Annotated in this window: 39 protein-coding genes, 1 pseudogene and 1 other annotated feature (1 of these 41 cut by a window edge); of the genes and pseudogenes, 27 read left to right on the top strand and 13 right to left on the bottom strand. The window is 61.7% G+C overall.

Annotation, left to right across the window (positions count from 1 at the left end; genetic code table 11):
- The 8 genes from E8M83_RS14960 to E8M83_RS14925 all read left to right on the top strand — a co-directional run.
- Window positions 1–138, top strand: the 3' portion of a protein-coding gene (locus E8M83_RS14960; RefSeq protein ID WP_137174136.1) for a 2Fe-2S iron-sulfur cluster-binding protein. The gene continues 849 nt to the left of window position 1, outside the view; only the last 138 of its 987 coding nucleotides appear in the window; the start codon falls outside the window, past its left edge; the stop codon is at window positions 136–138.
- Between the two features lie 53 nt (window positions 139–191).
- On the top strand, window positions 192–506 hold the full coding sequence (locus E8M83_RS14955) for a non-heme iron oxygenase ferredoxin subunit (protein ID WP_137174135.1): 315 nt from the start codon (window positions 192–194) through the stop codon (window positions 504–506).
- A 25-nt stretch (window positions 507–531) separates the two neighbouring features.
- Window positions 532–1,701 carry an ABC transporter substrate-binding protein gene (locus tag E8M83_RS14950; protein ID WP_137174134.1) on the top strand — a complete coding sequence of 390 codons (1,170 nt, stop codon included), beginning with the start codon at window positions 532–534 and terminating at the stop codon, window positions 1,699–1,701.
- Between the two features lie 21 nt (window positions 1,702–1,722).
- Complete coding sequence (locus E8M83_RS14945) at window positions 1,723–2,643, top strand: branched-chain amino acid ABC transporter permease (protein WP_137174133.1); 921 nt, start codon at window positions 1,723–1,725, stop codon at window positions 2,641–2,643.
- A complete protein-coding gene (locus E8M83_RS14940; protein WP_137174132.1) occupies window positions 2,643–3,641 on the top strand; it encodes a branched-chain amino acid ABC transporter permease in 999 nt (332 codons plus the stop codon). Before E8M83_RS14945 ends, E8M83_RS14940 begins: the two co-directional genes overlap by 1 nt.
- Window positions 3,638–4,387, top strand: a complete 750-nt coding sequence (locus E8M83_RS14935; protein WP_137174131.1) for an ABC transporter ATP-binding protein — start codon at window positions 3,638–3,640, stop codon at window positions 4,385–4,387. The genes E8M83_RS14940 and E8M83_RS14935 overlap by 4 nt, the downstream gene beginning before the upstream one ends.
- Window positions 4,384–5,106 (top strand): ABC transporter ATP-binding protein, encoded by a 723-nt coding sequence (locus E8M83_RS14930; RefSeq protein WP_137174130.1) that lies wholly within the window; start codon window positions 4,384–4,386, stop codon window positions 5,104–5,106. Before E8M83_RS14935 ends, E8M83_RS14930 begins: the two co-directional genes overlap by 4 nt.
- 132 nt (window positions 5,107–5,238) lie before the next feature.
- The gene (locus tag E8M83_RS14925; RefSeq protein ID WP_137174129.1) at window positions 5,239–6,339 is read left to right on the top strand and encodes a porin; all 1,101 of its coding nucleotides are present in this window, start codon (window positions 5,239–5,241) and stop codon (window positions 6,337–6,339) included.
- 831 nt (window positions 6,340–7,170) lie between these two features.
- Here the strand turns inward: E8M83_RS14925 and E8M83_RS14920 are convergent.
- Window positions 7,171–8,393, bottom strand: a pseudogene (locus tag E8M83_RS14920) (IS3 family transposase).
- Window positions 7,999–8,115, bottom strand: a sequence feature (AL1L pseudoknot). Its footprint overlaps the pseudogene before it by 117 nt.
- A gap of 195 nt (window positions 8,394–8,588) precedes the next feature.
- On the opposite strand from E8M83_RS14920, the gene E8M83_RS14915 reads away from it, so the two are divergent.
- The 11 genes from E8M83_RS14915 (at window position 8,589) to E8M83_RS14865 (ending at window position 29,567) form a co-directional block, all read left to right on the top strand.
- Complete coding sequence (locus E8M83_RS14915) at window positions 8,589–10,679, top strand: AAA family ATPase (protein ID WP_137174128.1); 2,091 nt, start codon at window positions 8,589–8,591, stop codon at window positions 10,677–10,679.
- A gap of 160 nt (window positions 10,680–10,839) precedes the next feature.
- Entirely contained in the window at window positions 10,840–12,057 is a 1,218-nt protein-coding gene (locus E8M83_RS14910; RefSeq protein ID WP_137174127.1) for a hypothetical protein, read from the top strand.
- A 293-nt stretch (window positions 12,058–12,350) separates the two neighbouring features.
- Window positions 12,351–12,719 carry a hypothetical protein gene (locus E8M83_RS25975; protein ID WP_170976817.1) on the top strand — a complete coding sequence of 123 codons (369 nt, stop codon included), beginning with the start codon at window positions 12,351–12,353 and terminating at the stop codon, window positions 12,717–12,719.
- 247 nt (window positions 12,720–12,966) lie between these two features.
- Window positions 12,967–19,551, top strand: coding sequence for a DUF3320 domain-containing protein (locus E8M83_RS14905; RefSeq protein ID WP_137174126.1), 6,585 nt, complete (start codon window positions 12,967–12,969; stop codon window positions 19,549–19,551).
- Window positions 19,552–19,984: 433 nt separating this feature from the next.
- Window positions 19,985–20,533, top strand: a complete 549-nt coding sequence (locus E8M83_RS14895) for a hypothetical protein (RefSeq protein ID WP_137174124.1) — start codon at window positions 19,985–19,987, stop codon at window positions 20,531–20,533.
- Window positions 20,533–21,510 (top strand): zeta toxin family protein, encoded by a 978-nt coding sequence (locus E8M83_RS14890; protein ID WP_137174123.1) that lies wholly within the window; start codon window positions 20,533–20,535, stop codon window positions 21,508–21,510. The genes E8M83_RS14895 and E8M83_RS14890 overlap by 1 nt, the downstream gene beginning before the upstream one ends.
- A gap of 1,080 nt (window positions 21,511–22,590) precedes the next feature.
- Complete coding sequence (locus E8M83_RS14885; protein ID WP_137174122.1) at window positions 22,591–23,181, top strand: hypothetical protein; 591 nt, start codon at window positions 22,591–22,593, stop codon at window positions 23,179–23,181.
- A gap of 910 nt (window positions 23,182–24,091) precedes the next feature.
- On the top strand, window positions 24,092–24,715 hold the full coding sequence (locus E8M83_RS25970; protein ID WP_170976816.1) for a phasin family protein: 624 nt from the start codon (window positions 24,092–24,094) through the stop codon (window positions 24,713–24,715).
- A gap of 59 nt (window positions 24,716–24,774) precedes the next feature.
- Window positions 24,775–25,392, top strand: coding sequence for a hemolysin III family protein (locus E8M83_RS14875; RefSeq protein WP_137174364.1), 618 nt, complete (start codon window positions 24,775–24,777; stop codon window positions 25,390–25,392).
- Between the two features lie 68 nt (window positions 25,393–25,460).
- Window positions 25,461–28,373 carry a PAS domain-containing protein gene (locus E8M83_RS14870; RefSeq protein WP_170976815.1) on the top strand — a complete coding sequence of 971 codons (2,913 nt, stop codon included), beginning with the start codon at window positions 25,461–25,463 and terminating at the stop codon, window positions 28,371–28,373.
- Window positions 28,374–28,589: 216 nt separating this feature from the next.
- Entirely contained in the window at window positions 28,590–29,567 is a 978-nt protein-coding gene (locus E8M83_RS14865) for a PHB depolymerase family esterase (protein ID WP_229491541.1), read from the top strand.
- Between the two features lie 743 nt (window positions 29,568–30,310).
- Here E8M83_RS14865 and E8M83_RS26075 read toward each other — a convergent pair.
- The 4 genes from E8M83_RS26075 to E8M83_RS14845 all read right to left on the bottom strand — a co-directional run bounded on the left by E8M83_RS26075 (window position 30,311) and on the right by E8M83_RS14845 (window position 36,213).
- On the bottom strand, window positions 30,311–33,316 hold the full coding sequence (locus E8M83_RS26075) for a patatin-like phospholipase family protein (RefSeq protein WP_137174119.1): 3,006 nt from the start codon (window positions 33,314–33,316) through the stop codon (window positions 30,311–30,313).
- A 9-nt stretch (window positions 33,317–33,325) separates the two neighbouring features.
- A complete protein-coding gene (locus tag E8M83_RS14855) occupies window positions 33,326–34,651 on the bottom strand; it encodes a hypothetical protein (protein ID WP_137174118.1) in 1,326 nt (441 codons plus the stop codon).
- A 65-nt stretch (window positions 34,652–34,716) separates the two neighbouring features.
- Entirely contained in the window at window positions 34,717–35,316 is a 600-nt protein-coding gene (locus E8M83_RS14850; protein ID WP_137174117.1) for a M15 family metallopeptidase, read from the bottom strand.
- Window positions 35,317–35,550: 234 nt separating this feature from the next.
- The gene (locus tag E8M83_RS14845; RefSeq protein ID WP_229491540.1) at window positions 35,551–36,213 is read right to left on the bottom strand and encodes a TonB-dependent receptor domain-containing protein; all 663 of its coding nucleotides are present in this window, start codon (window positions 36,211–36,213) and stop codon (window positions 35,551–35,553) included.
- Between the two features lie 2 nt (window positions 36,214–36,215).
- Here E8M83_RS14845 and E8M83_RS14840 point away from each other — a divergent pair, with 2 nt between their 5' ends.
- From E8M83_RS14840 to E8M83_RS14815, 6 genes are all read left to right on the top strand, one after another.
- Window positions 36,216–36,824, top strand: coding sequence for a TetR/AcrR family transcriptional regulator (locus E8M83_RS14840; RefSeq protein WP_137174115.1), 609 nt, complete (start codon window positions 36,216–36,218; stop codon window positions 36,822–36,824).
- 60 nt (window positions 36,825–36,884) lie between these two features.
- Entirely contained in the window at window positions 36,885–37,394 is a 510-nt protein-coding gene (locus E8M83_RS14835) for a hypothetical protein (protein ID WP_206077464.1), read from the top strand.
- A gap of 322 nt (window positions 37,395–37,716) precedes the next feature.
- Complete coding sequence (locus tag E8M83_RS14830; protein WP_229491539.1) at window positions 37,717–39,339, top strand: methyl-accepting chemotaxis protein; 1,623 nt, start codon at window positions 37,717–37,719, stop codon at window positions 39,337–39,339.
- A gap of 380 nt (window positions 39,340–39,719) precedes the next feature.
- On the top strand, window positions 39,720–41,114 hold the full coding sequence (locus E8M83_RS14825) for a DUF262 domain-containing protein (RefSeq protein ID WP_137174113.1): 1,395 nt from the start codon (window positions 39,720–39,722) through the stop codon (window positions 41,112–41,114).
- A complete protein-coding gene (locus tag E8M83_RS14820; protein ID WP_137174112.1) occupies window positions 41,111–43,150 on the top strand; it encodes a DUF262 domain-containing protein in 2,040 nt (679 codons plus the stop codon). The genes E8M83_RS14825 and E8M83_RS14820 overlap by 4 nt, the downstream gene beginning before the upstream one ends.
- A 158-nt stretch (window positions 43,151–43,308) precedes the next feature.
- A complete protein-coding gene (locus tag E8M83_RS14815; protein ID WP_137174111.1) occupies window positions 43,309–45,063 on the top strand; it encodes a PcfJ domain-containing protein in 1,755 nt (584 codons plus the stop codon).
- A 60-nt stretch (window positions 45,064–45,123) separates the two neighbouring features.
- Here the strand turns inward: E8M83_RS14815 and E8M83_RS14810 are convergent, their stop codons facing one another.
- Window positions 45,124–46,503 (bottom strand): PD-(D/E)XK nuclease family protein, encoded by a 1,380-nt coding sequence (locus E8M83_RS14810; protein WP_170976814.1) that lies wholly within the window; start codon window positions 46,501–46,503, stop codon window positions 45,124–45,126.
- Window positions 46,504–46,645: 142 nt separating this feature from the next.
- Between E8M83_RS14810 and E8M83_RS14805 the strand changes: the two genes are divergently transcribed.
- Window positions 46,646–48,091: an NAD-dependent succinate-semialdehyde dehydrogenase gene (locus tag E8M83_RS14805; protein ID WP_137174109.1), complete on the top strand. Its 1,446-nt coding sequence runs from the start codon at window positions 46,646–46,648 to the stop codon at window positions 48,089–48,091.
- A 16-nt stretch (window positions 48,092–48,107) separates the two neighbouring features.
- Here the strand turns inward: E8M83_RS14805 and E8M83_RS14800 are convergent, their stop codons facing one another.
- The 7 genes from E8M83_RS14800 to E8M83_RS14770 form a co-directional block, all read right to left on the bottom strand.
- Entirely contained in the window at window positions 48,108–49,100 is a 993-nt protein-coding gene (locus tag E8M83_RS14800) for a site-specific integrase (RefSeq protein ID WP_170976813.1), read from the bottom strand.
- Between the two features lie 218 nt (window positions 49,101–49,318).
- Window positions 49,319–49,711 carry a RidA family protein gene (locus tag E8M83_RS14795; RefSeq protein WP_137174107.1) on the bottom strand — a complete coding sequence of 131 codons (393 nt, stop codon included), beginning with the start codon at window positions 49,709–49,711 and terminating at the stop codon, window positions 49,319–49,321.
- Window positions 49,712–49,787: 76 nt separating this feature from the next.
- Complete coding sequence (locus E8M83_RS14790; protein WP_137174106.1) at window positions 49,788–50,105, bottom strand: EthD family reductase; 318 nt, start codon at window positions 50,103–50,105, stop codon at window positions 49,788–49,790.
- 65 nt (window positions 50,106–50,170) lie between these two features.
- A complete protein-coding gene (locus E8M83_RS14785) occupies window positions 50,171–51,631 on the bottom strand; it encodes an MFS transporter (RefSeq protein WP_229491538.1) in 1,461 nt (486 codons plus the stop codon).
- Window positions 51,632–51,678: 47 nt separating this feature from the next.
- Window positions 51,679–52,275 (bottom strand): TetR/AcrR family transcriptional regulator, encoded by a 597-nt coding sequence (locus E8M83_RS14780; RefSeq protein ID WP_137174105.1) that lies wholly within the window; start codon window positions 52,273–52,275, stop codon window positions 51,679–51,681.
- 82 nt (window positions 52,276–52,357) lie between these two features.
- Window positions 52,358–54,202 (bottom strand): 3'-5' exonuclease, encoded by a 1,845-nt coding sequence (locus E8M83_RS14775; protein ID WP_137174104.1) that lies wholly within the window; start codon window positions 54,200–54,202, stop codon window positions 52,358–52,360.
- 65 nt (window positions 54,203–54,267) lie between these two features.
- A complete protein-coding gene (locus tag E8M83_RS14770; protein WP_229491537.1) occupies window positions 54,268–55,209 on the bottom strand; it encodes an alpha/beta hydrolase in 942 nt (313 codons plus the stop codon).
- 198 nt (window positions 55,210–55,407) lie between these two features.
- On the opposite strand from E8M83_RS14770, the gene E8M83_RS14765 reads away from it, so the two are divergent.
- Entirely contained in the window at window positions 55,408–57,612 is a 2,205-nt protein-coding gene (locus tag E8M83_RS14765) for an OsmC domain/YcaO domain-containing protein (protein ID WP_137174102.1), read from the top strand.
- The last annotated feature ends 59 nt before the right edge of the window (window positions 57,613–57,671 follow it).

The raw sequence follows: 57,671 nt of genomic DNA, 5'->3' as shown, positions 1-57,671 counted from the left end.
TGGCCCGAACTGGCCGGCTGGCGCGCCTACCTCTGCGGCGCGCCGCCGATGGTGGAATCGGCCGCGATGATGATCAAGAAAAAGGGCGTCCTGCCGGAGCATGTCCATGCCGACGCTTTCTATCCGAGCGGCTTGTAGCGTCGGGCCCGAACAGAACGGAACAACACGATAGGAAACAAAAATGAGACTCCATGGCCGAAACCTGGATCGACGTCGCCGCCCACGACGACGTGCCCGACGACGACGTGACGGCGGCAAGCGCCGGCGGCATCGACCAGGCGCTGTATGCAGTGGAGGGCACGGTTTATGCCACCGCGAATATCTGCACCCATGGCCACGCACGCCTGTGCGACGGCTTCCTGGATGGCCACGAGATCGAGTGCCCCCTGCACCAGGGGAAGTTCGATATCCGCGACGGCCGTCCGACCTGCGAGCCGGTGACTGAGCCGGTTCGGACGTTCCCCGTGAAGATCGAAAACAGCCGGGTCTTCGTCGACCTCGGCTGACCAACAACGACAACAGGAGACAAGCATGACCAAGCACGCCAAACAACTCTGCGCGCTACTTTCGCTCGCCTTTATCGCCAGCGGCACCCAGGCCCAGGTCAGGATCGGCCTTTCCGCGCCGCTGTCGGGCCCGGTGGCCGTGGTGGGCCAGGACCAGGTCGACGGCTTCATGCTGGCGCTGGAACAGTCCGGCGGCAAGCTTGGCGGCCAGCCCGTACAGGTGCTCAGGGAGGACGACCAGCTCAAGCCGGAAATCGGCAACCAGATCACCCGCAAGTTCATCGACAAGGAAAAAGTCCACGCCATCGTCGGCCTCGGCTTCTCGAACGTGCTCATGGCCAGCCTGAAGGTCCTGACCGATTCGGGCACGGTCGCCATCGCCACCAATGCCGGCCCGTCGCCGATGGCCGGCGCCTCCTGCGCCGCCAACGTGTTTTCGGTCGCCTGGCCGAACGACGGCGCCGCCGAAAGCATGGGCAAGTTCATGCAGGAGAAAGGCCACAAGCGGGTCTACCTGATGGCGCCGAACTACCAGGCAGGCAAGGACATGCTGGCCGGGTTCAAGCGCTACTTCAAGGGCGAGATCATCGATGAGGTCTACACGCAGGTAGGCCAGTCGGATTATTCCGCCGAGATCGCGCAGTTGCAGGCGGCGGCCCCCGACGCCGTGTTCGCGTTCTATCCCGGCGGCATGGGCGTCAACTACATCCGCCAGCTGAGCCAGGCCGGCTTGCTGAACAAGATCCCGAACTACTCGGTGTTCACGGTCGACGGCACCACCATGCCGGCGCTGCGCAATGCCGCTGTCGGCACCGTCTCGGGCGCCATGTGGGACGCCGCGCTCGACAACCCGGAGAACAGGCAGTTCGTGGCTGCGTTCACCGCCAAGTACAAACGCGTGCCGAGCGAGTATGCTGCAGCTGCCTATGACGCTGCGCGCCTGCTGGACGTCGCCGTGCGCAAGACCGGCGCGCGCTATACGGACAAGAAGGCGCTGGCCGTCGCAGTGAAGGCAGCCGGCCAGGAGTTCAAGTCGGTGCGGGGCCCGTTCCGCTTCAACAGGAACAACCTGCCGATCCAGAACTACTACGCGTTCCAGGTCACCGGTAGCGGCGCCAACCCGACGGTGAAGCTGCTCGGCACGCCGCTGGCTAACCACGGTGACGTCTACACCTCGAAGTGCCGGCTGCCATAAGGCAGGGCAGGGGATTACGTCATGAGCATGAGCCTCGTCCTGACCCAGCTGCTGAACGGCCTGCAGTTTGGTGTCCTGCTGTTCCTGCTGGCCGCCGGCCTGACCCTGGTGTTCGGCATCATGAGCTTCGTCAACCTGGCGCATGGCTCGCTCTACATGCTGGGCGCCTACTTCGCCGCCGCCGCCTACCAGCATACCGCGTCCTTCGGGATGGCGGTGCTGGCGGCGGTCGCCGGCTGCACGCTGCTGGGTGTGGTGCTGGAGCGGGCGGCGATCTCGCGCCTGTACCGGCGCGACCACCTCGACCACGTGCTGGCGACCTTCGGCCTGGTGCTGTTCTTTAACGAAGTGACGCGCATCGTGTGGGGCCCGCAACCCTACTTCCTGTCGCTGCCGTCCTTCCTCGAAGGGACGGTGGACCTGCTGGGCATCAGTTATCCGAGCTACCGCTTCGGCATCATCGTGGTGGGACTGGCCGTGGCGGTCGGTGCTCACCTGCTGATGCACCGGACCCGGCTCGGCATGCTGATCCGCGCAGGCGCGACCAACCCGGCCATGGTGGCTGCGCTCGGCGTCGACATCAAGCTGCTGAACTCGATCCTGTTCGCGCTTGGGGCGGCACTGGCAGGACTGGCGGGCGTGATGGCCGGCCCCATCATGTCGATCCAGACAGGGATGGGGGAACCGGTATTGATCACGGCCCTGGTGGTGATCGTGATCGGCGGGATCGGTTCGGTCAGCGGCGCGTTCTACGCCTCGCTGATCGTCGGCGTCGCCGACACGCTCGGACGCGCCTTCCTGCCGACCCTGCTTCGTGAGGTGGCCAGTCGCGATGTCGCCAATGCGGCCGGACCGGCGCTTGCCTCGATGCTGATCTATTTGCTGATGGCCGTGGTGCTGGCGGTTCGCCCGCAAGGCCTGTTTCCCGCAGGGAGAACATGATGCTGGATTCACTTCGCAAGCCGGGCACGCTGGCGCCGGTATTGCTGCTGGCGCTGCTGGCCTTCGTACCCGCATGGTCGCAGGCCAGCGGCGAAAGCTTCTGGGTCGCGTTCTTCGCCCGTATCGTCATCTACGCGATCGCGGCCACGGCGCTGAACCTGGCGCTCGGCTTCGGCGGCCTGGTCAGCCTGGGACATGCGCTGTACCTCGGGATCGGCGCCTACAGCGTGGCCATCCCGTCGTTCCATGAGATCGGCAATGGCTGGGTACACCTCGCCATCTGCGTGGTCTCCTGCACGCTGGTCGGCCTGCTGACCGGCGCAGTCAGCCTGCGCACCAAGGGCATCGGCTTCATCATGATCACGCTGGCCTTCGCGCAGATGGGTTACTTCGTATTCGTCAGCCTGAAGCAGTACGGCGGCGACGACGGCACCCCGATCACGTACACGAGCGAATTCTTCGGCCTGAACCTGGGCCAGGCCGTCCCCCTGTACTGGGTCGCGCTGGTCATCCTGTGCCTGCTCGTCTGGTGGAGCGCGCGCCTGCGGGTGGCGCCTTTCGGCATGGTGCTGCGCGGCGCGCGCGAGAATGCGCGGCGCGTGAACGCGATCGGTTATCGCAGCACGCGCTACCAGCTGGCTGCCTATGTGGTCTCGGCCGTGTTATGCGGGATTGCGGGGATGCTGCTGGCCAACCTGACGGCCTTTGCTTCGCCTTCCACACTGAGCTGGATCGTGTCGGGCGACCTGATCGTGATGATCGTGCTCGGCGGACTTGGCACCGTGTTCGGCCCGTTCATGGGAGCGCTGGTGTTCCTCGGCGCCGAGGAGGTGCTCAAGTCGGTCACCGAATCGTGGCAGGCCGTGTTCGGCCTGGCGATCTTCCTGATTGCGCTGCTGCGCACGCCCGGGATCGCGGGCCTGCTGGCGCGCTTCGAACGGCGCAAGCCGGCCCCGGCCACGCCGGCGCCGCTGCAGGCGGTGAAGGAGCACGCATGAGCATCCTGCGTACCGAAAAGCTGGTCAAGCGTTTCGGCGGCATCCTGGTCACCGACGAGGTGTCGCTCGACATCGCCCCCGGCGAGCTGCACGCCATCATCGGCCCGAACGGCGCCGGCAAGACCACGCTAATCAACCAGCTGTCGGGCGAGATGGCGTCCAACGGCGGAAAGGTATGGTTCGACGGCCAGGACGTTACCGGGTTGCCGATTCACAGCCGCGCTCGCCGCGGCCTGCAGCGCTCCTACCAGATCACCTCGGTCTTCGACGCATTCACCGTGCGCGAGAACGCGGCGCTGGCGGCGCTCGGCGCGCAGGGACATGGCTGGGGCTTCCTGCGTCCGCTGCTGTCGCGCAGCGGACCGGCGCAGGCGGCGTATGAAGCGCTCGAGGCCTGCGGCCTGGGCGCGCGCGCCGACGTACTGGCCGCCGACCTGGCCTATGGCGAGCGGCGCCAGCTGGAAATGGCAATGGCCGTGGCGGCCAAGCCGCGCTTCCTGCTGCTCGACGAGCCGATGGCCGGCATGAGCGTACAGGAATCGGCGGCGGTGGTTGCGATGCTCCAGCGCCTGAAAGGACAGTATTCGATCCTCCTGATCGAGCACGACATGGAAGCCGTGTTCGCGTTGGCCGACCGTATCACGGTGCTGGTCTACGGGAAGGTCATGTTTACGGGAACGCCTGCCGAGATACGGGCGCACCCCGAGGTCAAGGCGGTCTATCTCGGGGAAGGAGACGACGAATGAATGCGCTGCTCGAAATGAACGACGTCCATGCCTCGTATGGCCAGGCACAGGCCCTGTTCGGCATGGGCTTCGACGTCCGCGAAGGCGAGGTTGTTACCCTGCTGGGCCGCAACGGAATGGGGCGCTCGACCACCATCAAATGCCTGTTCGGCATGCTTGCGCCAAGCTCCGGCTCGATCCGGTTGGCGGGCAAGACGCTGGCCGGCATGCCCTCGCACGGCATCGCGCGCCTTGGCCTCGGGCTGGTGCCGGAGGGCCGGCAGGTGTTCCCCGACCTGTCGGTCGAAGAGAACCTGGTGGCCACGGCGCGCGCGCCGCGGCACGGCAACGCCAACCTGCAGGCCTGGGACCTGGCCCGCGTGTATGCGTTTTTCCCGCGCCTGAAGCAGCGTCGCAACAACTACGGATGGCAGCTGTCCGGAGGCGAGCAGCAGATGCTCGCCATCGGCCGCGCGCTGATGACCAATCCGTGCCTGCTGGTGCTGGATGAAGCCACCGAGGGCCTGGCGCCGATCATCCGGCAGGAAATCTGGGCCGCGCTCGCGGCGCTGAAGAAGGAGGGCCTGTCCCAGATCGTCATCGACAAGAACGTCGGCGCCCTGATGAAGTTCGCGGACCGCCACTTCGTGATGGAAAAGGGCAGGGTTGTCTGGCAGGGCGGTTCCGATCAGCTGCGCGCGGAACCGGCAATCGTCCAGCAATACATGGGAGTCGCCTGAGAGCACGCTCCCGCATCTTTGAAGCGGCGGACCGCATCGCCGTGCTTCTGTCCCCATGAGGGCGGCGAATGATGCGCTGGCGGGCAAGGCCGCCTTCTAGATAAAAGCACAACCACAACTGGAGACATGGTAATGAAGAAGACAGCACTCAGTGCAGGTATCGCAACGCTCGTTTGCATGGCCACCCAGGCGGCGCAGGCGCAGACCCAGGTAACGATGTACGGCGTCGTCGACAGTGGCATCGCGCACACCACGAACGCAAATGCAGCAGGCGATTCGCTAACGAAAGTACCGAGTCTGACTGGCAGCGTGCCTTCGCGCATCGGTTTCCGCGGCACCGAGGATCTTGGTGGAGGCCTGCAAGCCCTGTTCAATCTTGAAGGCGGCGTGCAAATGGACACCGGGACAAGCAGCCAGGGGAACCGCGTGTTCGGGCGCCAGGCGTATGTCGGGTTGAAGGGCAGTTTCGGCACGCTGATCGTGGGCCGCCAGACCAACATGACTTTCCATTCGATGCTGAAGTCCGATGTCATGGGACCGAATCTGTTCAGTATTTCGAGCATCGACCTGTACATCCCGAATGCGCGCAGCGACAATGCGGTCGGCTACATGGGGATTTTTGACAGATTCACGGTCGGGGCAACGTACAGCTTCGGGCGCGACGCCTCGGCCGCGGGCGGACCAGCGGCCACCAATTGCGGTGGCGAGATCGCCGGCGATCCGAAGGCCTGCCGCCAGTGGACGGCCCTGCTGGGATACGACAACAAGACTCATGGCGTGACCGCCTCCTATGACATCATGTACGGCAACACCGCCGCGGCGATGGGCCTGACCACTAGCGACAGCCGCGACCGCCGCACCACCCTGAACGGTTATGCGATGCTGGGGGCAACCAAGATCGGGGCTGGGGTGATGGCGCGCAGGAAGGTGGCCGCCACCCGCTCCAACGACCTCGATTCCAATCTCTATTACCTCGGCCTGAGCCATCCGTTGTCGGCGGCGCTGCAGATTGACGCACAGGTCGCGCGCCATGCGGTGGACAACAGCGACAATGATTCCACGCTCACCGTGGCACGCCTGACTTATAGCTTTTCCAAGCGCACCGCAGTTTATGGTTCGCTAGGACACATGCGCAACAACGTAAGCGCGGCGATTGCGCTGGACGCAGGCGGCACGGTCGGGGTGGGAATGAACCAGTCGGGTCTGTCGGTCGGGATTCGCCACGCCTTCTAACGAGGCGTCAGGAGCTATGAAGCCAGGCATGGGCCGCCAGCCTGGCTTCACTGCAATCCGCCTCCCGACAGAATCGATTGAGCTACGGGGGCTAATGCTGAGCACCCACACTTTATCCGCTGCATCCCTCTTGGTTTATCGCGTTTCGGTCTGCGTGCACCCCGGTCACTTCCCTGCAGAGTGAATTGATACAGGACGTTGTCATTCGAAATCTGGAAGCACTCGGCAAGGCCAACAACAACATCCAAAAAAAGATCATTCGATCGCAGCAAGTCATCCCGAGCTCCCGTAGGCGTTTGTAAGTCAGATGCGCAATGCGCTTGCACATTGCTGTTTCAAGGTTGACTACGAGATCGAATGGAAGAGCATCCGCTGGATTTTGCCAGTCCCCCATGGCCAGGTGAGGCACGTCATGGCCGGTCTCGCCTAGGCGGCAGCGCTCGCGAATAGATTGGCAGGAACACTACCCTATCGTGGTACTCGGCATGGTATGAAGTCTATTGGGCTGTAAAATGCCTTGATAAATCATGGGGTTAGAGAACCTATTGATATTCGAGTGGGAGTAGGGTTTCCTGAGGGAAATTCCTCATCTGTATATGCAAAGGCTCGCTTCGGCGAGCTTTTTGTTATCCTATGCGGATTGGAACAACCTGTGCTGTGCAAGATCAAGTCTTGGACTCGTTCAAGCTGACTTCAGCCGGTTGGTGCCAATCCTCCAGGGCGCTGCGCTCGTGATGTCGCCTTGGTAGTGGCCCGGTTTTACGGCGGCCTGCAAAGCCGTGTACACGGGTTTGAATCGCCCCGGCTTTCGTGGAGGCCGGTTAGTGTGAGTCAGGCCGGGATGGCTTGACCGCTCAGTTGCTTGTAATAATTTGCCTCAGCTTCCGCCGGCGGTATATAGCCGAGTGGTTCGAGCAAGCGGTGGTGGTTAAACCAGGACACCCATTCCAGGGTAGCCAGTTCAACGGCCTCACGCGTCTTCCAGGGAGCGCGGCGGTGGATCAACTCAGCCTTGTAGAGCCCGTTGATGGTCTCGGCCAGGGCGTTGTCGTAGCTGTCGCCCTTGCTGCCCACAGATGGCTCAATGCCGGCTGCTGCCAATCGCTCACTGTACTTGATCGACACGTATTGCGAGCCCCTATCGCTGTGATGGACCAATGCGTTTCGTTCCGGCTGGCGGGCGTACAGTGCTTGCTCCAGGGCGTCGAGCACGAAGTCGGTCCGCATCGAGCTGCTGACACGCCAGCCGACGATTCGGCGAGCAAAAACATCGATGACGAAAGCCACGTAGACGAAGCCCTGCCAAGTCGAGAGGTAAGTGAAATCGCTGACCCACAGCTGGTTTGGCCGCTGCGCGTTGAACTGTCGGTTGACCCGATCAAGAGGGCATGGCGCCTTCGCATCGGCAACCGTGGTGCGCACGACTTTGCCGCGCATGACGCCTCGCAGGCCGGCCTTGCGCATCAGGCGCTCCACGGTACAGCGGCCTACGTCGGTCCCCTCACGGCGCAACTGGCGCCACACTTTGTCAGCCCCATAGACCTGCATGTTCGCTTGCCAGACCCGTTCGGTGTCGACGCTCAGCACGTCGTCGCGCTGGACACGTGCGCATCGCAACGCCGGGTTACGCTGTTGCGCCGCGTAACGCCAGTAGCCCGACGGCGCGACCTGCATCACCTTGCAGATCGGCTCGATACCGTAGGCATGGCGGTGCTGGTCGATGAATGCCCTCACGGCTTGAAGTGGCGGCCGAGCTCCGCCTGGGCGAAAAACGCACTCGCCAGACGCAAGATCTCATTTGCCTTGCGCAGCTCGCGCACTTCTCGCTCCAGCGCCTTGATGCGCTCCTCTTCGGCAGTGGTCGTCCCTGGACACTGGCCGGTATCACGCTCTTGCTGGCGTACCTAGCGGCGCAGCGTTTCAGGTGTGCAGCTGATCTTGGCAGCGATCGACGTGATCGCTGCCCACTGCGATTCGTACTCGCTGGCTGCTTCGCTGACCATGCGCACAGCGCGCTCAATGACTTCGGGGGAATACTTGGGTTGCTTCTTCATAGCTCCATTTTCTCAAAGAATGGAGCCTCTACAAAACCCGGGGCGATCCAAGCCGGCGAAAACGTCGCACATCTAACGTATGTATCCTTTCGCACGAAAAGTTGTCATCTGGGCAGCTTTTTGAAGTATCCTCTTAGCAATACCTGCAAGCGCTTAGGGTAGCTTGCAGCAATGTCAATGGCACGGGAGGTATTGATGAGTACTTACAACGTTAAGATCCAAAACTGCAACAGCATCGAAACAGCCGAGATTGCTATTACAAAGGGAACACTGAACATTAAATATGGGCCCAACGGGTTAGGAAAAAGCACGATTGCCCGATCGATCTTAGCGGCCGTCACTCGCGACGGTACGTTACAAAATCTCAAGCCTTTCAAATTTCGCGAGCATGTTGGGCAGCATGATCCTTTGGTCCAGGGGGTGGATGAGATCGGTTCTGCTCTAGTGTTTGACGATACCTATGTGTCTCAGTTCGTTTTTCAAAGGGACGAGGTACTGAAGAATAGCTTTGACATATTCGTACGTAACGATGAATTCCGAGCTGCAATGGGCGAAATAGAGGACTTATTTTCCGGTATCAAGTCCGCTTTTTTGGAAAACAAGGATCTAGATGCAGCCATTTCTGATCTCAAGGAAGTATGCGACGCATTTGGCGTCACTAAGACAGGTGCTCTATCGAAGGCCAGCAAAGGTTATAAAGCATTCGGATCGGGAAACAAGATTGAAAACATTCCTGCCGAACTAACAGCCTTTGAGAGTTTCATTAAGAGCGAAAATCCCGCCAAATGGATTGGCTGGCAAACTAAAGGTAACGAATTTTTGGAGCTATCTGATAATTGCCCATATTGCGCCTCAGATATTAAGGAGCCCGAAAAAAAAATAGCTAGACAGGTATCTAAAGAATACGATTCAAAGGCCGTCGAGCATCTGAACGGCCTTCAAGCAGTTATCCTTCGTCTAGGTAAATATTTTGAGCAATCGTGCCGCGAGAAGCTTGAAGTTATCACCAAGTCCAAAGTGGAGCTTTCTCCGGAAGAGATAAATTTCCTAAGTGCTCTTCGGGGCGATGTCGAAACTCTCATCTCCAAATTGCAGGCCCTTAGGTCGATCTCATTTTTCGCTCTGCGTGATGTCGGAAAAATTGAAGACGAAATTGCAAAGCTCACTATTGATCTTACATTGCTGGATAAACTCAACTCCACTGAAACAGTCCTTATTGTTGACCCAATAAATAAGAAGCTGGCCGGATTGATTGGCAGGTTGGGCGAGCTTAAGGGTAAAATTAAGAAGCATAAGCGCCAAATCGAGCGCTCTATTCATGAAAATCAGGAAAGTATCAATGGTTTCTTGAAGTCGGCTGGATACAAATATCAGGTGACAATTCAACCTGAGTCCGAGTCTTATAAAATGAAGCTGGTGCACCAGGATATGAACCAGCACATCGAGACTGCTGCGCAGCACTTGAGTTATGGTGAAAAGAATGCGTTTGCGCTGGTCCTTTTCATGCATCAGGTACTTAGCGCGAAGCCTGGCTTAGTTGTACTTGATGATCCGGTATCAAGTTTTGACAAAACGAAGAAATTTGCGATTTTGAGCGAGCTTTTCCGTGGCAAGGCTAGTCTACGAAACACTACAGTGCTTATGCTGACGCATGATATTGAACCTGCGATTGACATTATCCGTAGTGTGAAAAATCAATTTCAGCACCCGAAGCCGACTGCGGATTTTCTATCGTCGCGTTCAGGTGTGATTACAGAAACTCCGATTTTTGAATCAGACATTCAGACGTTTGCACAGGTTTGTTCGTGGAATGTACAGAAGTTGTCTGATGCTGTGATCAAATGTATATACTTACGACGCCATTTTGAAATCGTCGATGATCTGGGGACGGAATATAACTATCTTGCAAATCTGCTACATGCACGGCCAGTGCCTATATTAAAGACTGCTGCAGGGGATGTGCCGATGACGGATGAGGATATAGCGAAGGCCTATGCCGGAATTGCGCGCTTTATTCCAGATTTCGATTACCAGGCGATACTTACGATCATACAGAATCGAGATGAAATGGTGCGCCGATATGACGAGGCCACGGTTGGATATGATAAGTTGCAATTGTTCCGAATTTTTAATTCTTCGTCAGACAAAGATGGCGTGCTTCAAAAACTTGTGAACGAGACCTTCCATATCGAGAATGAGTACGTTATGCAACTTAACCCGCACAAGTTCGACAACGTTCCCGAGTACGTAGTTCAAGAATGTGACAGACTGGTGCGCGCTGCTTGATTGATTCACCTGGCGTGATCCACAGATGAGTCGAGAAAATATATCAGTGCTGATGACGCGCTTCACGTTGTCTGTGGCTTGTTTCTTGGAGCTTCGCAGCTGTCAATATTTCAAAACTAGATAGTGTGCAAATGGTCTTTATTTTAGGGGAGTAAGATAATTGCAACAGCGCTACCTGCATGAGTGGCTGAAAGCCAACTACAAACTGTTGAACAAAAATTGGACAGATCCAGTTCGGTTGGTAGGCGAGATGGGTGTTTTGGCCGCAGAGCAACAGCAGTTTCTCCAGCTCGGTCAGCGCATGGCTTCTCGCATGGAGAAATGCATCTCGGAGAACAACCCGAAGTACGCCAAATCAATCGAGTTCGCAATCATCAGGTCAAATGAGCTGGGGGCATGGGCTTTTTGGGCATACAAGTGCTACGGCATCGTGGTGACCCAAGGACTCATCGAGAATATCCAGGCGGTTTGCGGTCAGGTGAACAGACTTTTGGCGGTGGCGATGCAGAGCCCGCCGGATGACAACAACTTCGTCCGCCAACTCTGGGCTGAGATGCCAGAAGCCAATCGCGATTTCCAGAGCTATGGCGAGGTGCTCGCCCAGATCGCCTTCGACTTCATAGTTCATCACGAGCTTGCTCATGCGGGCCTAGGACACGAATGGGTCATGGCTACGGCGTCGGCAAGCGAGGAACTTCAGCGCTTGTCTGACGACGAGCGCACTTGGTCTATCGACGAAGTATCACTCGCCGCAGCGCCGTCGGACGGTGGCGGACCCAAGGCATGGCAACAAGCATTGGAAGCCGATGCTGACCTGAACGGATTGCGTTACACGATCGAGTATCTAGAAATGCAGGCTAAGATGTTCGCAACGAGGGGCAAGCTCGGCAACGATCACAGAGACATCGTGTGGGAAACCGTTCTGACGAATCCAAAGCTTAGGTGGTTTGCAGTGCTGGTGGGTTCGTCGATCGGGCTCGCCGCACTCTTGTCAAAGCCTCGCAAGGAGCTTGGTGATCTCGCTGCGAGCACGCATCCGCCACTACCGGCGCGGATGCTCATGGTGCTTCATGCGGGGGTGCAACTTCAGAAGCAAGCGATGCCTGCGAATCCTGTCATCCCCTCTGAGGTACTGTTGCTCGTGTCAGGGTTGTTCGGATTCCTGCACTCGGCGCGCGACAGTAAGACCAAGAGTCTGGACGCGATGCTAAACGAGTTCAATCTGCCCGAGGCCGTACACCGGTATGAAGAAATTGGTCAACACTTCGCCAGTCTCGCGCAAGAGATGAGTAGGTTGGCAAAGACGCGCGACCATCTCCGTCGTTTTCCGGACTTCCTCCGATGGGAGTGGTATGGCTCGCCGACAACAACTAAATAGCCGGCGATTGCTACTTCACAGAGGCCTACTCCCTCGCATGATATTTCGGGCTCCCAAGGTGAGCTTGTCCTTGTTGAGGCTTCTCAACAATCCTCCGGAACTGTCGAAGGAGTTGAGCACTGCCTTAGCGCGGTCAAACGTGGTATTTTTCGTGGTATCGAATGATGTGTGATTTTTAAATGGTTGTTATATAAAGGATTTTTTGTCTTGTTGATGACTGAGTGGGAGTGACCGGAGTTTCTAAGTAACTGATTTTGAAGTGAAAACTGAAGAGCCGTTGATCATTCGTATGTATGATCAACGGCTTTTTTATTTTGTCGGACGGGCATGTCCATGCAGCGCTAGGCAAAAAATTCAATGGTATTAAACATGGCACTGAATCTGGGGCGCTACCGCTGAAGTATGCGTATACCAGCGTGCTGCTGGCTATTAATCATGGTAGCCGGCGCAACTGTCTATCGAACGTATGCGTTCACGGACACCGCGTTAGTAACTGGCGGGGTGTTGCCTTTACAGCTGGAGAAGGGCAAGCTACTAAACAGGAGTATATCGATCTCCAAGTAATGCAGGATACGGATTTGCGGTGCCCGCCCGAAGAACCTACTGGCACTGAAAAATCTCGCGCCGCTACTGTAGCGCACGTTGTAAAAATGCCTATCTGAAAACGCTCTTTTTTGTGAAATTTTCTGACAGATTTTACGTTTCGTCTACCCATTATTTCTTGCTGTCTCGACTGTGAAAACCCTCGCAGTCGTTTTAGGCGTTCGAATGGAATCGCATCGCTTAACATTCCTGAGAGAATTGGTGAGTGTTTGTTTGTTTTCAATATGTTACCGTCAATCATGGCCGAATTCCGTAGCGATATGTGCGCGGTAAGGCGTAAAGACAGGGCTACAATTGGGGACGAGCGTGGAACAGGTATTGGATTCGGCGGAAACCACCGCCAAGGCACCGATCGATTATTCGATCCGTATTTCGAACACTAGCAAGCTCAACCTCGCAGACTTTCAGAATTCTGTTCCCCTCTTGCGCGAACTGACGGTCGTGAACGACAGTGACCGCGAACTCTCGCTCCTGCAAGTACGTCTCGAGTCTTACCCCCCATTTTTGAAACCGAAGACATGGTCGATCGATGCATGCGGTCCGAAGTCCCGTTACGGCATCAAGGACTGTGACGTGTCTCTCGACGGCGTCCTGCTCGGCAAACTGACCGAGGCAGAGACCTCAACCATGACATTTTCCGTGGTCGAGAAGGCGGGAACGGCAGACGAGCGGGTGCTCGCGACCGAAGAACGCAAGGTCGAGCTCCTGCCGCGTAACCAGTGGGGTGGCTTGTCCCATCTTCCGGATCTTGTTGCGGCGTTCGTACAGCCTAACGAGCTGGCCGTCGACCGGCTGCTGAAGCAAACCGCGCAAGTTCTCAGGGAGGCGGGCAAAAGCCCTGCACTGAACGGCTACCAGGAGGGCGCGAAACGGGCATGGGAGCTCGCCTCGGCACTGTGGACGGCGGTGGCAGGTCTCGGCCTCGACTATGCATTGCCGCCTGCGAGTTTCGAGCACCGCGGACAAAAGGTCCGCAGCTCGTCGCAATTGCTGGACGCCCGCATCGGTACTTGTCTCGATCTCACGCTACTGTTTTGCTCGGCACTGGAACAAGCTGGCTTGAACCCCATCGTCGTGTTCACAAAAGGGCACGCGTTTGCCGGGGTCTGGCTGCGCCAAGAAGAATTCTCGACGGTGGTGGTGGACGACGTAACCGCCATTCGCAAGCGCGTGAGGCTGAAGGAACTGGTGCTGTTCGAGACCACGTTGATTACCCAACGCCCGGCCCCAACCTTTACGTACGCCACCGAGTTAGCCGCGAGCGCGATCTCGGAAGAGAAAGAGGAAGAGTTCGAGCTCGTCGTCGACATCCGGCGTGCTCGTATGCAGCGCATCAAGCCGCTCGCCAGCGCCGACAGCCAGGTCGTTATTCCCCCTAGCGACGATGCGATCCACGGAACCGCCTCGACTTTCGATGATGGGGCGCCGGATCTTCCTGATGACGACTTACTGGTTACGGAAGTACCAGTGCTCGACCCTAAGGACAGGCTCGCGCGCTGGCAGCGCAAGCTGCTCGACCTTTCGCTGCGCAACAATCTGCTCAATTTTAAGTCTGGGAAAAAGTCCATCCGCTTGGACGCTCCAGAACCCGGTGCACTGGAAGACATGTTGTCAGACGGTGCGCCGATCCGGTTATTGCCCCGGCCGGACCTGATGGACGGGCGGGACCCGCGTAATCAAGCTATACACGAGCAGCGTTCTCGTGAGGACGTGCGCCGCGAGCATGCTCTCGACGCGCTCAAGCGGCGCGAAGTGTTCGTCAGCGCGGATCAGACGGAACTTGAAACCAGGCTGGTCGACTTGTATCGCAACGCGCGGACGACGCTGCAGGAGGGCGGCGCGAACACGCTGTTTCTTGCGCTCGGGTTCTTGAACTGGACACGCGACGATAAAGGCGGGCAGAAATATAAGGCGCCGTTGATCCTTATTCCGGTTTCCCTGCACCGAAAGAGCGCGCGGTCCGGCTTTACGGTGTGCCTGCACGAGGACGAGCCGCGCTTCAACCCGACGCTTATCGAGATGTTGCGCCAGGATTTCAACCTGAACCTGGGTATCATGGACGGCGACCTGCCGCACGACGATGCCGGATTGGACATTGCACGCATCTGGAAGATTGTGTCGCATGCAGTCCGCGACATCAAGGGGTGGGAGGTGTCAGACGAAGTTGTGCTAGCATCGTTTTCGTTCGCCAAATACCTGATGTGGGTGGACCTGGCGCAGCGAACCGACCAGTTGCGTCAGAGCGCAGTTGTACGGCACCTGATCGACACACCGCGCGAGCCGTATCCCTCGACGGTTGCGTTCCCGATAGCGAAGCAGTTGGACGCCGATTTTGGGCCCGAGACGACGTTCTGCCCGTTACCCGCCGATTCCTCGCAGCTGTCGGCCGTGATGGCGGGGGCGAAGGGAAAGGACTTCGTTCTCATAGGGCCCCCGGGTACCGGCAAGAGCCAGACGATCGCCAACCTTATTGCCCAATGCCTCGCTGAAGGCAAGCGCGTCCTGTTTGTCTCCGAAAAGATCGCGGCGCTGGATGTTGTGTACCGGCGCTTGCGCGAAGTGGGCCTGGGCGAATTCTGTCTGGAGCTCCACTCCAGCAAAGCGCGCAAGCTCGATGTGATCACCCAGCTTCAAAAGGCATGGGATGCGCAGGGCGATGTCGATCCAAATGAGTGGCGCGCACAAGCCCTCAAGCTGAGGCGCTACCGTGACGGCCTCAATGAGTATGTCGAGCGGCTGCATCACCGGCATCCGAACGGCCTCACGATCTACAAGGCAATCGGCAACGTTGTCGATGGAACAGACGTGCCGGTGCTCGAGCTCTCCTGGACCGATGCGAACGTCCATGACCTGGCCCAGCTCGACCTGCTACGCGAGGTGGCCGAACGGCTCGGTGTGAACGCGGAGGCGGTCGGCACCGACGAGCTTCTCAGGGGACCGCTGATGGCAGTCGGCCGCGCGGATTGGACGCCCACGTGGCAGCAGTCTTTTGTCGGTGCTGCACGCTTCGTTGTCCCAGCCGCTGGGGACGTGCAGCGTGCGATTTCGGCTTTCCAGGATGTGACCGGTCTGTTGGGCCTTCCAACGAACCGGCGCGCTCGTGCCGCGATCGCCGAGCTGTCGCGCAGCCTTCCAGACGCGTTTGGTCACCAATGGGGCTTCGTGTTCCGCCCTAATGTGCCGGAACTGCTTGGCCGCCTGCGGGAAGGGATGCAGTTCGTCCTCCAGCATCGGGAACTGACCGCACAAATCAGCCCGGCCTGGCCGGAGTCCCTCGTTGCGCGCTGCAAAAAAGCGCTTGCGCTGCTGGCCGAGCGAGAACGCGTGCATACGGAGCTTGGGAAACCGTGGTCGGCGGACGCAGTGGCCGAGCTGGAGAAAGGGCTGAGGCTCCTTGACGATCTGGCGGCGAGCGAAGACAACTTGTCCGTTCGGTACGGCGAGCAGGTAGAGCAGGTCAACGTCCATCAGCTGCAGCGGGGCTGGGCGGAGGCCGAGCGCAGCGTGTGGCCGATGTCATGGCTGCGCAAGCGCCAGCTCACCAGGACCTTGCAGGACTGTGTGACGGGAGCAGGTGATGCGGACGTCGCGAAGGACCTTCCGATCCTGGTGCGCATCCGCGATCTCAAATCCGAGCTTGCGGGGGTCGAGATCGGTCCGGTAGTCGAAGGGATCTGGGCAGGTTTGAAAACGCGGCAGGAATTCGTCCGGACGGCGCTGCGGTTTCAGGAGTCGCTGGCAAAGGCGCGCCAGCGGGCCGACTGGGCCGATCAGGAATTCGAGTCTATCGAGAATGGCAGGTGCGGTGCCGCACTCGCCGCCGAGCTAGATCGTCTTCGGATGTTGCGAGGGCTCGATGCAGATATCGCTGGTCTGCAGGCTCTATCGGACGACACAGGCGGTCTGTGGGCCGGGCACGCGACCCGCTCGCATCTGTTGGCTGCTGCAATGCGCTTTGCGACCGCTCTCCGGGATGTCCAGGACGCAGGAGCACTCCAAGGCGAACACGACGAAGTGGCGTCGTCCGATTGCGGCGCAGCATTAGCGGCCGACTACCAGCGGTTGCGCCAGCGCGCGGTTGTCGAAGAAAAGCTGCGGGGCTTCGATGAACTGCGCTCGCTTACTGGTGGTACTTGGGCCGGCCTGCAAACCAGCGAAGAGACGATAGTCCGCGTGGCGGCATTTCACGGGAGCGTTTCGGCTGCCATTTCTAACCTGGCCGAATCACCGGAGGACACGGCGGCGCTTCGGCATGCATTCGAGCAGCTGGTCGTCGATGGGAACGCCATGCTTGGTCCGTCCGGACCGTTTGTCGGCGCCAGCAGGCAGTACCTGCATGGGCTTGAGGCATTCCAGCCGGCGGTCGGACACCTTTCCACAACCGGCGCCTTCAGCGAAGGCGTGGCTCTGCATTTCAACGAATTGTCGTTGGACGACTTGATCACCTGTTGCATGCAGATCGTGTCCGCCGAACCTCGCCTCAGGGCCTGGTGCGCATGGCGGAAAGTTCGCGACGAAGCGATGGCACATTCGCTCGCCCCGCTTGTCCATGCGATGGAAAGCGGCGCAATGCGGCTATCTGAGGTGTTAAGGGCATTCGAAACAAACTACAGCCGCTGGTGGCTCAACCGGGCGGTTGACAACGAACCGGTCATCCGTGGCTTCGTTTCGGCGGAACACGAGAAACGCATCGGCGACTTTCGTGCGCTCGAGAAGCAATTCACCGACGTAACGCGTGCGTGGGTGAGGGCGTCACTGTGTGCCGGCATGCCAAAGGCCGATACAGTTACCCGCAATTCAGAGTGGGGCGAGCTGCGCCATGAGATCAACAAGAAGAAGCAGCACAAGCCGCTGCGTGAACTCATGAAGATCATCCCGACTGCGCTCGCGAAGCTGACGCCTTGCCTGCTGATGAGCCCTTTGTCGATTGCCCAGTACCTGGCGGCGGACGCCAGCACGTTCGACCTTGTCGTGTTTGATGAGGCGTCGCAGATTCCGGTATGGGACGCGATCGGCGCCATGGCGCGCGGCAAACAGGTCGTGATGGTCGGCGACCCGAAACAGCTCCCGCCGACAGCTTTCTTCGATCGCGCCGAATCGTCGGCGGACGACGAGGACGTCGAAGGCGACCTGGAAAGCATTCTCGACGAGTGCATGGGCGCGAATTTGCCCACGATGAACTTGGCCTGGCACTACCGTAGCCGCAACGAGTCACTAATCGCATTCTCCAACCACCGTTACTACGGTGGAGGCCTGGTGACGTTCCCATCACCCGTCACCGAAGACCGTGCTGTCAGCTTCCATCACGTCGCAGGTGTCTACGCGAAGGGAGGCGCGCGCACTAACCAACTGGAAGCAAAAGCGTTGGTAGCGGACATCGTCGCCAAGCTGAAATCGCCAGGTTTCAAGGATTCCAAGTTGACCATCGGCGTAGTCACCTTTAATAGTGAACAAATGAATCTCATCGAGGACTTACTCGACGACGAACGCAGGAAGGACCCGTCGCTGGAGTCGTATTTTTCGGAGATGGAGCTGGAGCCGCTGTTCGTGAAGAACCTGGAATCAGTCCAGGGGGATGAGCGCGACATCATCTACTTTTCGATCACGTACGGGCCTGATCTCGCTGGCGCAGTTTCGATGAATTTCGGGCCAATGAATCGGGATGGCGGTGAGCGCCGGCTGAACGTGGCAATCACCCGCGCGCGCCACGAACTGCGGGTGTTTTCGAGCTTGAAGGCGGAGCAGTTTGATCTATCGCGCACGCAGGCGGCTGGCGTGAGGGACTTGAGGCACTTTCTGGAGTTTGCAGAGCGTGGCCCGCGGGCCCTCGCCGAAGCAACCAAAGGCAGCCTTGGTGGGTTCGAGAGCCCGTTTGAAGAAGCAGTGGCAAGTGCACTAGCGTCGAAAGGGTGGCATGTGCAAACGCAGATTGGTGCGTCGTCATTCCGCGTCGACTTGGGAGTAGTTCATCCCGACGCGCCGGGCAGATATCTATGCGGTGTTGAATGCGATGGCGCGACCTATCATCGGTCAGCTACGGCGCGCGATCGGGACATGCTTCGTGAGCAAGTGCTGCGCGGGCTAGGGTGGGAGATCGTGCGCATTTGGTCGACCGACTGGTGGGTTGATAGAGAGAGGACGCTTGAGAAGGTGCATGCATCGTTGGAGCGATTGCTGGAGCTTAGCCGGCACCAGCGTAGCAAGGACAAGGAGCGGGAAGCGGCCGAGGTTGAGGCGAGGGAGGCCATTGCTAGGGCTCGGGCAGAGGCGAGCGCCGCTCCTGAAATAGGAGTGCCAATTGATACGGGTTCACCTGAAGAAGATGCCGCTCAAGACGGCGTCAAATCTGGTAACAGCGCGGCGGCTGCTCGACAGTCGGAACTCGACCTGTGTGCGGGATCGTTTGGGGTGAAGGCCGACGCTTTTTTTGATGCCGCCTACGATGTTCAGCTTCGTACGATGGTCGAGCAGATTGTCGGGCGTGATGGGCCGCTCCGGGACACGGTCTTAGCGCGGAAGATTGCTAGGGCCCATGGTTGGCAACGCACAGGGTCGCGTATCCAGGAGCGCGTATCGGCGATCGCGTTATCGTGCTTGAAGCATACTGAGGAAGACGTAGGAGTGTTCTTCTGGCCGAATGACCGAGGGCCTGAGGCTGCAATCGTGTTCAGTGGTGACTCGGACGCCGAGCGAAATGTGGATGAAATTTGCATGGCTGAGCTGGTGTCCTTGGCCAACTTAGTCCTTGCGGAAGGCAAAGGCAGGGATGGGGCTGTGGCTGCGATGGCGAAGCGGTTGGGGATGCATCATGTTAGGGCTGCGAGTCGTGGGCGGTTTGAAAGTGCCCTTGGGGCTGCACGACAAGAGAGCCAAGGGCTCAGGAGCGTCTAAGCGCACTCGTGGCGATTCATGGCACCTATAATGTATTGCCTGAGCATTACAGCATGCTAAAACCTGAAGACCTGAAGACCTGAAGACCTGAAGACCTGAAGACCTGAAGACCTGAAGACCTGAAGACCTGAAGACCTGAAGACCTGAAGACCTGAAGACCTGAAGACCTGAAGACCTGAAGACCGAAAGCTTGCTGTCAGGTTAGTGGGTTTGTGCAGATGTGCGTGTCGAACGCGACTACTGCCGCATCTGCGGCGCAGCCGGTTCTCCAGAACTTGCACCGAATGTGCTGTAGGTGGAGCCAGGAAGAGCGCGGGAGTAGGGAGTTGAGACAGCTTTAGCTGACTTTTCTTACTGCTGGAGGTTTACGGGGAGGGGGTATAATTCCCACAGGAGCGCGACATTCTGAAGACGCGCAGATTTGGAGAGTGCTATGCGACGCACATTTAAGGTTGTCGGGACGATTGACGAAAACACCAAAGTTTTTGACACGACTTACGGCCATGTGAAAGGAATTCTTGATGAAGGATTCCAGGAACAGTTTCGCAAGCTTGAAGCGAGTCGGATGCAACAAGCGTCTACGCAAGTGGTAGTAGAAGTGAAGCAGAAACCAGTTGAGGTAGCGCCGCGCCAGGTTGCCCGGGTGCAGCAGTCAACCCTAGCGGAAGCCGTCGCATATTTTGTTGGTAATTGGTGGTCGGGCGATCAAATGAGGGCTGGAAAATCGGCCCAGGCGCTTGCTGTAGCACTTGCTATGAAAGGTAAGGGTAGGGGGAGCTCACCCGGCGCCGTGCGTAGGGGCTTGAAGGGAAAGGGTCTAAAAATCGACCTTGATACAGCAAGGCTTGTCTTAGATCAGAACTATGTTACTTCCATACATAACGGCCAAGTAGTTATGACTGCTAAGCCGTCGACCGACAAACCAATCGACCCTCCCCTTGAGTATGGCCGTAGGGTTGGAGATAAAGATTTAGCCCGTTAATGCCCGAACACGATAACAATAAACAGCCCGTCAATCCATTACACGTAGTTGTCTATTGCGGCCCCAACGGCTCCGGCAAGACCTCTATGATGAATATTTTGAAAGAGCAGGGTCTGCCCCTGAATGGAGCAAAAGTCTTTCCACCAATCGATGAGGTCAACCCGGACGTAGTTGCCAAGACGATGAGCCATCCAGCTCACTTTTCGGCGAAACAACGTGATGAAGCGGCTCAAAAGCAGGCGTGGGCGATGCGCGAAGGGTTTCTTGCTGAGCGTAAGCCGTTCTCCTTTGAAACGGTCATGTCGCATCCATCCCGGTTGAACGAGTTGCAGCGGTTGAAAGAAGCGAATTATTCCGTCTATGTAACCTTCATTACCACGAACGATCCGGAAAAGAATGTCGAGCGGGTCAAGCAGCGGGTAGCGAGCAACACTACTACCGGTCATGATGTGCCGGTTGACAAAATTCGTAGCAGGTATGAGCGCACGTTAGAACTGCTACCGAAGGCCGTTGAGATCGCTGACGCGAGCTATGTCTACGACAACTCGTACGATCGCGTTTCCCCAACCCTTCAGGCAGCAATCGAAGGCGACGAGATTCGTCTAGCTGAGCCGTTGGAGCCGTGGGTGAAAACACGACTTTTGGAACCCTTGGAGCATCGCGGCCAGGAGATGGATGCTTTGGAACGGGAAATCGAGAAACGTGGGTTTAAACTTGAACTACCGAACGAACTGGCGGGCGAATATATCGGCACGATTGCTTTTGAAACCGCTTACTATCTTGCGGTTTATGATGGCAATAAGACGCTGTCGATTCACGACAAACTGATGCTGAACACGATGACCAAGCAGAAATACGTAGTTGATACACCGTGCCTGATTACATATGACTACAATACAGAACCGCGCATCGAGTTACGGCCGGCAAGGCTCAAGCTTCAAGTAGAGCCAAATCTAGACGTTGGCTCTGAGCGGTAGGAAGAAAGATGCCGGGAATTCCCGGCTTTTTTGTTTGCGCAAGTTTAAGCGTTGTGCTGTCTAAACATAGTGCCGGTTGCTTCCTTGCTGAAGGCAGTCCTCCGTGAAAATGCGCGTATAGGAGTAGAATCGTCGACTCAAGACACAGCAAGTTCTATATGAAGACATCCAGTTTTACAGACAGGCATATCATTGCCGTCCTCAAGCAAGCCGAACTCTGTCTAACGACCGTCTAACTGTTGCACGCCACCTGACTTATCGATAAGTCGTGATAGCGCCCCGCCAGGTAGAAAATACCCTTTATACATGGAATGTTTGGTTGCTTTCCAATAAAATGGAAGGCGAGTCGCGCGAGACCAATTTGGTATCGTCCGCAACTTGACTGCTGTATCAATGAAGTGTGGGAGGTACGAGGTACATGGTTACGGCGATATTTGGGCTCATCGGTGTAGCTTTGGGTGCATTGCTCACATTAGCAAGAGAGTGGTGGTTCCAGCGTCAAAAGAACAGAAAAGAGCAGGCATACCTAGTCATTGTTGTAAGTTATGCACTGGTACTTACGTAAGGAATTGTGCAGACGTAGTAGCTGATGACGGTCTATACCACGGTCAAACGGATGAACAGGATATCATCGCATTCAAACTGATACGCCGAAGTTCGAGCCAGAAAGATTGGCTGTTGAGTGGAAGTCATTGCCGCCCGATCTGCTTTATCAAATTTTGAGTATTCCGGCGCAAGCCGACTTGGCTAACAGCAAGGTCGATGCAGTGTTCGAGTATTGTGCTAGTCCTCCCGAGGCAGCCGAAGGGTTCGAAGAGCGACAGTTCCAACGCGCCAAGCTAGGACTCACGGCTGCGGCCTTGTCCGAACGACTGAGAAATCTTGAGGGGTTCGAAGCTTCAGTTGTGTCCGATTGGGATCCTGTTAAGTATATGACGAAACAGCTAAGCGAAATAAATGCTCGTCGTGAGGAACATGCACGATTACATGCAGTGCGTGTCGCGAGCATTACCGCTGCAGCGTAGTTAATACGATTTAAGTCGTTCAAACACTAGCGAAAGCCAACTTCGGAAATATGGCATGACTTATAAAAATCATCCTGTATGGGGAGTGTATAACAAACTTCGAACTGCACGGCTTAATGTCAAGTATTATTGTCGCCGACTCGAGCAAGCGGAGAAATGGAATTCTTTTTTTGAGATTCTAGTGCTAGCAACCGCGCCAACATCTGCAGTCGCGGGCCTCTGGTTCTGGCAAACGGAATACGGAAAAATAGCTTGGCAATGGTTGGGATGCATTGCGGCATTTGCTGTGCTTCTTAAGCCCGCATATACCCCTGGAAGAAAAATCAAGCAATATGAGGGTGTAGTAGTCGGATATCGGGCACTAGAGTACGACTTAATGGAAATCAAGACACTCATCGAGCAAAAGGGAAAATACGATGGCTCTTTGCAAGGTGATTTCAAGCGTGCGCTTCAACGTGAAAAAGTCCTTGTTGGGAAAAATCCGGAGACAACCTCGAATTTGCGAGTATTGGAGCAGTGCGAGCAAGAGGTAAGAAATGAGCTGCCAGACAGCTATTTTATCACCCCAGGAGAAAAAGATGACCGACTCGAAGAAGCCAGCCCCACCGAAGCCACCTCCGCCACCACCTCAGCCTCGCGAGCCTAGTCGCCCTTCGCCAGGACGCGATGAAAAAGCTCATGTGGAGCCAACTAAGCCTTGGTGAAAAGCCCGATTCTTGCAGCAACTTGTTCTAATTCTCTCGTGACGGGAATTTACATCTCCATTACTTTCGCTGAACACTGCTACGAGGTTTCGGCACTTGCTGATTCTATTGATGAGGTGCAGCCTGCAAGACCGGCCAGCCGATCGGCAAGCGACTAAAGTAAAGCCGATTCGATTATATGGTATTAGCCATGGTATTGATGAGGCCGGACGTAGCAAGATACCTTTAAATTCAAGGGCGTAGCTCAGCCATTGATGATCGAGTGGGAGTGAGGTTTCCTGAGGGGAAACTCTGCTATTGAGGGTAAAAAGGCTCGCTTCGGCGAGCCTTTTTAGTAGCGTAACCGGCCAACTTGCGTGGCGTGATGTCGCTGGCCGATCCGATTCATTCGCCGATGGCGCCCCGGGCGAGCACCAGTACCGCGGCGGATCCGGTCGAGGACCGATGACGCGCCCAGGGGCGGCAATGGCGCTGGCGCAGCGGGATGAGCGGCACGAGGGATCACGCTCGATCGTGCGCGCATGCCGTCGGCACACCTCGCGACGATCCGTGTGGCAGTCGGTGACTTGCGCCCGCTGGCGTCAGCCTCAGCCAGTGTTGACCGGATGGGCGGATGCGCAGTCAAGCGCTGTACATTCAATGAGTTGCCGCTTTTCACTGCGCGAAAATAAAAGCGCGAACCAAGCGCATACGCATGGAAAAGAGCGCATAGTGTGTAAAAGCCATTCGCGACCTGCGCGGTCGTGCACGACCAGTCTGCGTCTCGCGCAGCCGTTCGCGCCAGACATGTCAATGCATTGTGTCCGGCGTCCTGCAATCCGATGCATCCACGTTGTCGTCAAAAAGTGCCCCATGAATCCCTATCCGCAATCCGTCAATCCCGCCATCCGCGCGCAACTCGACGCCCAGATCGCATTCTTCAACGAGCTGTCAGGCACCATGTCACGCTCCCTCCAGCAGGTCTTCGCGCTGAATATGCAGACGGGCCAGGCCCTGATCGAGGACGCTTCCAGTACCGCCCAGCGCATGCTGAGCGCTGAACGCCCGACCGACGCGTTGTCGGCGGCGGCGTCGCATCCACAGCCTGTCACCGACAAACTGCGTGCCTACCAGGAGCAGCTGTCACAGCTTGCTGCAAGCATCCAGGCCGACCTGGCCCGCGTAACCGAACAGCACGTGCAGCAGACGTCCCGCACCGCCCGCGCAATGTCCGAGGACGCCGCGCGCGGCACCGCCGACGGTCCGGAAAAGAGCGTGCGCCCGCAAGCGGACACCGTCCCGCATTCGCAGGATGGGTTCAAGCAGGATGCCCAGCGCGGTGCGTCGGCCGGCGCCGGCGGGCACGCAGGAGCGCAGGTTGGCGCCGATAGCGCTGCCGGCAAAGCCGCTGGGCAGTCCAGCCAGGCTAACGTGCCCGACAACATGAAAGGCGCCGCCGCCCGCGAAGGCAGCAAGGCGCAGGTGACGGCGCGCTGACATGGCGTCGTCCGCCTGCCCGGTGCCGCTGCGGCACCGCCGTGCTGGCAGCGCTCCCCGTGTATCCCGGTGAGCGCTTCAACAGTATCACCCATATCGTCGGCGCGGCGCTGGCCGCGGTGGGCGGGGTGTGCCTGCTCGCCGCGTCCTGGTCCAGCGGCGACGGGTGGAGGATCGTCAGCAGCGGCGTGTATGCCGCCGCGCTGTTTCACCTGTACCTCGCATCGACCCTGTACCACAGCGCGCGCGGCCCCGCCAAGGAAGTGCTGCGCAAGATGGACCATTGCGCCATCTACCTCCTCATCGCCGGCACCTATACGCCTTTTACCCTCGTGACGCTGCGCGCAACGTGGGGCTGGCCGATGTTCGGCGCCGTGTGGGCGCTCGCGGTGTTCGGACTCATCCAGGAAATCTGGTACGCCAGGGGCGCGCGCGTCCTCTCGCTCGTCATTTACGTCGTCATGGGCTGGTTCGCCGTGATTGGCGCCAAGCCGCTGGTCTCTGCCCTCGGCTGGCCGGGATTCGCCTGGCTGGTATCCGGCGGCGTGTGCTACACGCTGGGCATCGCATTCTACGCCACGGACCACAAGGTGCGGCATGGCCACGGCATATGGCATCTGTTCGTCCTTGCCGGCAGCGCTTGCCACTACGTCGCCATCCTGTGCTACGTCACCTGACTTTCTCGCGCACGTTGCGCCAACGACCACCGACCGCGCCGCCATGCGCGCGCACCACCAGGAACGCCATGCATCCCGACTTCCAGGCGCTGTTCGCAGCCTCTCCCTATCCCTACCTGCTGGTCGACACCGGCTGCACCATCATTGGCGCAAACAGGGCATACCTGCGGGCCGCCGGCCAGTGCCTTGATGCGCTGATGGGAAAGCACATCTTCGACGCGTTCCCGGCCAATCCCGGCGACCCGGCCTCGACCAATCTCGAGGAGGTGCGCACGGCGATCGCGCGCGCCGTCGAAACGGGCGAGCCGCAAACCAGTCCGCTGCTGCGCTATGCGGTCCCACGCGCGACGCCTGACGGCACCGTGTTCGATGTACGCTACTGGAGCGCCATCCACACGCCGGTGCGCGACGCGACCGGCGCGGTGGCGTTCGTGGCGCAGAACGCCATCGACGTTACCGACCTCTACCAGTTCGACGAGGAGACCGGACGCTATTACTTGAGACAGGACGCCGATGCCGTGGCCGACATGTCCCTGGCCGACCGCCCGCAGATGCACGAGGCTCTGATGCGCATCCTTAGTCCGGAGCGGAGCCGGCTCCAGGCGATGTTCGACCAGGCCCCCGGTTCCATGGCGATTTTGAGAGGGCCCGGCCACGTTTTCGACATGGTCAACGAAGCCTATTACGCACTGGTGGGCCGCCGCGACCTGATCGGCAAGCCGGCATCGGCGGCGTTGCCGGAGCTGGCGGGGCAGGGCATGCACGAACTGCTCGACAGGGCCTTCGAGAGCGGCGAGCGCATCGTGCTGCATGAGCACCACGTGCAGCTGCGACGCGCAGCCGGCGGCCAGCTCGAGAGCCGCTACGTCGACCTGCTGTACCAGCCGATCGTCGGCCGGGACGGGCACGCGACCGGCATCTTCGCGCAGGCGAACGACGTCACGGACGCGTGTCTGGCCAGGCGCGACCTGTTCGACAAGGTACGGCAACTGGAGGCGGCGAAATCGCATCAGGCGTTCCAGCTGCGCTTTGCCGACCGCATCCGCAGGCTGGACGATGCCGGCAGCATCGGCGCAGCCGTGTGCGAGATGCTGGGCGCCAGGCTGGACGCCGAACGGGTCTGGTATGCCGACATCGACGAGGCGTCGTCCAGCGCCGTGCTCCGGTGTCGCTGGACCGCGCCGGCCTTGACCAGCCTGGGCGCTGCCAGCGTCGCGCTCGCGGATATCGGCCAGGCGGCACTGGCCACGTTGCGTGGCGGGCGCCAGTTCGCCGGCCATCGTGTCGTGCGCGAGGACGGCGGCGTGCGCGCCGAGCTGATGGTTCCCTACCTCAGGGATGGAGAACTCAAGGCCGTGCTGGCGATCCAGGGCACCGCGGCGCGCACCTGGCACGATGACGAATTCGCTCTCGTGGCCGAGGCGGCCAGCCGCGCCTGGCCGGAGCTCGAAGCCGCCAGCGCGCGCCGCGAGCTGCAGACCGAGCGCGATCAGAGCAAGTATATTTTCGACGCCATGGTCGAGGGATTCGCCGTCCTCGACCGTGATTGGACGATCCTGCGCATGAACGCCGAGGGATTGCGGCTGGCCCAGCGCAGTTCCGCGGAAGTCGTCGGACGTAGCCACTGGGAAGTCTGGCCCGAGCTCAGGCATACCGATGCGGAACGCGCCTACCGGCGCGTCATGGAAACCGGCGAGACGGAAATCGTCGAGCTGTTCCACAACCTGCCGGACGGGAGCAGTGCATGGATGGAGATTCGTACCCATCGCTCCCTGGAGGGGGGCATTGCGTTCTTCTTCCACGACATAACCCAGCGCAAGGCGGCGCAGGAACAGCTCGCCATCGCCGACCGGCGCAAGGACGAGTTCCTGGCCATGCTGGCACATGAACTGCGCAATCCTCTGGCGCCGATCGGCGCTGCCGCCGAGCTGCTGCAGGCAGGGCGCGTCGACGAATCGTGCGTGCGCCGCACCAGCGAGATCATCGGCCGCCAGGTGCGGCATCTGAGCAGCCTGGTGGACGACCTGCTCGACGTCTCGCGCGTGACGCGCGGACAGGTGGAGCTGGATATGGAGCCTCTGGACATGCGCCAGGTCGCCGACGACGCGATCGAGCAGACGGCGCCGCTGCTGAGCGCGCGCCGCCACCACCTGGCCCTGACGCTGCCGCCGCATGCGCCCTGCGTGATGGGGGACCGTAAACGCCTGGTGCAGGTGCTGGCCAACCTGTTGAACAACGCCGCCAAATACACGCCCGAGGGCGGGCACGTCGCCCTGGCGATCGACGTCGACACGTCATACGTGGTCGTGCGCGTCGAAGACAACGGCATCGGCATGGCGCCGGAGTTGGTGGAGCGCGCCTTCGAACTGTTCACGCAGGCCGAGCGTCCGTCGGACCGGTCGCTCGGCGGTCTCGGACTCGGCCTGGCGCTCGTCAGGAGCCTGGTGACCCTGCACGACGGCACCGTCCGCTGCACCAGCCCGGGAATGGGAAAGGGGAGCGCGTTCGTTGTCAGCCTGCCGCGCCGCAGCGCCAGAGGGTCCGTTCCCGGCCCGTCCGGGAGCCGCGGTGAAGCGCTAGCTCCTGCGCAGCGGACGTTGCGGATCATGGTCGTCGACGACAACGTGGATGCGGCGGCGATGCTGGCCATGCTGCTGGAGTCGCATGGGCACACGCTGGCGGTCGAACATGATGCGCGCGGCGCGCTCGCGCGCAGCGACGGCTTCGCCCCCGACGTGTTCCTGCTCGATATCGGCCTGCCCGATATCAGCGGCACGGAACTGGCCCGGCGGCTGCGCGCCGCGCCGCGGACCTGCCGCGCGATGCTTGTCGCCATTACCGGCTACGGCCAGGAACGCGACCGCCGGGAAACCCTCGCTGCCGGTTTCGATCACCACCTGGTCAAGCCAGTCGACATGCGCCAGTTGTTCGCGCTCCTGGCCGGCATTCGCCTGTCCGACGACGGCCAGTCCCGAGCCTGACGGATGAGGATGACGGCAGCAGGCCGGGCAGCCGGCGACGACGACGATGTCGGCGCCCGACTGGTTCTTGCATTTGACCAAGCCGCGAAAATAGAGTTGTGGACATCCGGCGTGACGCCTCGAAAAGGCGCATAGTGGTCAGCATCCGGTCGGTCATCTGACCGCGCCGCCAACAATTATAAAAGGAGACTTTTTCCACCACGAAGGAGTCACGCAATGTACAGTCACGTCATGGAGGACTGGTTCTCCTGGACCAACAAGGCGGCGCACGCCGCTACCGCCACCTCCCCGTTCCACGCTCCGCCCCTCTCCCCGCAGGCGCATGGATTCCTGTCGGGTCGCCTGCAAGCGAACGGCAAAGCCATCGGTTATCGCTTGTTCGTCCCCGTCGATCGTGGGGACGAACCGCGGGCGTTGGTCGTCATGCTGCATGGCTGCGGCCAGAATGCCACCGATTTCGCGCTCGGCACCGGGATGAACGAACTGGCCGAGGAGGCCGGCTTCCTGGTGCTGTATCCCGAACAGTCGCGTTTCGCGAACTGGAACGCCTGCTGGAACTGGTTCGAGGCTGCCAACCAGGAGCGCGGCCAAGGGGAACCGGCGCTGGTTGCGGACCTGACCAGGCAGATCATCGATGACTACGCCGTGGACCGGCGCCGAGTCGCGATTGCGGGCCTGTCGGCTGGCGCCGCGATGGCGCTCATCGTGGGACGCAGCTATCCGGACATCTTCAGCGCGATCGGCTGCCATTCCGGCGTACCACATGGCAGTGCGACGAGCGGTATCGGCGCGATGACGACCATGCGCCATGGGGGCGCTGTCCCGGCCTGCGCCGGCGCGCCATGCCCGACCAGCGTACCTGTCATCGTGTTCCACGGGGATGACGATGCCACCGTTCACCGAAGCAATGGCGACGATATCGTACGCCAGTCGATCCAGAGCTACCTGTCGGCCAGACCGTCGGGCTGCCGGAATGTCATGAATGTCAAGGAAACGGGCCAGGAGCGGGGCCGCGACTTCACGCGCTCGGTGCACACGGGCGACTCCGGCACAGTGGTGGCCGAGCACTGGCTCGTGCACGGGACGGGCCATGCCTGGTCCGGTGGCGATCAGCGCGCAGCCAACACGGATGCCAACGGTCCGGACGCCAGCCGTGAAATGTTGCGGTTCTTCGGCGAAGGGCATGCCTTATGAGCGCGCCTCGGGAATACACGCTATGTATGTCGGATCATGTTTAGTTATTAAAACGCACTTGAATGGAGCGAATGATGAGTAAGAACCAGGACGCAAAGAAAACGACGAAAAAAGAACCGGCCAAGACCGCGAAAGAGAAAAAAGCGGACAAGAAAGTAAAAAAGGCGGCGAAGCTGCGCGAACAGTGAGCGCCGTTGTCATGGCAGCGATCGACCTGCACTAGCGGCATCGCATGCATTCCGCGCCCCGTGACGGGTGCGTTGTTCCAACAATGTCTTGCCGCGAGGCTTCGCCCGAAAGTCGATGTGCAGATCGGCCTTGGGGAGGCGAGAAAAAGCGCACAGTGTGAAGGCCGACGTGCGATCGACGGCAATGAAAGAACGAGAGCGCTGGTATGGTATCGAGGATGGTACGAGGGCTCGAATCCCACATAAATTCGTTTATTTAGCTCAGCCAATCATCATCGAGTGGGAATGAAGGTTCTTAGGAACCCTTAGTAATGCAATTCAATTGGGCTCGCTTCGGCGAGCCCTTTTTTCTGGCTGAGCGGATCTAGCGATGGTCGTCCTGCGCAGGTCAAGGTCGGAATATCGGTCCCGACGACGCCGGCTGGTTACTGCCGGAAAAGACGTCGGGTGCTTTCCAGGACAGCTTGATCACAATATGGCTTCGTAGCGACTTGCAATTTCGCTTGGACCGGCCCGAATCTTCCTATCCGCGGTAGAAAGAATCGACGCGAGCTTCTAGAGCAACTCCTTGCAAATGCATCGAGTGACCTTGGGCCTCAGCGCTGGAGCGACGGGAAGGGCGCCGAACTCCTTGGCCAAGATCGGCACCAGATCGCGCAGGGCGGCACTGGCCGCACCGTGCCCGAGCATCCGATAGCTCTCGAACTGGTCTTCGTCGAAGAACTGGTCGGCGGTCGACTGGTGTGGAAAGCCCGGATATCGCTTGCTGTAGTTGGCAATATCGGCATTCTCGTCGCCCACGATGTTCGGCTTGATGTACAGGAGAACGCCTTCTTCCGCCTGCGGGCCGTCGGCCTGGCTATAGCGAATAGTGCCCGTCACAAACGATACCGCCCGGGGCTGGGGAGGTCCGAGGGTGGTCATGTCCGACGTCTTGATGCTGATAGGGACATTGAGGTCGGTTTGACACCTGCGAATGGCGTTGCCAAGATCGCCGAATTTGAATCCAGCATCGGCGCTGGCATCGATGGCGACGATCAGGCGGCAGCGGCGTCGTACCAATTCATAAAGCCCGAGATTCTCGAAGTGGCCGCCATCGGACAGATACAGGAACTTGGCGCGCGTGTCGGTCAGGCCGAACAGTTCCGACAGGATGCTGGCGATGCCGTTATAGGGCGCGGCCCTCTGCCAGGAATCGGCCTTGACCGGGTTTGGCGACCAGCGGCCGAGCCGAAGGTTGAACAGGGTCATAAGGAAGCTAAGCGGCGGCGAGGAGTGGTAGCCCATGTTCGGGCTGGCCGCTGCGCCGGACACGGCAACCGCCATGCCGAGGTGCACACCGGCATCGTTGTCCTTGAATGGCGCCATTTGCGATGCATAGCGCTCAGTCGGTCGATAGGCGCCGCGGGGCAAGCGCCATCGCATGCTATCGGGAGGCATCGTGGGCAGCTCGAATCCCGAATACATCGGAGAAAAGCAGAAATTGGCCGCCTTGCGCGTTTGCCAAGCAAGTTCCTTGCCGCCCACCATATTGACTGCCGCATTGATCAGGTGGTACGGCCGCTGGACCGTGCCATCCTTTTTGCACAGCTCGGCCAGTTTGATATCGTCTTTCGGGTCGAAGCCGGTAAAGGGGTGGGGTGCGCGATTCTTCGTGCTGGCGCCAAAGTAGGCGCGCACGAGGCGCAACCGGTACATCATGTAAAGCGAGAACTTGTTGACGTCCACGCGCCAGCCGAGCACCAGGATCGTGACCAGCAAGCCCGCCACCAATGCCCAGATTCCGATTAGAGCGTCTGCGGGCGTGACGCCATGGAGAGCCGCTGCGCTGGAGCGCTCGAAGGCCGTGATATAGGCGCCGAGGCCTGCAGTTGCTTCGACTGCTGCCGGCGCGACCAGCCGCTGCAGACCGGCGCACAGCAGGGAAATCGCCAGCATCATGAAGGCGTACGGCGCGAATTGCGCCAGCGCCTCCTTTACCTTGGAAGACTCCGCCTTTCCGGTCGCCTTGCCTGACCCGGACTTGAGGCCGACAATGGTGACCAGGCTGCTCAATGCGCCGGCGACACCGGTCCATTCCGGCCGACTTTCCCAGGCATAGGCCAGTAGCGGCGGCAGGTAGAATGCGGCCCCGCACACGAATCCCCAGCAGATCGCGCAGATGACAGTCCAGGCGCCGTGGCGCGCCCACCATTCGCGGCTCTGCTCCTGGTACAGGCGCCCGACCAGTCCGATCACCAGGGTCACGGTCACGCCGAACAACGACAGCATGAGCGGTACGCCGAAGGTTGCAAGTCGCATCGTCATGACGTCGCCTGCCGCTTGCGCCGACAGCGCAGTTCCTCCTGTGGCTACGCCCATTACAGGCTGCGCGCCATGGAAAGCGGCGACGCCCGTGAGCAGCAGGATAGTGCCGACCGTCAGCGCCGTCACCGCGCTGATGAAGTGGCCGGCGGCCAGGCGCAGGATATGGTCCTGCCTGTCGGAGCCTCCCTCCGTCCTAGCGTTCAGGTAGCGGGCATAGGTCCAACCGGCACACCAGGCGCCAATGTACAGGAGGCCGGGGCCCAGTAACCATAGCGAAGCGGGATCCCAGAAAGTCGATGGAAGGCCGTTCCAATAGTCGGCCAAAGCTTGAAGATGACCCCAAACCGCGAATGCGCCGAAAAAGGCGGCGAGCAGCAGCGGCAGGCAGACCATCCACAGGATGGCCGCCTGGCTCTGCGACCCCAGGCCGTGGTCCGGGAGCTTCCCTTTTCGCGATATGCTCAGCGCGATGCAGGCGACGGTCCAGAGAAAGAACGCCATTGCCAGGCCGATCCAGATCGGTTGTCGCGCGGCATCCGCGTGGTCCAGAGTGGCAGGTATCAGGATGAGTCGTGGCATGAGGAACAGCACGGCGAGCCAGGAAAGCAGAATAACCATGTTCAGCATCGTATTGCGGCAATACGTACAGACCAGGGTCCAGGTGTCGGCGCTGAACAGGCCCACGCGGGGTGTCAGGTAGTTGCTGTAGCGACGCAGGAACTGCACGGGCCATGGTTGGGTGAGTGGCTCGAACGAAAATTTCTTGTTGGCGAGTTCTTCCTCGACTTTATGAATATCGCCGCCGCACTCCCAAGTCCACTTCGACAGCCAACCGCCGATGTAGCCGCCGCCCGAGACTGTCGACATATAGTCGAAGTGGCTTAGCAGCTTCATTTCGGCCAGGGCCTGGATGACGCCCAGGTTGAAGGTGGCGCTGCGGATCCCTCCGCCAGAGAACGCCAGGCCGGATAGCGTAGCCGCGTGCGCATCGCGATAGGCGTTCGACTCGGGCGGGGGTTCTGCAGGCCGCGACTTTTCGCCCGCCAGCGCAGCGAGCTCGTAGCGGAAGATTTCGGCGAAGGTGTAGCCGCCCATTTCCGTCAGCTTCTCCCACTCCTGTCCAGGCGCGAGCGCGTACTTGGCTCGAAACCTGTCGAGCGCAACGCCGTATTCTGCATCGTCGTAGCCGGCGTTCTCAAGTTTGCGCTCGAGTCCCTTGGGACATGACAGCCCTGCTAATGGGGTCTTGTTCATTGCGTGCTCCTATCGGGCCTGTGGCAAGCCGGCCGTTTCCACGGGCGCCGGAGCGCCGAACGCTGGACAGCCATCTGTCGCTGGTCGCTCTGTGGTGGCCGCCGTCTCCTGGGGCTTCAGGACATGCTTGCTGATGAATCGGACGGTGAAGTCGCGGAAGTGGTCGTTCCAGAAATCATTGTGATCGGCGATCAGCTCGGGCCCGGCCTGGATGACCAGGTAAGGCATGTGCTTCGGTACAGGCGGCAAGATCCTGGGCCGCTCGGCTTGCGTGAGGCGGAACGGTCCGAGCGTGGTGGACGGTCCAGTGCTGGCCCGGTCAGCGTCTGCTGAGGGACGTGGCGGGCCAATGTCCTTCGTCATTTCCAGCTGATGGGTACGATAGCGATCGAGGTGCCCGACCGTGTGCATCACGGTCTCTCGCTCGCCCTCGTGCGGCGCCGATTGCGCAAGGGTGTAGAGGCGGCCCGCCGGGAAGGCCAGGCGGGTCGCCCTGTCTGCGCGCGAGGTGACGATGGCCATGACCGGCCGCTGCCAGCGAGGGTAGCAGCCGCGCGAGAGCGCGGCCTGCCAGATTGGCTCATACGAAGCGCCCTCGAAGGCCGGATTGACCAGCAGCACGAAGTCACCAAAGCTCTTGGCTGTACGGTAGTTGCCAGCATGGTCAAGTTGCAGTCCGCGCTCCAGGATCGCCGAATGCAGGGCAGTGTAGGTGACAAGGCCACCGAAACTATGGCCGATGAACACCAGTTGTGTCTCCCTGCTTTCCGCGAGTTGGTCGCTGGCGCTCCAGCCATTGGCATAGGCGCGAAACTGGTTCAGTTCGACGAATAGTTGTTTGATGGAGCGGCCGCCAACGCGCTCGGCAGCATTCTTGCGCGTCCAGAACGTGATGTTCTCTACGATGGGAATCGGGATAGTGGAGCCGCGCCATCCGATGTAAACGCCAACCACGGTGCGCGGTCCGCTGGGTCGCTTTGACGCCCGCTCGATCGTCGTCAATTGTGTAAGCAGTTTGCGGAAATCGTCCAGGTTGCTGTCGCCCTCTTTGGCATTGTGCTTCCAGCCATGGGTGTATGCGACAATCAGCATCGATTTCTTTTCGCGATGCAGGGTCTGCAGCTTGGCAAACAGGGCCTGGCGCTGACGCATGTCCTGGAACCAACCCTGGTCATCGAATTCGACATGCGACAGCACGTAACCGGTGTCAACGCCGGCATCGACTGGGGCGTGTAGGGTGCCGTCGGCGCCGGCCTGGTAGGGGCCGTCCGCCACGCAGGCGGACATCAGCACGCCGGCCAGGACCAGTACTGACGAGCGAAGCAAGGTAGGCATACGGCCTCCTGAATCCAGGGAGTAGCCTTCGATGAAGGATCGCGCTAGTGATGGCGCGTGGGAAATCAGCTGAACAGTGCCTGGTGCTCAGCTTGTCGACGGTCAAGTTCGGCAAGCATTGTTCGTTCGGGCATGTCCTTGGCCCATCGGGGGCGCAGCTGGAAATGAGGCTCGTCGACGAACGAGTTCCAGTTACCGCCCCATTCGAGGCCCAGCCCCAGACCGATCGCACCGACCGCCTTGTACGAGGGAGAGTGATCGAGATAGCGGCGACCATCGAATACGCCGATGTCGAAGGCAATGCCGAAGTTATGGTTCGATTGTCCGCCGCGGGCATTCGTGACGATCTTGCCCGGCGCGGTGCGCCCCTGGGCAAACAGCGCGTCCTGTTCGGCGTAGCTGCGGGTGCCGCTGATCACTTTGATGACGATCCCTTGCGCTGCGGCGCGCTCGACCAGTGCGATGGCGAACGGTCGTACTTCGGGTTGCAGGGTAGCGACCGTACGCGCGCTGCGCTCGTCGAGCGCGCCCGGGTCGGCTTCGGTGGGTGGCGCATCGCCGACGATCCGGCCGTAGACGGCAGTCCATGTCAGTGGACCGGCTTTGCCATCGGGCTCCAGGCCAAGACGGGACTGGATGGATTTGATCATCATTTCGATATGCATGCCGGCCTCCTGGACCGTGGAATATCTTCCCGCCCGTTTGTTGCGCACATGACGTGCGTTCGGTAACGCGTCAACCTGTCATCCATGAGCTACATGGCGCGGGCCTGGATGCGATCCTTTTTGCCAGGCCTTGCTATTTCACTGCAAGCAAAAAGCATCGTAATTTGTTCTGCAACAAATTGACGCATAATGCATGAGGCAAAAATTTGATCTGCCCCAAATCGGAACTCTTTTCTATGCTGTAAGGGTTAATGTAGCACCAGAATTGTGGATATTTAAATAGCCAATTCGGTAGAGAAATCGCGCGATATATTTCTTCAAGAAAAATGAGGGGCATGGCTGCTGGCCGACATGAAGCAGAGGTGTCGCGCAGGCGTTCCGCGCCTGGACTGGTCCAGGCCGAGCTCCCCTCCACCTGGCCAGCTCAGCTTGCGTTGCTAGCCCCACGCGCAGCCAGGGCCGGACAGCCCGCTTTAAAAGATCGACCGTCACCGACATCTGCAAGGTGCGCGGCGCCCCCAGCGCCAAACTGGACAGCAAAGGCATGCCCCAGTAAGCCTTGTTGGCGATGTTGCTGACGGTGCCGCGCAGCGTCACCCGGCGTCCTCCGACGACAGCGCCATAGCGCGCCCCGACATCGAAGGTGGTGCGGCCCGCGGCGGCCAGCTTATTGTCGGCGCTGATGTACTGCTTCGACACCGAAGTCGCATTACCCGTCAGCGTCAGTCCCGGCAGCGCCGGCACATCCCATTCCACCCCAGCCTTGCCCTGCAGCTTGGGAACACCGGTAGCCTGCTTGCCGACGCTGGCGGCGAGCGCCGAGCGCGTGACTTCCGGGTCGACCCAGGCAACGCCGCCCATCGGGCGCAAGGCAGGCGTCGCTTTTGGAAGGAACACCCATGAATTCGCCACAACGCCCCGCGGGGCGTGGCCGCCCGCCCACGATCACGCGGATCCGCATTGCCGATGCCGGTATCGCGATGGGGCTACCCAACATCACCTTTGTCGGACTGGCCGCTGCGCTCGGTGTCAGCCATATGGCGCTTTACAGGCACGTGGCCTGCCTGGAGGAACTCAAGCGGCTGGTTGCCGAGGAAATCTTCAGTCGTTGGGAAATCCCACGGGCCTCGCGCGAAGAAGACTTGCGCGCGTACCTGTGTGGTTTCGCCACATCGGTGCGCGACTTCGTCAAGGCCCATCCGGGCGTGACGCCCTATGTCATTCGCCGCCTGGCGGCGACGGAATCGATGATTGCCAGGATCGACAGCCATCAGCGGCATATCGCCGAGGTGTACGCGATTTCCAGGGAGCAGGCGCCCTGGGCGCTGGCCACGGTGGCGTTCCACAGGATGGCGGTGGCGGACACGGTGTACTCGGTGGCGGGGCGGGAGCCTGGGGTCGACGCCGGGCGTGCGGCGGAAGAAGCGGAGATGGAGAGGGAACTGGAGCAGGGCATGCTGGCGCTCATTGAGGGTGTACTGGCAAGGCTGGAGACGGCGGGCAGGTAGCGAATTTCTCTGTGGACGCCGGCGAACATCCGCAACAACTATCTTGTCATTTCGCGCATCGTGGAGCGGGCCGATTTTGCCGAGGACTCGATCGATTTCCTGCTGAACCGCTGCCAGTTCGTCGTGTTCGAGCTGACCGATATCTCGGAGGCATTCCAGTTCTTCGATTCGCAGAACGCGCGCGGGCGCGATCTCGACCCGCATGACCTGCTCAAGGCTTATCACCTTGAGCTGTTCATGCGCAACTGGTCGAAAGGGCGCTCGGCCCGCTATTTCGGCAAGGACGAAACCCATCTGTTCAAGGGCATCAACCTCGACACGGCGGCTGCCTATCCCCATGCCGAGCAGTTGCGCATCGTCCACCACTTCGTCGAGGCCTGTAACCGGCGGTCCGGGCACGGCGGCGATGGCCGCGCCACGCTATGGCGTTTCGCCTGGACCAGACGATCATCAACGGCCGCCGCTTCTTCGGCATTACCGCGCACTACCAGGAGCGGATCGCATCGATTCGCGGCTGTCCGGCGCCATCAGGGCCCCCTGCAGGCTATCCAAAAAATAGATAACAGCTAGTCGGTTATCGATATTATTTCCTTTCGGCACTATGCCAGAATCCTGCGATTGCGTTGCTCAACCCGTCATCGACCGTCGTCCGGCGAGCGGCTAACACGATCGACACCTCAAACTGGGAAAACACGCGCGCCACTGCAACATTTCCCTGCAATGGGATGGATATTCCATGCCCTGCGGCCTGCCAGGAAATCCGGTTGTATCGATGTCAAACCTGTAGAAGTCACATTCCGTCATCGAGATATTTATATATACGGTTCAGACCGTTTGGATGCATTCGTGGGCGGCTGACACGCCCAGTCAGAAGATATCGTTTGGAGTATTGATGAAGAACTTGAATATCGGTAAAAAAATCGCCGTCGTCTTCGGCGTCGTGCTGGTCGTCGCGGTGGCGACCACGATCGTCGGCCTGTGGCAGCTCGGCCGGGTCACGGAATCGACCCGCCATTTGATGGACACGTCGCTGGCCAAGGAGCGCCTGGTCAGCGACTGGTACCGGACCATCTACGGCGGCTCGCGCCGCACGATCGCCATTGCCAAGAGCGCCGACAGTTCGCTCGTGAGCTTTTTCGCTGCCGATTCGGCCCAGGGCACCAGGGAAGTCGAGGAGCTGATGGCGAAGGTCAAGCCGCTGCTCAATTCAGCGCAAGAGCAGCGCCTGGTCAGCGACATCGCCGACGCCCGCGCTGTCAACAACGCCATGCGCATCGCCGTGGCCGAGGCCCGCGCGGCCGACGACAACGACACGGCCAACCGCCTGATCGACGAGAGGTACGTGCCGGCTTCGACGCTGTACCAGGCCAAGCTGCGCGAGCTGGTCGAGATGCAGCGCAAGGCCATCGACGCCGAAGCGCGCAAGATCGAGGACGCGGGCGCATTGAGCCTGCGCCTGCAGGGCGCCCTGAGTGTATTCCTAGCGCTGCTGGTCGTGGGCGCCGGGCTCCTGCTGCGCAACAGTATCGTGGCGCCGCTGCAAGAGGCGGTTGGCGTCGCCCGGCGCGTCGCCCGCGGCGACCTCAGTGCCGACATCGTCGTACACAGCCGCGACGAGGCCGGCCAGCTGCTGGCGGCCTTGCGTGACATGAACGACGAACTGCGGCGCCTGGTGACGCAGGTGATGCAGGGCGCCGGCCATATCGCCGGCGCCGCCGACGAAGTCGCGGCCGGCAACCTGGAACTGTCCGCGCGCACAGAACAGCAGGCCAGCTCCCTCGAGGAGACCGCGGCGTCGATGGAAGAGCTGACCTCGACCGTCAAGCAGACGTCGGACAACGCGCGCCAGGCCAACGGGCTGGCCGGTTCGGCCAGCGAGGTCGCGCTGCGCGGCGGCGCAGTGGTGCGCCAGGTGATCGAGACGATGGGTACGATCGACGCGTCGTCCAAGAAAATTGTCGACATCATCAGCGTAATCGACGGTATCGCCTTCCAGACCAACATCCTGGCGCTGAACGCTGCGGTCGAAGCGGCTCGCGCTGGCGAGCAGGGCCGGGGATTTGCGGTCGTCGCCGCCGAGGTGCGCAGCCTGGCCCAGCGTTCGGCCGCGGCCGCCAAGGAAATCAAATCCCTGATCGACGCCTCGGTGTCGAACGTCGAAGCCGGCAGCGTGCTGGTCGATCGGGCCGGCAACACGATGGAGGAGGTAGTCGAGAGCATCCGCCGCGTGGCCGACATCATGGGCGAGATCAGCGCAGCCACCCGCGAGCAGACGCTCGGTATCGAGCAGGTCAACGAAGCGGTCAGCCAGATGGACCGGACAACCCAGCAGAACGCCTCGCTGGTCGAGGAAGCCGCCGCCGCCTCCGAAACCCTGCAGCGGCAGGCGGCCGGACTAGCCGCTGCGGTCCGCGTGTTCAAGCTGGACGGGATACCAGCGGGGCAGCTGCGCGATTCGACGCCCTCGACTGCACCGGTTCACCCGCGGCTGGCGTCGCCCGTCGCCCCCGGTTGAGTCGGTGGGCGCTCCCGGACGCGGCGCCGGGAGCGTTTCTTTGTGGAATTAGTCGAGGCTTTTCTGTTATGCTCATGATGAGACAACGTGGCATGTCATCAATGGCTGGCGAAGGTCCTCCGCTTGGTCGAGCGCCAGGTGGATGAGGCGCCAGACGTTGCCGCCTGGTTTCAATTCCGCCGGTGACCGTATGCGACATCGGTCGTCGCAAGGACCCATATCATCACCACTCCTGATCTTGATAACGGACGAGTCCCGAACGACACCATGAAAGCTGTTTCAGATATTGCGCTTGCGCGTCCCTTCACGCTTGACGACATCATGCGCCGCAAAGGCGACACTTGCCTGAGCGAGCGCCCGACAGCGAGAACGAAGAGCCAATGAAGAACGAAACCGACCACGTCGCACAGCCGGCCGCGCTGGGCACGCGCATCATGAGCGTCGATGCGCTGCTGTCCGAGGCCGCGCTGCGGATCCCGCCTTACCAGCGTCCCTATAAATGGACCGCCAGGAACGTCCAGCAACTGTTCGGCGATATCGCCACCCACAAGGACAAGCCGTCCTATCGGCTCGGCACCATCGTCCTGCATCGGCAACACGGTCGCCTGGACATCGTCGATGGCCAGCAGCGCACCATCACCCTGCTGCTGACGATCAGGGCGCTGGTCGCACTGCGCTTGCCGGGATTGCTGCACACCGCGCTGCAAGCGCAGTTGCGCAGCCTGGGTGAGGGCATGATCCAGCCCGGTTTCGAGAGCGAGATATCGCAGGCGAACATCCGCAACAACTATCTCGCCATCTCGCGCATTGTCGAGCGGGCCGATTTTGCCGAGGACTCGATCGATTTCCTGCTCAATCGCTGCCAGTTCGTCGTGTTTGAGCTGACCGATATCTCGGAGGCATTCCAGTTCTTCGATTCGCAGAACGCGCGCGGGCGCGAACTCGACCCGCACGACCTGCTCAAGGCTTATCACCTGCGCGAGTTCGACGACGACGAGCAGGTCAAGGCGAACACGGTGGCGCGCTGGGAGAATGCCGACAGCGAGGATCTCGCCGAGCTGTTCGCCCGCTATCTGTACCGTATGCGTAACTGGTCGAAAGGGCGCTCGGCCCGCTATTTCGGCAAGGACGATACCCATCTGTTCAAAGGCATCAACCTCGACACGGTGGCGGCCTATCCCCATGCCGAGCAGCTGCGCATCGTCCACCACTTCGTCGATGCCTGCAACCGGCAGTCCGGGGGCGGCGGCGACGGCCGCGGCATGGCGTTCCCGTTCCGCCTGGACCAGACGATCATCAACGGCCGCCGCTTCTTCGACATGACCGCGCACTACCAGGAGCGGATCGCATCGATTCGCGGCAAGCTCGGCCAGGTTCGCCAGCTCGCCGAGGCGGGATCGCTCGACGGTTACGCTGGGCGCATCGTCAAGGATATCGACACGTACGAGGGCAGGGGCCGAGTCGGGGACGGTTTCGTGCGCACGATGTTCGATTGCCTGCTGATTGCCTACATCGACAGGTTCGGCCTGGCAGACCTCTCGCGGGCTATCGAAAAAATCTTTATCTGGGCCTACACAGTCCGCCTGCAAATGGAAACAGTGCAGCTCCCTACGGTGGATAACTATGTGCTCGGCAATAACCTGTTCAGGGTGCTGGGCGACGCCATCACGCCGGCCGATTTCCTCAGCCGCGAGTTGCCGGCGGTCGAGCATATCCGCTCGACCAGGACGACGAAAATCAACCAGCTCTTCAAGGACATGAGGTACGCGGCATGAGCGAACGGATCTGCCAGTTGTCGATCGAGGCACTGCTGGGCGAGAGCGGGGACTACGTGATCCCCATGTATCAACGAAACTACGCCTGGGACGAGGCCGAGATCTCCCAGTTGATCCAGGACGTGATCGACTATCTGCCGAAGGAAGGCGCGGCGCCGCAGAACTACTATATCGGCACGCTGGTCGTGTTCGCGCGCCAGGGCCCTGGCAGCACCGTGTACGAAACCATCGATGGCCAGCAGCGCTTGACGACCCTGTCCCTGCTCGTGTCGCACCTGAAGAACAGCGGCGAGTCCGGCCTGGACTGGTACGGCGCCCCGCGCCTGCGTTTCGAGAGCCGCGAGCGCTCCCAGAAGACCTTCGCGGCGATCTTCGCCGGGGCGCTCGAGCCCAAGGCCAAAGGCGCGCTTGCAGCCCAGGACAGCAATCCGTCCATCGTGAATGGCTACCGGCTGATCCAGAAGATCCTGCCGCGCAAACTGAAAGAGAACGGTGTCGAGCGGCGCCGCTTTACACGCTACCTGCTCGGGAACGTGGTCCTGATGCGGGTGTGCGTACCGCCGCAGACCGACCTGAACCACTATTTCGAGATCATGAACAGCCGCGGCGAGCAGCTGGAGAAACATGAGGTGCTGAAGGCACGCATGATGGAAGCCCTGCGCGACGATGCCGCGCCGGAGCGAAGCCGGCACTGCCTGCATACCGTGTGGGAGGCGTGCGCGAACATGGAGCGCTACGTCCAGATGGGGTTCACGACCGCCCAGCGCGATGCGGTATTCGGAGCCGGCGACTGGAGCCGCTTCGAGCCGACCGGCTTTGCCCAGTTATGCGATGCGCTGGCGCTCCAGGCCGCCGACGACGGCGCCGAACGCATCGCGCTGACGCTCGACCAGATCCTCGATCCGGCCACGCCAGCGCCAGGCGCTACCGGCGGGACGGACGCCAGGGGAGAAGAGGCGCCCGAGCGTTTCCACGCCGTGATCAACTTCCCGAACTTCCTGCTGCACGTGCTGCGTGTCATGACCGGGCAAAATGTCCCGCTCGACGACAAGGCCCTGATCGCCGAATTCGACAGGCACGTATTCAGGGCGAGCGACCCCGCTGCGAAGATCAAGGACTTCGTCTTTGCCCTGCTGCGCTGCAAGTACCTGTTCGACCACTATGTGATCAAGCGCGAATTCGTGAAAGGGACGGATGGCTGGAGCCTCAAGCGCCTCAAGTGGAATGCCTCGGGCGCGCGCAAGGGCGCAGGACGGCCAAGCTACGTCAACACCTTCGGCGCCGATGACGAGGGCGAGGAGGCGGCCACGGGAGACAACCGGCGCATACTCATGCTGCTGTGCGCGTTCCACGTCTCGACGCCGACGCGGGTCTACAAGCATTGGCTGAACGCCGCGCTCAAGCACCTGCATGATGCGCGGGAGGTGCGGGAAGCGGTCTACCTGGAGCACCTCGAATCGGTCGCCAGGGCCTTCGTGTTCGACCGCTACCTGGCTGGCGAGGACAGGGCGGAGTACTTCGACATCATCTACGGCCGCGATGGCCGCTGCACCCGGCGTCGGGAAGACGTCGCGGACGGCGGCCGGATCGCATCCGGCCTGGCCTATGGGCAGATCGAGAACAACCTGGTCTTCAATTACCTCGACTACCTGCTCTGGTTGAAGCACCGGGAGAACGATGCGGTGATGGCCGGGTTCGAATTCACGTTCCGCAGTTCGGTGGAGCACTATTATCCGCAGAACCCGATGGAGGGACAGGCGCAGCTCGAGCCCGACATGCTGGACGCGTTTGGCAACCTGTGCCTGATCAGCCATGCCAAGAATTCACGGCTGAGCAACTTCATGCCCGCGGCCAAGAAGGAGTATTACCGCAACAACCGCATCGACAGCATCAAGCAATACCTCATGATGGAAAGCAGGGAGTGGGACGTTGCCGCGATCCGCGCACATGGACAGGCAATGTCAGCCGTCCTGGTCGACAGCCTGGAGCCAAGGATGAGCGCCGACATCCCGGAAGGCAGTCTCGTCGCAACCTGACAGCGCAGGGCCGCAAGCGACCGCCGGCATTGCGACGCTGTTGCGACATCTTTTGTCGCACCCGCTGTCAGACTACCCGCTCCACCGTCTTCCACTCCCTTACAATGCTTGCCACTGTCGCCGCCCCGTCCTTTCCTTCCATCTCGCGCGCCCAGTGCATGCAATGGGTAGGCTGCGATGCCGGCCAGGGACCGCTCGCCTTCCTGCTGATGCATGTGACGGCCGATCCGCGGGGTGTGCTTTCAGGTGCGTCCGACTGCCGGGCCCTTGCGTCCGTACGCTGCGTGCTGCGCAGCGGGATGGTCTATGCGCTTGGGATGCGAGGTCCGCGCAATGCGCTGCCCGACGCATGCCGCGTGCTGGCCGCAGCGCTGCCGCAGCTTGGCTATGACGAAAGCCGCTTCTCCCATCTCGAGCGCGACATCGCCGCCGCCCTCCAGGCAGCGGGATACGCTGCCGTGCAGGCCACCCTGGAACGCAATGCCACGCTGCTCGCGCAGCCGGCCATGACCGCCGCGCAGGTCGACTGGCTGATCTCGTCCATCGGCGCCCGCCGCGGCGATGACCATGCGCAGCACCATGGCGACGCGGATGGCGATCGGGTGGTGGCGGCCTACCTGGAACACCTGGACGACCAGGCGCGGGACTATATGGCGGACGCGCGGACAGTGTGCGGCCAGCCCGTCGATCGCCTGGCGGTGTACAACTTCATCGTCGGCCAGGGGGGAAGGAGCTGCTACCGTGTCCAGGCGCTGCGCCTGTTGCCCTGGCTATTGCCGCTCCTGGCGGCGCCGGATCGGGGCCGGCTCCGGCGCGACATTGCGGCCGTCGCCAGGGCGATCGACGGCGCCGAGCCCTTGCACGATGCGGTCGCGCGCGCTTTCGACGTGCCGCGCGAGGTGGTGCGCTGGCTGGGTACCCGCGCGCTGCCCGCGCACTGGCAGCTGGACGATGTGCGCCTGCCAAAGCTCCTGGCCGCACTGTCCTGGCTTGCGCCCGAGCGGCGTCCGCGCTCGCCCGCGCAGTTCGACGACCTGATGCAGCTATGTGGCGTGCTGGCCGCGGTCTTCAGGTTCCGCGACAGTTTCGGCGATCTTCGGATGAGGGCGTGGTCGGAGCTGCACGGTCCATGCATGCGGCGCTGGCTGGCCGAGTGCCGGCAACCCGGATGGGCGCAGGATGCCATGCGGCGCGACGGACGGGGCTTTGCCGCGGAATGTGCGGATGCCTCCGATTTCCTGCGCGCGCTGGTCGACGCTGTCGAATACAGGCAGGATGCCGGCGACCGGGCGGCGCTGGCCGTGGTCGCGCGCTGGGCCGCCGGCATCGGGCTGCGGCGCATGCTGGCCCTGTCGCGCCGCTGGCATGCGGAGGCCTTCGGGGCGGGGGGCGCGCTGGCGGATGAGCCAGGCGTCGTGGAGCAGCTCGAGGTGGCGGACTGGCCCGCCATCCTGCCGGAGCCCATGCACTTCGGCGGGATCGTCGTCGTCGAGCTGGCCAGTGCCACGCAACTCCGTGCAGAAGGCATGCTCATGCAGCACTGCGTCGCCTCCTATGCTGGCGCCTGCCACAGCGGACAAAGCGCCATCGTATCGTTGCGTGCGGCATCCGGCGTCGTATTGTCGACCGCCGAGCTGCGGCTGGTCGACGGCGACTGCCCGCGGGTGGCAGTGGAACAGCATCGGTCCACCCGCAATGGCGCCCCCAATGCCGAGTGCGAGCGCGCGCTCGAGGCCCTCGTTCCACGCCTGAACGGCGAGGCGGCGGCAGCGCTGTTGCAGGCGCGGATCCGGTTCCAGCAAGACCAGCGAGGGCGGGCGCGCCCGCTGCGACAGGCGCGGGAGGGGCACGCCCACCGCGTGGCGCTGCGGCTGGCGGGAAGCTTGCTGGAGGACATGACGACGCCCGCTTGACTGCCTTGCCACGGCCTGGCAGGCCGGATGGTGGCGCGTCGGCGGTGATCGGCGCGCGGCTCAGGGGGCCGGATCGCCGAGGCCTTCGAGCATGACGGCCGTATGCCGTGCGACCGCCTGTTCGAATGCGCGCTTGTCGGCGTCCAGCTGGCCGGCCAGCAGCGTGCCATCCTGCTCTTCCCTCCAGACGATGAAGTGCCGCCAGAGCTTGATCGACTGGCCCGAGCCCCAGACGAAATCGTGCAGTTTCTTGAGATCGGGCGTCAGCGCGTCGGCAGGGCGCAGCTGCAGATTTTCACCAAAGATGCGCTGCAGCAGGATTTTCTGCACTGCGGCGTCGCCCGGCGGCGCGACGTACAGCTTGATTTCGATGTCGCCGTGGGTCTTGCGGAACTCGGCCTGGTAGAACAGGTTCCACTGGCCGTCGGTCTTGAGGCCTTCCACGACTGTCCAGCTGCGCGGGATGAAGCGCACCCTTAGCGTCTTGCTGCTCGCGGTAGTGATGCGTTCCCAACGCGTCGTGTCTTCCAGGATATCGTCGATGACGCTCCATACCAGGATGGCGCCTTTCTCGCGTACCACGCGGCGGCAGGCGTCGAGGACCGTCTTGTGCAGGCGATACGTGCTGGCCCAGGGCACCGCGTCCCAGCTGTGGACGCCGTCAAGGTCCTTGATCCGTTCGTTGAGGACGCGCAGCGCGGGAGCGTACCGGGCGCTGTTCGCCAGCGCCGCCTTGTCGGTTCCGGCGGCTTCCTGGCTGGACAAGCCATCGATCAGGGCCTGGTAATCTTCGAGAAAATCGCGGACCCGCCCGTCGAGTTCGGTGCAAGCGGTGAGCGCCCCGCGCAGGGCGTCGCTGACGTGCCTGCCCCAGTAGACGGGCCGCCAGTGCGGGCTGCTGACGTTCTCGGCCGGGCCCAGCGTGAGATAGCACTTCGCCACGTCGACCTGCGGGAAAAGGCGCTGCAGCGCATCGTCATAGCGCTGTAGCTGCGCGGCGCCCTCCTGGCTATCGATCTTGGCCTCGATCGCCAGTACCCAGGTGCGGCGATCGGCGGTGCGGCCCTCGACCAGGATGTCGAGGCGGTCCCTGGTATTGACGTCGTCGCCGGGCGGCTCGCTGTCTTCGACCAGCTTGCCGCTTGGGCTCAACACCAGTTCGGTACGGATCTCAACCAGGGGCGAGGCGAGCGGTGCATGCGATCCGAGCACCTGTTCCAGAAAGCGGTCGAGGAATGCGGGGCCCATGCCGTGCGACCCGAAGGGGTCGAGCAGCCAGGCCAGGGTGTTCGTGTGACGCAGCTCGTAGCGTTCGACCCGCAATACGCGAAAGGGAGTGAACCGGTTGAGCTCCTTGCTGAGGAGAGCGAAGGCGTCGTCCTTGACGAGCGCATCGAGGTTGGCGGCAAGCGTATGGTCGAGATCGGAAATGGCGTGCATGTCTGTCGTGTCGATAGTGGCAATATCAGTCATCAAGGAGCGCCGGAAGGTATTCGGATCGCTGACGGCTGGAGCTGGATCCGGTAAGGGATCGGGAAAAGGTCTATGATATTCCCTTTACCAACGCACCTGACTTTCGCCCATGACGACTTCCAGCTACCCCGACATCCGCCTCCTGATTGCCAACGAATGGGTCGACGCCAGCGGTGGCAAGACCATTCCGGTCGTGAACCCGGCCACCGGTCAGCCGATCGGCACCGTGGCCCATGCCGCCGTCGCCGACCTCGATCGCGCGCTGGCCGCTGCCCAGAAGGGCTTCGAGGCATGGCGTGTCATTCCCGCCGCCGAGCGCGCGGCCACCATGCGCCGCGCCGCGACCCTGCTGCGCGAGCGCGCCGGCGACATCGCCCGCCTGCTGACCCAGGAGCAGGGCAAACCGCTGGCCGAGGCGAAGATGGAAGCCATGGCCGGCGCCGAGATCATCGACTGGTTCGCCGCCGAAGGCATGCGCGTGTATGGCCGCATCGTCCCGTCGCGCAATCCAGCCGCCCAGCAGCTGGTGCTGAAGGAACCGGTCGGCCCGGTCGCCGCCTTCACGCCGTGGAACTTCCCGATCAACCAGGTGGTGCGCAAGCTGGCCGCGGCCTTGGCCACCGGCTGCTCCTTCCTGTGCAAGGCGCCCGAAGAGACGCCGGCGTCGCCGGCGGCGCTGTTCCAGTGCTTCGTCGATGCCGGCGTGCCGCCGGGCGTGGTCGGCCTGGTGTTCGGCGACCCGGCCGAGATTTCCGGCTACCTGATCCCGCACCCGGTGATCCGAAAGGTGACCTTCACCGGCTCTACCCCGGTCGGCAAGCAGCTCGCGGCCCTGGCCGGCGCCCACATGAAGCGCGTGACGATGGAACTGGGCGGCCACGCGCCGGTGATCGTGGCGGCCGATGCCGACGTGGCGCTGGCGGTCAAGGCCGCCGGCGGCGCCAAGTTCCGCAATGCCGGGCAGGTGTGCATTTCGCCGACCCGCTTCCTGGTGCACAACGCGGTCAAGGACGAGTTCACCCGCGCCCTGGTCAAGCACGCCGAAAGCCTCAAGCTGGGCGATGGCCTGCAGGATGGCACCACCCTGGGGCCGCTGGCCAATCCGCGCCGCCTGACGGCGATGTCGCAACTGGTGGACGATGCGCGCGCCAAGGGCGCCGTGGTGGCCACCGGCGGTGCGCGCGTGGGCGATGCCGGCAACTTCTTCGCGCCGACGATCCTGGCCGACGTGCCGCTCGAGGCCAGCGTGTTCAACGACGAGCCGTTCGGCCCGGTGGCGGCGATCCGCGGCTTCGACAGCCTCGAAGACGCGATCGCCGAGGCGAATCGCCTGCCGTTCGGCCTGGCCGGCTATGCCTTCACCAGCTCGATCAAGAACGCCCAGCTCCTGATGAACCGGGTCGAAGTCGGCATGCTGTGGATTAACCAGCCGGCCACGCCGAGCGCCGAGCTGCCGTTCGGCGGCGTCAAGGATTCGGGCTATGGTTCCGAAGGCGGCCCAGAGGCGCTGGAATCCTATCTCAATACCAAGGCTGTCTCGATGGTCGGCGTCTGAGCCCGCCGGGCCCGGTCTATTCTTCCGGATCGGGCTTCACGCGGGTGAGCTTGTAGTCGGCGGCGGAACGCTCGAGCGCCAGGCCCAGCACGTCCTTCAGGTCGTCCGGGTCGGCGCCGTTGTCGAGCTGGCGTTTCGCGAAGGTGTTGCGCAAGGTGCGCCCGCCCGAGCGCGCCAGGTCCATGCCGGCGCGCTCGAAGGTCGCCCGCATCTGCATATAGACGGTCTTGCGTGTCATCCTGGCGCCCGTCAGGTTGGCCGGAAAGACGAACTGGCCCGGGAGCGCCATCGCTTCGCGCTCCTGCAACCAGGCGCCGAGTTCGTCGGCGCCTTCGCGGGGGAGGGCGACCGTGTGTTCATGGCTGGTGTCATGCTTTTCGTCCGGCGTGATGGTCAGCAGGATCGAGCCGTCGATCGCCGCCTGGCGGCCCACCTCGGGCAGCAGCAATCCAACCGCCTCCGACACCCGCAGGCCGGCCAGGGCGATGACGACCTGCATCGCGCGGTCGCGCCGGCGCTTCCAGCCGTCGAACGGGGTGGAGCGCCTTTGCCGCGGCGCGTCTGCCGGCAGGGCCGCGAAGAAGCGCTGCAATTGGTCTTCGGACAGCGTGCGGCCCGCGTCGTCCTTTGCCATATGCGCGCGGTCGATGTTCAGGATCGCCAGCTGCGCCGGATTCGGCGTGACGCCCAGGTGTTCGTAGCAGCGTTCCAGCAGGCGCAGGTAGCGGTAGGCGATCTTGCTGTTCAGGACGCGCTTGCCCTTGACGGTGCGGCCGATGAAGCGCAGCAGGTCGGCCTGCGTGACCCGGGAGAAGGCGAGGCCGTGTTCCTGGAACCAGCTTGCCACGTTGTTGAACATGAACAGGTAGATCTTTGCCGACTCGGCCGACAACACCCTCAGCGTGCCATCGGCGCGCATCCGGCGGCCGGTTTCGGCAAATGCCGGGGTGGACACGAAGTCCCTGAACGAGCGCACCGGATCGGCATCCCACGAAGTATGGATCGGCATGATGAGTCGCCTCGGATGGAGAAGCCTCGATCCTAACATAAAACGTAACTAACCAACGCGAGAATACCGCAACCCGAATATATTCGATGCCGCTGACTTCGAATCCGATCACGATATACAAGCAAGCAACCAGGAAAGGGCGGGCGGCGGCTTGCCCCGGCCCTGGACACTTGAAGCCGGCCTGCGCCGCTAGCGAAGGCCGCCGGATTCGCGCGTCGTCATTTCCGGACAGCGATGCATTTGACTTCAACGAGCAATCCCGGATGGGCCAGCTCGACGACACCGACGCAGGTCCAGGCACAGCGGCCGCGCGGGAAGACGGAATCCTTCACGCGACGAAACACATCCATATGCTGCTTCATGTCCACATGGTAGGTGGTCATGTCGACGACGTCGTCGAAGGTGCAGCCGGCTTCCGCCAGTACCAGCCGCAGGTTGTCCCAGCAGGCCGCGAACTGGGCCTCGGGGTCGGCGATGACTTGCAGGTCCGGCGTGCGGCCTACCTGTCCCGCGCAATAGACCGTGGTCCCGACCACGACGGCCGGTGCATATCCCGCGCGTTGCGCGAGCTCCCGCATGGATGCGGGAACGATGATTTCCTTGCCGGGCAAGATGGCTCTCCTTTCAGGCGATGATACACGGAGCCGGAACCGGGCCCGACCGGGGCCCCATTCCTCGCTCGACAGGCTACGGCATGACGCCGCGCAGGCGGGTCGGTGCAACATCGGTGAAGTGCGGCAGGTCCGCCATCACACTCGCCAGCTCCGGCGACGAGAATGAGGCCTGCATCGCCGCTTCGTCACGGAAGACGCACTCGCAGACAGCGATGGTGCCTTCTTCATCCAGGGCAGGGAAGAGCGCCGTCACGCCCAGCAATCCATACTTGCTCCAGGCCTGCATGCACAGGGGCAGGTGGCGCGTCACGTAGTAATCGCGATCGAAGCGGGTATCCGGCGTCCCCTGGTAAGAGACGTAGACGATGACCGAAGAACTGTTTGCATCCATTTGTTGGCACTCCCGATATGGCGCCAGCGAGGCGCCGGTGAAAAAAAACCTGCATGCCAGCTGGCTCAGGCGTCGCTCGTGCGGCGCGCCGCGGCGGCCGCGGCGCCGGGCTGCCAGGCGAGCGTCATACCCAGCACCGCGCCTACCGCCAAGCAGGCCGCGATGCACAGGATGGCGACGGTGAAGGCGTGCGTGGTCAATGCCGGGTCGTCGTGGACGCCGCGGATGGTGTAGAAGATCCCGCCGATCAGCGCCACGCTCAGCGCGGTGCTCACTTGCAGGGTCGAGCTGGCGACTCCGGCGATCATGCCCGAGAAGGCTGGCGCCACGCGGCCCGTGATCATCCGCATCAGCGGCGGCAGGGAAAGTCCCTGCCCGAATCCGATGACGAACAGGATCGCGGCCAGGGGCACCGACGGTGGCGCAACCCCGGTCGGCGTCGTCGTGACCAGCCATGCCAGGCCCAGGAAGCCCGCGGCCAGGGTTCCCATGCCGATCGGATTGACCCAGTCGCCAAATAAACGCCTGCCGAACGGCGTGGTCAAGGGTCCGAGCAGGTAGCCGATGCCGAGGGGCAGGAACACCAGGCCCGCGTCCAGTGCGCTCACCCCCAGCGCATTTTGCAGATAGACCGAGAACAGCAGGAAGAAGGCGGCGATCGTGTAGAACAGCAGCGCGATGACCAGGGCCCGGCCCAGCCCCGGCGCGCGCAGCGCCGCCGGATCGAGCAGGGGCCAACCACCGGCGCGCGCCAGCCTGCCTTCATGACGCCAGAAGAACCACGCCAGCAGCGGCGCCGCGGCCAGCGAGAGCCAGGACCACCACGGCCAGCCGGCTTCTCGGCCTTCGATCAGCGGCACGATCAGGGCGCCGAGGGTGACGATCGACAGCAGCGTGCCGCCCGGATCCAGCCGGCTTGCGCGCGGCGCGCGCGTCTCTTTCAGCAAGGGGATGCCGAATACCACGACCAGGAACGCCACCGGCAGGTTGACCAGGAAGATCGCGCGCCAGCCCATGCCGAACAGGTCGAGCGAAATCAGGATGCCGCCCAGCGCCTGTCCGATCACGGAGGCCAGGCCGAACACCGCGCCATACAGGCCAAGGGCGCGCGGTTTTTCGGCTTCCGGGAAGATCGCCTGGACCGAGGCGAGTGCCTGCGGCGCCATGATCGCCGCCGTCACCCCCTGCAGGGCGCGTCCGGCGATGAGCGCCCACGGCGACCACGCCAGGCCGCACAGCAGCGAGGCGGCCGCAAAGCCCACCAGGCCGACGAAGAACATGCGCCCGCGGCCGAACAGGTCGCCCAGCCGGCCGCCGGTAATCAGGGTCACCGCATACAGCGCGGCGTAGGACGAAATGACGAGCTGTTCGGCCGATGACGACGCGCCCAGCTCGTGCTGGATCGACGGGAGCGCGACATTGACGATGAAGAAATCCAGCGGCGGCAGGAAGGAACCGACCAGCAGGACGGCGAACATGGCCCAGCGGCGCGGCTCGGGTAATGGGGTTGCTGTGTCTTGATGCATGTAATTCTCCATAAGGAACTAAATGGTTCCAAAGTGGGCAAAAAAAATCAGTCGAGGATGCGCATGGCGGTGTCGACGATGGCGATCATCTCGGCCTCGGGCACGCCGGTCTTCCCCAGCACCCGCATGCCCTGGATCTGGCACACCAAAAAGTGCGCCAGCACCTGGGCGTCGCCTGCCGCGATCTCGCCATCGGCCTGGCCGCGTGCGATCGCGCCGGCATACAGTTGCTGCAGGCGCCGGAACATGCGCCCGGTGCGCTCGGCGATGTCCGGGTCGTGCGTGCCGACCTCGGTGGCCATGGCCACGATGAGGCAGCCACGGCGTCCGAGGTCGCCCGAAGACAGCGCGGCCAGCCGCAGCAGCGAGGAGCGAATCGCCGCCTTTGCCGACCCAGGTTCAGCAAGGAGCTCCGCGGTGATCTGCAGGCCTTTGTCCATGTACAGGTCGAGCGCCGCCAGCAGCAAGCCCTTCTTGTCGCCGAAGGCCTTGTACAGGCTGCCGCGCGACAGGCCGGTGCCCTCGATCAGGTCCGGCAGGGAAGCACCTTCGTAGCCGCGGTCCCAGAACACGTCCATCGCGTCGCGCGCGGCGACGTCGAGCTCGAATTCGCGGGGACGCCCGATACCGGACTGGTTGGCCATGATGTCGTCGCCTGTCGTGATGGGATATGTGAACCGATTGGTTCCTATGTTAGCATCGGCCGCCCGTCATGGCAAGCGGCGATCAGAAGGCGCGCAGCACGCCCATCGCGCCAGCCAGCTTGTCGGACACGAGCGAGGTCTCGCTATGCGTCATGAGCAGCTCGTGCGTGGCGCGGGTCATCGCCACGTACAGCAGGCGCGCCTCATCGGCCGGATCTTCTTCGTCCTTCGATGCCGCGCCGATGCCGGGGATGCAGACCAGCGGGAATTCGAGCCCCTTGCTGCTGTGCATGGTGATCAGTTTGACGCTGTCGTGCGCAGGGGTGAACGACTGCTTGCGATCCTGCTGCCACTGGAATGGAATGCCCTTGCGCGCGAGGGCATCGACGACCAGCTTGCCGATCCCGTAGCGGCGGTAGACGACCGCCATCTCGTTCCAGGGCGTACCGAGCCGGTTGGCCTCGACCAGGCGCTCGGCCAGGAACGCCGCTTCGTCCTTCAGCGTGGGCAGGGTGATGAACAGCGGTTTTGGACCGCGCCGTCCAGCGCTCATCGGCAGCACCGTCGGCGCCTGGTCTTCCTCGGCGTCGCTCGGCGCCAGCAGCTGGTCGGCGAATGCGCGCGCCACCGCCAGGATCTCGGCCGTGTTGCGGTAGTTGAGCTTCAGGATGGTGGTGCGGCCCTTGGCCTGGATGCCGACGCTCGAGAACGAAAACCGCGATCGCTTGCGGTCGCCGCCATAGATCGACTGGGCGTCGTCGTACAGCACCAGCAGCGAGTTCGAGTCCGGATGGACCATCTGCACCACCAGCTTGAACCATTCCGGCTTGAAGTCATGGCCTTCGTCGATCAGCACCGCGTCGTATTGCGCGGACGGCACCAGGCCCTGGTCGACCGAATGGATCACGCGGTCCACGCAGGCTTCGAAGAAGGCATTCGCATCGCCATCGTTGACCGGCTTGCCCGCGTGGTAGGCGTCGAGCTGCCGCACGCACCAGGCATGGAAGGTGGCGACATGGACCTTGTCCTGCAAGCCCTTCGTTTCCATCACGCTGGCAAGCTTGGTCGCCAGCGTCTTGTTGTAGCACAGGACCAGGATCGGCCGTGCGGACGATTTCGCCAGGTGTTCGGCGCGGTAGCCGAGGATCAGTGTCTTGCCCGAGCCGGCGACGCCGTGGATGACGCGATGGCCTTCGCCCAGGCTGCGCGCTAGTTGTTCCTGCTGCAGGTCCATCACGCGCAGTACGTCCGGCAGCTCGACCGTCAGTTTCCCCGGTTCGTCGAAGGCGCCGGGTTGGGCCGGGATGCGCACTTCGGGGAATATATGCCAGCGGATGCGGTCGATCTGCGGCAAGCTCAGTTTCATCTTGAACTTGATGGGGAACATTTGCCAGAGCCGCCCCTGGAAGGCCTCCGCATCTGCGCCCTCCGTCATCTCGTCCTGGCAGATGACGAGATGCGGCGGCATGACTTCGCCCAGCTCGGCCTTATCGAACTGCTTGCGGCTGATATTGCTCAGCACCACGCCGTGGCCGTAAGGAAAGAACGGCTTGCCTTTCAGCGATCCGCTTGGCCACACCAGTTGTGGGTCGCGCTCGAGCTTGTTGGTGACGGCGAACATGTACTGGCTTGCCTGCTCCAGCGGATTCTGTACCTGCTTGATGCCGGCGTCGGTGAGAATGCCGACGGTCTGCTTGTCGATGCTGCGGATCGTCTCGGGACGCCAGTCCTTGACCTCCAGCACCAAGAGGCCCCGGTTCGGATGGAAGACCACGAAGTCCGGATGCTGCGTGCGCTCGCCGATCGAGACGTCATACCAGCACAGGTAATCGTCTTCCAGCTTGTCTTCGAGGCGGGCCGCCAGGCGCCGTTCACCGGGCGTCATCCGCGAGGCGCAGGCGCCGATCGAAGGAATCAGCGTTGCCATATGCGCTCCTTTGTTTCGTCCTGCATTATTCTACGGGACCAGTGTGCCCGAAAACTCGCCAATCCTCACGGCGTACGGCCAGCGCCAGCCCCGCTTGCCACATCGAGCAGGCCGCGCACGCGCAGCCACTCCTCGGCCCGGCGCGGCCACATCGAGGCGTTGCCCAGGCCCGAGCGCATGCCCATGCCATGCTCGCCGTGCTCGAACAGGTGCATCTCGGCCGGCACCTTCGCGCGCGTCAGGGCTTGATAGAACAGGATGCTGTTCTCGACCGGCACCGCGGCATCGTCCTGGGTATGGATCAGCAGGGTCGGCGGGGTGCGCGCCGTGACCTGGCGCGCGACCGACATCAATTCGATGTCCGCGGCGCTCGGCGAAGGTCCGAGCAGGGCGGTGCGCGATCCGCCGTGGGCCGCCGGTCCGTCGAGCGCGATCACCGGATACATCAGCATCAAGAAGTCGGGCCGCCCGCTGACCGCGTCGAGCGCGGCGCCCGTGCGGCCGAGCGGATGGTCGAACAGGGTGCCGGCGCTGGCCGCCAGGTGGCCGCCGGCCGAACTGCCCATCACGCCGATGCGATCCGGCTGCAGCTTGTGCCGGGCCGCCTGCGCGCGCACCAGGCGCACCGCGCGCAGCACGTCCTGCAGCGGCGCCGGATGACCGAATTCGCGCATGCGGTATTTGAGGACGAAGGCGGTCACGCCCAGGCTGGACAGCCAGCGCGCGTGCTGCTCGCCTTCGCGCACGATGGCCAGGCGCTCGTAGCCGCCGCCCGGGCAGATGATGACCGCGCTGCCGTTGGCGCGGTCGACCGCGGGCGGGTACACGGTCAGCGTGGGATCGGCCACCCTGCTGATCCTGCCGTCGACGAAGCGTTCCGGTTCGAGGCCGGCCCTGGCCCCCGGCACGCCTTCCGGCCAGAGCGGGATCGTGGCCGGCGCGGCGGGCCAGCCTGCTGCCTTGGCCGATGTGGATGCGGCCAGCATGGCGGCGCCGAGCTGTTTCAAGAGGTGTCTCCTTGTTATGTGCATAGCTGTCCCTGGTGATCGTTGTGATGATGGTCTGGCGACATGGCCCCGATAGTGGCCATGCTAAAATAGTCCTCTTCTGAGGGAATTCCCTTACTGTAATACTGTCCCATAAGCCCTGTTCCTACAGGGCTTTCGATTTTTGCCTGATTGTCCTTTCGTATTCGGAATTCTCCCATGGAAATTAAAGTCAACTTCCTCGACAAGCTTCGCCTGGAAGCCAAGTTCGACGATTTCACCGTCGTCGCCGACCAGCCGATCCGCTATAAAGGCGACGGCTCGGCGCCGGGGCCTTTCGATTATTTCCTGGCTTCGTCCGCCCTGTGCGCGGCGTATTTCGTGAAGTTGTACTGCAATACCCGGAATATCCCGACCGAGAATATCCGCCTGTCGCAAAACAATATCGTCGACCCGGAAAACCGCTACAAGCAGATTTTCAAGATCCAGGTCGAGCTTCCGGCCGACATTTCCGAAAAAGACCGCCAAGGCATCCTGCGCTCGATCGACCGCTGCACGGTCAAGAAAGTCGTGCAGGAAGGTCCCGATTTCGTGATCGAAGAGGTGGCCAACCTCGACGCCGACGCCCAGGCCCTGCTGACGGTGCAGCCTTCGTCGGCATCGCAAACCTATATCCCCGGCAAGGACCTGCCGCTCGAGCAGACCATCGCCAATATGTCGGGCATGTTGGCCAGCTGGGGCATCAAGATCGAGATCGCTTCGTGGCGCAATATCGTCCCCAATGTATGGTCGCTGCATATCCGCGATGCGCATTCGCCGATGTGCTTCACCAACGGCAAGGGGGCGACCAAGGAAAGCGCGCTGGCCTCGGCCCTGGGCGAATACATCGAGCGCCTGAACAATAACCACTTCTATGCCGGCGCCTTCTGGGGCGAGGACATCGCCAACGCGCCCTTCGTGCATTATCCGAACGAGCGCTGGTTCAAGCCCGGAGCCGGCGATGCGCTGCCCCCGGAGATCCTGGATGGATACAGCCTGGAGATCTACGACCCCGAGGGCGAATTGCGCGGCTCGCACCTGGTCGACACCAATTCGGGCAATGTGGAGCGCGGCATCGTGTCGCTGCCCTTCGTGCGCCAGTCCGACGGCGAAGTCGTGTATTTCCCATCGAACCTGATCGAGAACCTGTATGCCAGCAATGGCATGAGCGCCGGTAATACCCTGGCCGAGGCGCAGGTGCAATGCCTGTCCGAGATCTTCGAGCGCGCCGTCAAGCGCGAAATCCTCGAAGGCGAAATGGCCTTGCCGGACGTGCCGCAAGAGGTATTGGCGAAATATCCGGGCATCGTGGCCGGTATCAAGGGCCTGGAGGAGCAGGGCTTCCCGGTGCTGGTCAAGGATGCCTCGCTGGGCGGCCAATACCCGGTGATGTGCGTGACCCTGATGAATCCGCGCACCGGCGGCGTGTTCGCATCCTTCGGCGCGCATCCGAGCTTCGAGGTGGCGCTCGAGCGCAGCCTGACCGAACTGCTGCAGGGACGCAGCTTCGAAGGCCTGAACGACCTGCCGCGGCCGACCTTCGCCAGCGAAGCCGTGACCGAGCCGTATAACTTTGTCGAGCACTTCATCGATTCGAGCGGCGTGGTGTCGTGGCGCTTCTTCAGTGCCAGGGCGGACGTCGACTTCGTCGAGTGGGATTTCACCAGCCAGGGCGAGAACGCGAACGCCGAGGAAGCCGCGACCCTGCTCGCCATCCTTGAAGAGATGGGCAAGGAAGTCTATACCGCCGTGTACGACGAGCTGGGCGCCGTGGCTTGCCGCATCCTGGTGCCGGGTTATTCCGAGGTGTACCCGGTCGAGGACCTGGTGTGGGACAATACCAATAAATCGCTGCTGTTCCGCGCCGATGTACTGAACCTGCACCGCCTGGACGACGACAGCCTGGAAGCGCTCCTCGAGCGCCTGGAAAACAATGAGCTGGACGAGTATTCCGATATCGCTACCCTGATCGGCGTCGAGTTCGACGAAAACACCGACTGGGGTCAGCTGACGGTGCTCGAACTGCGCCTGTTGATCAACCTGGCGCTGCAGCGCTTCGAGGACGCCCATGAACTGGTGGGCGCCTTCCTGCAATACAACGACAACACCGTCGAGCGCGGGCTGTTCTACCAGGCCCTGAACGTGGTGCTGGAGGTGGAGCTCGACGACGAACTCGCACTCGACGACTACGTCGTCAACTTGCGCCGCATGTTCGGCGACGCGCGCATGGATGCGGTGCTGGGCTCGGTCGACGGCAGCGTGCGTTTTTACGGCCTGGCGCCGACCAGCATGGCGCTGGAAGGGCTGGACCGACATCACCGCCTGATCGACAGCTACCGCAAGCTGCATGCGGCGCGCGCCAAAGCCGCTGCGACTTTGTCCTAGATCATCATCCGTCTGATCCGGCCCCTGTTCGCAGGGGCTTTTTTTGCCGTTCGGCCACG

The organism is Massilia sp. HP4, assembly GCF_005222695.1.
Classification (GTDB): Bacteria; Pseudomonadota; Gammaproteobacteria; order Burkholderiales; family Burkholderiaceae_D; genus Telluria.
This window is presented reverse-complemented; position numbering and strand designations above follow the sequence as displayed.

Coding starts and splice junctions, on each gene's coding strand:
- E8M83_RS14935 (WP_137174131.1), top strand. CDS start 3,638: ATGAGCATCCTGCGTACCGAAAAGCTGGTCAAGCGTTTCGGCGGCATC.
- E8M83_RS14775 (WP_137174104.1), bottom strand. CDS start 54,202: ATGGCAACGCTGATTCCTTCGATCGGCGCCTGCGCCTCGCGGATGACG.
- E8M83_RS14785 (WP_229491538.1), bottom strand. CDS start 51,631: ATGCATCAAGACACAGCAACCCCATTACCCGAGCCGCGCCGCTGGGCC.
- E8M83_RS14870 (WP_170976815.1), top strand. CDS start 25,461: ATGCATCCCGACTTCCAGGCGCTGTTCGCAGCCTCTCCCTATCCCTAC.
- E8M83_RS14810 (WP_170976814.1), bottom strand. CDS start 46,503: ATGCACGCCATTTCCGATCTCGACCATACGCTTGCCGCCAACCTCGAT.
- E8M83_RS14865 (WP_229491541.1), top strand. CDS start 28,590: ATGTACAGTCACGTCATGGAGGACTGGTTCTCCTGGACCAACAAGGCG.
- E8M83_RS25970 (WP_170976816.1), top strand. CDS start 24,092: ATGAATCCCTATCCGCAATCCGTCAATCCCGCCATCCGCGCGCAACTC.
- E8M83_RS14805 (WP_137174109.1), top strand. CDS start 46,646: ATGACGACTTCCAGCTACCCCGACATCCGCCTCCTGATTGCCAACGAA.
- E8M83_RS26075 (WP_137174119.1), bottom strand. CDS start 33,316: ATGAACAAGACCCCATTAGCAGGGCTGTCATGTCCCAAGGGACTCGAG.
- E8M83_RS14955 (WP_137174135.1), top strand. CDS start 192: ATGGCCGAAACCTGGATCGACGTCGCCGCCCACGACGACGTGCCCGAC.
- E8M83_RS14895 (WP_137174124.1), top strand. CDS start 19,985: ATGCGACGCACATTTAAGGTTGTCGGGACGATTGACGAAAACACCAAA.
- E8M83_RS14765 (WP_137174102.1), top strand. CDS start 55,408: ATGGAAATTAAAGTCAACTTCCTCGACAAGCTTCGCCTGGAAGCCAAG.
- E8M83_RS14950 (WP_137174134.1), top strand. CDS start 532: ATGACCAAGCACGCCAAACAACTCTGCGCGCTACTTTCGCTCGCCTTT.
- E8M83_RS14940 (WP_137174132.1), top strand. CDS start 2,643: ATGCTGGATTCACTTCGCAAGCCGGGCACGCTGGCGCCGGTATTGCTG.
- E8M83_RS25975 (WP_170976817.1), top strand. CDS start 12,351: ATGATCAACGGCTTTTTTATTTTGTCGGACGGGCATGTCCATGCAGCG.
- E8M83_RS14820 (WP_137174112.1), top strand. CDS start 41,111: ATGAGCGAACGGATCTGCCAGTTGTCGATCGAGGCACTGCTGGGCGAG.
- E8M83_RS14815 (WP_137174111.1), top strand. CDS start 43,309: ATGCAATGGGTAGGCTGCGATGCCGGCCAGGGACCGCTCGCCTTCCTG.
- E8M83_RS14855 (WP_137174118.1), bottom strand. CDS start 34,651: ATGCCTACCTTGCTTCGCTCGTCAGTACTGGTCCTGGCCGGCGTGCTG.
- E8M83_RS14945 (WP_137174133.1), top strand. CDS start 1,723: ATGAGCATGAGCCTCGTCCTGACCCAGCTGCTGAACGGCCTGCAGTTT.
- E8M83_RS14915 (WP_137174128.1), top strand. CDS start 8,589: ATGAGTACTTACAACGTTAAGATCCAAAACTGCAACAGCATCGAAACA.
- E8M83_RS14850 (WP_137174117.1), bottom strand. CDS start 35,316: ATGCATATCGAAATGATGATCAAATCCATCCAGTCCCGTCTTGGCCTG.
- E8M83_RS14800 (WP_170976813.1), bottom strand. CDS start 49,100: ATGCCGATCCATACTTCGTGGGATGCCGATCCGGTGCGCTCGTTCAGG.
- E8M83_RS14780 (WP_137174105.1), bottom strand. CDS start 52,275: ATGGCCAACCAGTCCGGTATCGGGCGTCCCCGCGAATTCGAGCTCGAC.
- E8M83_RS14925 (WP_137174129.1), top strand. CDS start 5,239: ATGAAGAAGACAGCACTCAGTGCAGGTATCGCAACGCTCGTTTGCATG.
- E8M83_RS14890 (WP_137174123.1), top strand. CDS start 20,533: ATGCCCGAACACGATAACAATAAACAGCCCGTCAATCCATTACACGTA.
- E8M83_RS14840 (WP_137174115.1), top strand. CDS start 36,216: ATGAATTCGCCACAACGCCCCGCGGGGCGTGGCCGCCCGCCCACGATC.
- E8M83_RS14830 (WP_229491539.1), top strand. CDS start 37,717: ATGAAGAACTTGAATATCGGTAAAAAAATCGCCGTCGTCTTCGGCGTC.
- E8M83_RS14790 (WP_137174106.1), bottom strand. CDS start 50,105: ATGGATGCAAACAGTTCTTCGGTCATCGTCTACGTCTCTTACCAGGGG.
- E8M83_RS14885 (WP_137174122.1), top strand. CDS start 22,591: ATGACTTATAAAAATCATCCTGTATGGGGAGTGTATAACAAACTTCGA.
- E8M83_RS14930 (WP_137174130.1), top strand. CDS start 4,384: ATGAATGCGCTGCTCGAAATGAACGACGTCCATGCCTCGTATGGCCAG.
- E8M83_RS14825 (WP_137174113.1), top strand. CDS start 39,720: ATGAAGAACGAAACCGACCACGTCGCACAGCCGGCCGCGCTGGGCACG.